This is a genomic window from Micrococcus sp. CS26, assembly GCF_055522295.1.
On the sequence record NZ_JBVFVY010000018.1, the window covers coordinates 1 to 49,922 of the forward strand.

Genomic DNA, 49,922 nt, shown 5'->3' on the forward strand with positions numbered 1-49,922 from the left:
CCGCCTACAAGGGCCGCAACGTCATCGAGCGCCAGTACGCGCACCTGAAGCAGTGGCGGGGCCTGGCGACCCGGTATGACAAGTACGCGATCATCTACAGGGCCGCTGTGGTCCTGAATGCTGTGATCGCATGGTCAAAACGATTGTCAGACATGCCCTAGGGTCAGGTCATGGGCGCATGGGGCAGAAACGTCTTCCAGAACGACACCGCGCTGGACATCGTGGACGAGGTCCTCGACGGCACCTTCGACCTCGACGAGTTCCGCAAGAACTTCCGTCGCGACGAGGACGAGGGCCACCTGACCGCGAGCCAGGGCGCCGCACTCCTCACCCTCGGGGCGCTCGTGCGGATCGCCCGGAACGAGGACCACGCGGACCTCGAGGCCCTGCTCGAGCACGCGGAGGCGGACGAGGTGGACCTCACCGCCTTCATCGGCCAGTTCTCGGACGAGGACATCGAGACCCTGCGCGAGCTGATCGGCGTGGTCATCCGCGAGCCCTCCTGCTCCGAGCTCTACCAGCTCTGGGAGGAGTCCGGGGAGCTCGAGCAGTGGCTCGAGTACTCCCGCGAATGCCTGCCCTGACCGGCCGGCCGGCCGGCCGGGGTGGACCCGGCTCGGCCGGCCCCGCCCCGGCTCACCGCGCGTAGCGGGTGAGCCGCAGCGAGTTCAGCACCACGAGCACGCTCGAGGCCGCCATCGCGCCGCCGGCGATCATCGGGTTGAGCAGGCCCAGGGCCGCGACCGGGATGCCGAGCACGTTGTAGGCGAACGCCCAGAACAGGTTCATCCGGATGATCCCCAGCGTGCGGCGGCTCAGGTCGAGCGCCTGGACCACCTGGTGCAGGTCGTCGCCCATCACGGTGATCTGCGCGGCCTCGCGGGCCACGTCCGTGCCGGAGCCCATCGCGATGCCCATGTCCGCGGCAGCCAGGGCCGGGGCGTCGTTGACGCCGTCGCCGACCATGGCCACCACGTGACCCTCGGACTGGAGCCGGCGGACCACGTCCACCTTGTCCTCGGGGCGCACGCCGGCCACCACGTCCTCGGCCGGGATCCCGACGGCGGCCGCCACCTGGGTGGCGACGGCGGCGTTGTCCCCGGTCACCAGCAGCGGGCGCAGGCCGAGCTCCTTGAGCCGGGCGATGGCGTCCGCCGAGGTCTCCTTCACGGTGTCCCGCACGGACAGGACGCCCGCCACGCGGCCGCCGACCGCGACCCACACGGCCGTGGCGCCGGCCTGCTCCGCCGCCTCGAACGCGGCACGGTGCTCGGCGGGGATGCCGCCGTCGAGGGCGGTCTCGAGGACGGAGCCGCGGCCGACGGCCACGCGGACCGGATCCGGGCCGGCGGCGCCGTGCGCGCCGGAGCCGAGGGCGCCGTCGTCGTGGGGGAGGGCGACCAGCCCGGACACGCCGCCGCCGGCCGTGGAGGCGAAGTCCGCCACGCCGGGCACGGTCAGGCCGCGCTCCTCGGCGCCGGCCACGATCGCGCGGGCGATCGGGTGCTCGGACCCGCGCTCGACGGCGGCCGCCAGGGTCAGCAGGACGTCGGCGGCCTGGTCCGGCGCCGTTTCGTCAACGAAAGCGCTCCGGGAGGCGCCCGTTTCGGCCACGAAAGCGGGGTCGAGGACGAGCACGTCCGCCAGCGCCATGCGGCCCTCGGTCACGGTGCCGGTCTTGTCCAGCACGATCGTGTCCACGGTGCGCGAGTCCTCGAGCACCTCGGGGCCGCGGATGAGGATGCCCAGCTGCGCGGCGCGGCCGGTGCCGGCCAGCAGGCCGACCGGGGTCGCCAGGCCGAGGGCGCACGGGCACGCGATCACGAGCACGGCCACGCCGGCGCGCAGCGCGGACGGCAGGTCGCCGGTCACGATCATCCACACCGCGAAGGTCAGCACGGCGATCCCGAGCACGATCGGCACGAACACGGCGGAGATGCGGTCGGCCAACCGGGCCACGCGCGCCTTGCCGGTCTGCGCCTCGGAGACGAGCCGCCCCATCTGGGCGAGCGTCGTGTCCGAGCCGACCCGCGTCGCGCGGGCCACGAGCCGGCCCGAGGTGTTCAGGGTGGCGCCGGTGAGGGCGTCCCCGGGGCCGACCTCCACGGGCACGGACTCGCCGGTGAGCAGGGAAGCGTCCACGGCCGAGGTGCCCTCGAGCACCTCGGCGTCCGTGGGCACCTTCTCGCCGGGGCGGATCAGCACGACGTCGCCCGGCGCGAGGGACTCGGCGGGCACCGTGCGCTCGGCGTGGGTCTCGGGGTCGTAGAGGGTGGCCTGGGCCGCGCCCAGGTCCAGGAGGGCGCGCAGCGCGGCGCCGGCCTCACGCTTGGCGCGGGCCTCGAGCCAGCGGCCCAGCAGCAGGAACGTGGTGATGACCGCGGCCGTCTCGAAGTACAGGCTGTGGTGGGCCATCTCCGCCATGGTCCCGCCCACGTGGGCGGTCATGTCCGGCGCCAGGATCAGCTCCACGGCCGAGTACACGAAGGAGACGAGCACGCCCACGGACACGAGGGTGTCCATCGTGGACGAGCCGTGCCGGGCCGCGCGGAACGCCGCCGAGTGGAACGGCCACGCCGCCCACAGCGCCACGGGCGCCGCCAGGGCGAACGCGACCCAGCCCCAGTGCGGGAACTGCAGCGCCGGGACCATGGAGATCAACACGAGCGGCACCGTCAGCACCGCCGCGCCGATCAGGCGCGGCGTGAGCACGTCCTCACTCGGACCGTGGGCCATGTGGTCGTGGTGGTCCACGCCGTCATGGTCCGCGGCGTGGCCCTCGCCGTGGTCGGAGGTGTGCGCGTGCCCGGCGTGTCCCGCGTGTCCCGCGTGCCCGGCCTGGCCGGCCGGCGGGGCGGGACGGCGCACCGTGGCGCCGTACCCGGCCTTCTCGACGGCGGCCACGAGCTCCTCGTCCGACACGCCGGCGGGCGCGGTGACGGTGGCCTGTTCGAGCGGCAGGTTCACGGACGCCGTGACGCCCTCGAGCTTGCCCAGCTTGCGCTCGACGCGACCCACGCACGAGGCGCAGGTCATGCCGGTGACGTCCAGGTCGACGCGGCGGGTGGTCTCGGTTTGCGGGCCGGCCGGGGTGGAGGAGGCGGGGTGGGTCATGGGTCAGGCCCCCACCAGCGTGTAGCCGGCCTCCTCGACGGCGGCGCGCGCGGCGGCGGGGTCGAGGGGGGCCTCGGAGGTGACGGTGGCGGTGGAGACGCCACCGGAGTTCAGGTCCACGTCCACGGCGGAGACGCCGGCGATCTCGCCGAGCTCCTCCTGGACGGAGGCGACGCAGTGGCCGCAAGTCATGCCGGTGATCTTCAGGTCGGTGGTGGTCATCTCGTGCTCCTCGTGCGGTGGTGGGTGGGCGACGGCGCCGGTCAGCGCAGCAGGCGGCCGAGGGCGGCCGTCGCCTCGGCGACCTTCTCGTCGATGAGCTCGGTGCGGCCTTCCGCCTCGGCCTGCACCGCGGCCTCCGCCACGCAGTGACGCAGGTGCTCCGAGGTGAGGTTCAGGCTGAGGGACTGCAGCGCCTTCGTGACGGCGGCGACCTGCGTGAGGACGTCGATGCAGTACACGTCCTCGTCCACCATGCGGTGGAGGCCGCGCACCTGCCCCTCGATGCGGCGCAGTCGAGCGAGGTGCTTCGCCTTGTCCCGGTGCACCTCGTGCGGGGGCCGGTGGCCGTCGCAGGCGTCCGCCGCGGCGGACGGAAGGGGCGAGGCGGCGGCGGGCGCCGTCGTCGTGCTGTCCGTGCTCATACCCCCTGTTCTATACCCCAGGGGGGTATAGGTCAAGGGGTCGGCCGACGCGGGTGCCCTCCTCCGGCAGCGGGGTGGCGGCTTCGCCCAGATCGGCGATCAGGCCGCGGACCTCCAGGTCCAGGGCGTCGCGCACGCCGCGCACCTGCTCGAGGCTCATGCCGCGGATCGACGGCACGGACCACTTCTGCACCTGCGCGCCCTCGGGGATCTCGAACGGATCCGCGCCGTCGAAGAGCACCACGATCTCGGCGGCCCGGAGCACGTCCGGGTCCAGGCCCTTGGTGTACGTGTGGTGCAGCGGGATGCCGATCTCGTTCATCGCCTCGAACGCGGTGGAGATGACCTCGCCGGCGGGCTCCGTGCCGGCCGAGCGGGCCCTGACCTCGCCGTGGGTGCGGTTCTCGAGCAGGGCCGCGGCCATCTGCGAGCGGCCGGCGTTGCCGTGGCAGACGAACAGCACACGCGGGTGGCGGGACTCGATGCTGCCCTGGTTGATCGCCCTGGCGCGCAGGCGCGAGGCGGCATGCTGCACCGAGATGGTCGGCAGCATCTCCGGGTGGCGGCTCGTCGCGGCGAGCTCGGCGTAGGAGTCGAACAGGACCTGACGCGCCGTCGCCTCGTCGGCCACGCCGGGGAAGCGCGCCATCAGCGGCCGGACCTCGCGCTCCAGCACGTGCGCGGCCATCCCGTGCGGCACGGGGTCCACCGGGGCGAGGGTGTCCGGCGCGGCCGTCGTGTCCAGCGGCATGTCGTCCACCGCCGGTGCGTGATCGGCGTGGGGGTCCGGGGGGATGGGGGCCATGATGCGAGTCCTCCGGGGAAGGCGGTCGGCTGAACGCGAGGTGAACGGGTGCCCCCACCCTGCGACGTCGGGTGTGCCGGCGCAAGCCTTGACGGGATCCCTCCGCGCCCGACGACGCTGCTCGCCGCCGTCGTCGGGGCGGTGGCCGACGCCCGGGCCCGGAGCGGGGGTCCGCCGAGGTGGGAGAGAATGGGGGCCATGTCTGTCCGCTCCCTGCTCCCGGACCTCGGCACCCCCGCGACCGGGACCCCCGAGGCCGCCGTCCCCCCGTTCGCCCGGGCGGTGCTGTGGGCGCACGGGGACGACGCGTGGCGGGGCGAGGGCGGCTGGACCGTGCTCCTGGACGGCACCGACCGGCTCCGCCGGCTCTCCGCGCTGTGGCAGGCCGCCGTCGCCGGGCGACCGGACCCGACGGCCCCGCTGCGGGGCTGGATCTCCTCGACCTTCGCCGACGACTCGCCCGAGCCCGCGGTCCTGCGCATCCCCGCGGATCTGCGCCGCGCCACGCCGTCCGGCGTGCGGGACGTGGCCCAGCACATGGACGCGGACGCGCTCGCAGCCGCCGTCGCCGCGGACCGTGGAGCCCGGCTGCTGGCCGACGGCGCGGTGCCCCTGCCCGCCGACGTCGCCGACCGTGCCTGGGACGACGCCGGCTACGCGGCCGGGGTGCGCGAGCTGCTGACGCGGATGGCCGACTCGGGCGGGGAGCTGGCGAAGGTCGTGATCAGCCGCACGATGACCGTCCCCGCGGACGACGCCGACCTGTGGCGGGCGATCGGGGCCCTGCGCCGCGAGTACCCGCAGACCTGGGTGTTCGCCGTCGGCGGGCTGCTGGGCGCCACGCCCGAGGTCCTCGCCACGCGGCACGCGGGGCTCGTGGGCTCGCGGGTGCTGGCGGGGTCCATGCCGCGCGGCGCGGACGAGGAGGAGGACGCCGCGCTGCGGGAGCGTCTGGCCTGTGATCCGCGGCTGGCGGAGGAGCATCGCTGGGCGGCGCGGTCGGTGCTGGACGCGCTGGCGCCCGTCGTCGACCTCGCCGATGACGACCCCGCGCCCACCGTCCTGACCCTGCCGAACGTGCACCACCTGGCCACGTCCGTGCGCGGCCGGCTGCGGGATGGGCGGGGGACCGTGCTGGACGTGGTGGCCGCGCTGCATCCGACGGCGGCCGTCGGCGGGACCCCCACGCCGGACGCGGTGAGGGTGATCGCGGAGGTCGAGCCCGTGGACCGCGGCCGCTATGCGGGCCCGGTCGGGTGGCTCGACCAGGACGGCGACGGCGAGATCGCCCTGGCGCTGCGCTGTGGCCAGCAGGTGCCCGGCGGGGTGCGGCTGCAGGCCGGGGGCGGGATGGTCCCGGGAGCGGTGCCCGAGGAGGAGGTCACGGAGATCCGGGCCAAGTTCCTGCCGATGCGCCGAGCGCTGGGCGTCGCCGAGGACTGAGGCCTCCCGTGCCGGGCCCCCCGTCCGCGTCACCCACGCTTTCGTGTAGGAAACGGCGGCGTGTCGCGGTGCTTTCGTGTGAGAAACGGCGCCGCACCTCGGAGTCGCGTGGGCGGCGGGGGAACGGCGCCCCGGAGCGTTCACACCGTTTCTCGAACGAAAGCGTCCTGGGGCCCGCCGTTTCCCGAACGAAAGCGTCCGGGGAGGCGAGAAGACCCGCCGGCCACGGCCCCTCGCGGGGCGGGCCGACGGGTCGTCGCGTCGGTATGGGGGATCAGGCGGCGACGGCCATGGCCTCGTGGGCCGGCGTCGCGGCCTGGAGGCGGCGGGTGGCCTCGCGCTCGGCGAGGGCCGGCAGGAAGGTGGTGATGCGGGCGCCGCGCTTGAGGTCGGCGACGACCTCGCGGACGACCGAGCGGACGGTCTCGGCGGTGACGGTGCCCTCGAAGCGGCGGAGGAGGGTCTCCTCGACGCGCTGGAGCACGTGGCGTTGCATGAGGGGGCTCGGGGCGGTGGGCAGGTGGTGGCTGGTCGTGTTGATGCTCACGGTGAGCACCTCCTTTGGTTGCCGGACCACGAGTCCGGCGGATCGTCGCGGCGGGGCCGCGGGTGATGAGTTCGGTGGAGTCCCGACCTCGCGTTCCGTAAACGCTAGGTGAACTGCTTGTGAACAAGTTTACAGATTTCCTCCCGGAGTGCAACTCCGTGTTCACCAACGTGACCTGTGACACCCTGTCGCGCATGCCTGCATGGCGCGAAATCAGCGCAATCATGCGGTTCTCGGATCGAGGTGCCACGAGCGGCAGGCGAACAGCAAGATGAACAGAAGGTGAACGGCACCGTTCATCTCGGCCCCCTGCCCCTCCGCCCGGCCCGGTGCGAGGCTGGGACCATGCGCCCCGACTGCCACTCCGCCCCGACCTCCGCGGCCGCCCTCGCCCGCGAGGCCGTGATCCTCGCCGGTGCCGGTGCGGCGATCCTGCTCCAGGTGGCGCACCGGCCAGTGGGGGCCGGCGTCGCCGTCCACTCCCGGTTCACCGAGGACCCGATGCGCCGGCTCCGCCACACGCTCGCCTACATCTACGCGGTCACCCTCCCCGAGGCCGCGCCGTTGCGCGACGCGGTCGTCGACCGGGTGCGGGCGGCGCACCGCCCGGTCCGCGGGCTCGACGCCGGAGGCCACCCCTACGACGCCGCCGACCCGGACGCCCAGCTCTGGGTGGCCGCCACCCTCTATGCGATGGGGGAGCAGGTGCGCCGCCGGATGTGGGGCGCCCTCGACGCCGAGGACGCCGACCGCCTCTACCGCGGGTACGCCCCGCTCGCCACGAGCCTCGAGGTCCCCGCCTCCGCCTGGCCGGTCGACCGCGCGGCGTTTGCGGACTACTGGGACGACCGGGTGGCCCGGCTCGAGGTCACGGACGACGCGCGGCGGGTCGCCGCCGACCTGTTCTCCGGCCAGGGCGTCCCCGCGCCGCTGCGGGCGGCTATGCCCCTGGCCCGGTTCGTCACCGCCGGTCTCCTCCCAGGCCGCGTGCGCGCCGGCCTCGGCTGGTCCTGGACTGGGCGGGACTCCGTCCGGGAGGCACGCCTCTGGGGGCTGGCGCGCACCCTGTACCGGCCGCTGCCGGCGACGGTGCGCGGCGTCGTCGTCCGCTGGGTCCTGCGGGGGCTGCCCCGGACGCGAAAGCCGCGCGGCGCCGTCGACGTGGAGGCGACCCGCCGCGAAGTCCGCCCCGTCTGGGAGAATGGTGCCGATGTCTGACTACCAGCCCCGCCGCCCCGGATCGAAGCCCACCCCGAACCGCCAGAGGGACCGCGCCGGCAAGCCGGCCCTCGGCCGCCCCGAGCGCGGCCTGATCGACGAGTCCGAGGCGCGCCAGCTCGCCGAGGACCGAGAGCGCATGCGCCGCGCCGGCGTCGGCCACCAGCTCTCCGCGCCCAAGCGCCGCGAGGCCGCCACCGCCGAGCGCCCCCAGGTGATGCCGAAGACCGAGGGCTGGACCCAGCCGATGGGCCCGGACGGCCGACCGCAGCTGCAGTTCAAGCAGCCGCGCGTCTCCCAGCCGCCCACCCACCTGGCCGACCTCACGCTGAAGGAACGGCAGGAGAAGGCCAAGGAGATCGGGCTGCCGGCGTTCCGCGCCAAGCAGCTCTCGGTGCACTACTTCGAGCACTACACCACCGATCCGGAGCAGATGACGGACCTGCCCAAGGACAAGCGGGAGGCGATCGCGGAGGCGTTCTTCCCGCCGCTGCTCACCGAGGTCCGGCGCATGGAGACCGACCGCGGGGACACCGTCAAGTTCCTGTGGCGGCTGTTCGACGGCGCTCTCGTGGAGTCCGTGCTGATGCGGTATCCCGGCCGCGTGACGCTGTGCGTGTCCAGCCAGGCCGGCTGCGGGATGAACTGCCCGTTCTGCGCCACGGGCCAGGCCGGGCTGACCCGCAACATGTCCACGGCGGAGATCGTGGAGCAGATCGTGCTGGCCAACCAGGTGATCGCCCAGGGCGGACTGGGCGGCAAGCGCAAGGATGGCGGGCACGACGCCGACCGCGTCACCAACGTCGTGTTCATGGGCATGGGTGAGCCCCTGGCCAACTACAAGCGCGTGATGGCCGCCGTGCACCGCATGGTGGACCCCTCGCCTGAGGGCCTGGGCATGTCCGCGCGGAACATCACGCTGTCCACCGTCGGCCTGGTGCCGGCCATCCGGAAGCTGGCCGAGGAGGGCGTGCCGCTGACGTTCGCGCTGTCCCTGCACGCGCCGGACGACGAGCTGCGCGACGAGCTGATCCCCGTGAACTCACGCTGGAAGGCGGACGAGGCGATCGACGCCGCGTACGACTACTTCGTGGCCACCGGGCGCAGGGTGTCCATCGAGTACGCGCTCATCAAGGACATGAATGACCACGCGTGGCGCGCCGACCTGCTGGCCAAGAAGCTCAACGCCCGGGGCAAGGGCTGGGTGCACGTGAACCCGATCCCGCTGAACCCGACGCCGGGCTCCATCTGGACCGCCTCGGAGAAGGACGTGACGCGCGAGTTCGTGGACCGGCTCAACGCCGCCGGCATCCCCACCACCCTGCGCGACACCCGCGGCAAGGAGATCGACGGCGCGTGCGGCCAGCTGGCGGCCGAGGACGTCGACTGACCTGCCGAGGCCCCGCGCGCGGCGCCCACCGGCCCGTCCTCGGGCAAGCCGCGGGGCCGGCGTCGGGGAGCGCCGTCAGAAGCGGACGGTCTCGCTGTCGCCCGGCTCGGCGGTCCCGCCGGTGACCTTGGCCTTGACCAGCTCGACGGCGGTGGCCACCGCGCCCGGGGACTCCCAGAACTGGGCGGTCTGCACGTCCACGCGCACGAGCACGATCTGCGGATCCTCGGGGCTCGAGCCCTCACCGAAGAAGGCCTCGGTGGCCGGGTTCCAGAACTCCTTCTTGCGCGCGTCGTCGCGGACGAGCTGACCGTGGCCCGCGAGGGAGGCCCAGAAGTCCTTGTCCTGCACGGCGACGTTGACCGGGCGCTGCGGAGCGTCCGCGGCGACGTCGGAGGTGGCGCGCGTGAGGAACCAGAGCGTGCCGCCGTCCTCGGCCTGTTGCAGGCCCATCGGGCGGGTGACGAGCGTGCCGTCCCGCTCAGCGGTGGTCAGCATGCAGACGTTCACCTTCGCGAGCTTCTCGAGCAGACGGGCGCGGGGATCCTGGGTGCCCATGGCGTGACTCCTTCGTCGTCGGGTGCCGGCGCCCTGATGTGGCCACCGGCTCGTACCACCGACCCTAGGCACGGCCAGGCGGGTCCTGACCAGCGCTCAGCGGCGCACAGCCGCGGCGAGCCAGTCGACGGCGAGGGCGTAGCCCTGGACGCCCGCCCCGGCGATCACGACGTCGGCGACGGCGGAGACGTGCGAGTGGTGCCGGAACGCCTCGCGCCGGTGGACGTTGGAGATGTGCACCTCGGCGATCGGCCGGTCGACGGCGGCGAGGGCGTCGCGGATCGCGATGGAGGTGTGCGAGTACGCGGCGGGGTTGATGAGGACGCCAGCGTGGGAGGTGCGGGCCTCCTGGATCCAGTCGATGAGCTCGCCCTCGTGGTTGGACTGTCGGAAGTCCACGGTCAGCCCGTGCTCGGCCGCGCGGGCCTCGGTGAGCGCACGGACGTCGTCGAGGGTGGCCGTGCCGTAGACCTCGGGCTCGCGGGTGCCGAGCAGGTTCAGGTTGGGGCCGTTGAGCACGAGCAGGGGCAGGGCGGTAGTGGCGGTCATGCGGTCAGTCTAGGAAGCGACGACGACGGCTCCCGTCTCGGCCACGACAGTGCGTGGAAGGCGCCCGTTTCCCGAACGAAAGTGCCGGGACACGCCGCCGTTTCCCGAACGAAAGTGGGGTGGGGCGGAATAGGTGCGGCGGGGTGTCCGTTGTGGTCGGCAGGACGATCGCCGGCGTGAGCGCGTCGGCCCCGCTGACGAAAGGACCCACCGTGGCCACCAAGGACCTGACCCTCGAGGAGTTCGGCTCCACCGTCGCCGAGAACGACACCGTGCTCGTGGACTTCTGGGCCGGCTGGTGCGGCCCGTGCCGCCAGTTCGCCCCCGTGTTCGAGGCCGCCTCGGAGAAGCACGACGACGTCGTGTTCGCCAAGGTCGACACGGAGGACCAGCAGCAGCTGGCGGCGATGGCCGGCATCACCTCCATCCCCACGCTCATGGCCTTCCGCGGCGGCGTGCTCGTGTTCTCCCAGGCCGGCGCCCTGCCGGGCACCGCGCTCGAGCAGCTGCTCGACCAGGTCAAGGGCCTCGACGTCGCGGAGGTCCGCCGCATGGCCGAGGAGCAGCAGGGCCAGCAGGGCGACGCCGAGCCGGCGCAGGACGAGGCCGTGCAGTCCACCGCCGCCCACCTCGACGACGTCAACGGCCGCTGACGGCCCGCGCGGCGTCGCCGCGCCGGCCGCTCACCGCGGGTCGAACGCCCCCTGCTGCCACTGCTCCACGAGCCACGGGCTGAACGCCCGGGGGACGGCGGCCAGGGCGGCGGCCAGATCGGCCGGCTCCACCCAGCACCACTCCGCGACCTCGTCCCGCTCCGGGGCGGGGTCGCCGTGCATCCGGGCACGGAACACCGGGCAGATCTCGTGCTCCTCCATGCCGGAGGCGTCCGCGGCCCGGTAGCGGAAGTCGGGGAGCACCTCGACGACGTCGGACACCTCCACGCCCAGCTCCTGCGGGGCGCGGCGCAGCACGGCCTCCGCGGGGGACTCGCCGGGGCCGGGGTGCCCGCAGAACCCGTTGGTCCACACCCCGGGGAACGCCGCCTTGCCCAGCGCCCGGCGGGTGAGCAGGAACCGGTCGGCCTCGTCGTACACGTGACAGGAGAAGGCCAGGTGCAGGGGCGTGCCGCCGTCCTCGGTGCGGCGGTGGACCGTGGCCTTGGCCTCCGTGCCCACGGCCTCGCCCTCCGGGGACAGCAGGACCACGCGCTCGACGTCGTCGGGGCCTGCGACCGGGACGTCCGAGGCCGCCAACCACGGTCGGGCGACGGGGGAGGGGCGGTCGGGCGGGGAGGGCGTGGCCGGGGTCTGCATGCCTCTCAGTGTGGCAGGCGAGCCGGGCCACCCATCAGATGTGGGCCACGTCACCTCAGTCCGATCCCGACGGCCGGGCGTGGCTAGAGTGCTGAGGTCGGCGCCACACCCCGGCGCGTCCCACGTCACTCGAGGAGAGCACCCCCATGGCCTTCGCCGCCCTGTCCCGTTCCGCCCGTCTTGCCGGCCTGTCCGCTGCCGCGCTGCTGGCCCTCACCGCGTGCGGCGGTCAGGACTCGTCCGACGCCGACGCGTCCGCCTCGACGACGGCGCCCGCCTCCGCGTCCGCGCAGGGTGTGGAGTCGTCGTCCGCCTCGGCGTCGTCGCTGTCCGCGGCCCCGGCCGACTACGAGGCCGGCACGTGCTTCACCGCCCCGCTCGGCGCCCGTGACCTGTCCTCCTTCGAGACCACCGACTGCGAGGGCGCCCACACCGCGGAGTACCTGTGGGCCGTGCCGGCCGTGGCCGAGGGCGAGGAGGCCGACCCGGCCGCCGCCCAGACCTGCACCGCCCAGGCCCAGCGCCTGAGCGAGGAGAAGGAGGACCAGCTGAACGGGGCCGTCCTGACCTCCTCCGAGCTGGGCAACTACGGCACCGACGAGAAGCACTGCGTCGTGTACGGGGTCTCCGGTGAGTGGGAGGGTCAGATCGTGGACCCGGAGATCACCCTGGAGACGGCGTCCGCCGACGCCTGATCCCGACGGCGGCCCCGTGCGTCGTGAGATCGCGCCGCCCGGGACCGCCGCGCATGGACGCGGGACCGGCGAGGCCCGTAGTGTCTTCTGCGTCCAGAAGTTAGACGGTCGAACAGATGCGGCGGTCGGTGCCGCGTCGTGTCCGCCACCGAGGAGGCGCCATGGGTGAAGCGAGGACGGGCGGCGAGGCCGCGCTCTCCGGGGTGACCGCCGAGCTGGACGCCGCGCTCCGACATGCCGCGGCCCAGGCACCCGGATCCGCCGCCTTCGCCGAGCTGCTCGACTCGCTCCACGTCCATGTGGGCGCCGGCAAGCTCATCCGCCCCCGTCTCGTCGAGCTCGGCTGGCGCCTGGCGACCGCCGACCCGGTCCCTCCGTCCGGCCGCGCTGCCGTCGACCGACTCGGGGCCGCCTTCGAACTGCTGCACACCGCGCTGCTCGTCCACGACGACGTCATCGATCGGGACGTGCTGCGGCGCGGCCAGCCCGCCGTGCACGCCTCCGCCCGGCACCGCCTCGAGGCCCGCGGGGTGCCCGCCGCGGACGCCGCCCACGCCGGGGTCGCCGTCGCCCTCATCGCGGGGGACGTCCTGCTCACCCAGGCGTTCCGGCTCGCCGCCACCTGTGCCGCCGACACCGCCCGGGCCGCCGAGGCCGCCGCCGTCGTCTTCGACGCCGCCGCCGTGACCGCGGCCGGCGAGCTCGAAGACGTGCTCCTGGGGCTGTCCCGCCACACCGGTGAGGAGCCCGATCCCGACCGCATCCTCGCCATGCAACGGCTCAAGACGGCGCACTACACGGTCGGCGCGCCCCTGCGCGCCGGCGCCCTCCTGGCCGGGGCGGATCCCGACCTCGCCCGGGCGATGGGCGAGGCCGGCGCCGACCTCGGCGCCGCCTACCAGGTGATCGACGACGTCCTCGGCGTGTTCGGCGATCCCGGGGAGACCGGCAAGTCCGCCGACGGCGACCTGCGCGAGGGCAAGGCCACCGTGCTCACCGCCCACGGCCGCCGCATCCCCGCCGTCCGCGCCCTGCTCGACGCGGGCCCGGCCACCCCCGCGGACATCGAGGCCGCCCGCCGCGCCCTCGAGGCGGCCGGTGCCCGGGAGCACGCCCTCGACGTCGCCGCCGAGCTCACCGTCCGCGCCCGCGAGCGCATCGCGGCCCTGCCCCTGGACGAGACGGTCCGGGCGGAGTTCGCCGACGCCTGCCACGCCGTGCTGACCCGGAGGTCCTGAGATGGCCGCGCCCACCCCGAGCCCTGCCGCGCTGTACACGCGGACGGCCCACGCCGCAGCGGCCCAGGTGATCCGCCGCTACTCCACGTCCTTCTCCTGGGCCTGCCGCACCCTGCCCCGGCAGGCACGCCAGGACGTGGCCACGATCTACGCCATGGTCCGCGTCGCCGACGAGGTGGTCGACGGCGTCGCGGTGGCCGCCGGGCTCGACGAGGCCGGGGTCCGCGCCGCCCTGGACGACTACGAGCGGGCGTGTGAAGCCGCGATGGCGTCGGGCTTCGCCACCGACCCGGTCCTGCACGCCTTCGCCGACGTGGCCCGTCGCCACGGCATCACCCCGGAGCTGACCCGTCCCTTCTTCGCCTCCATGCGCGCGGACCTGGGGATCCGCGAGCACGGCGCCGAGTCGCTGGACGCCTACATCCACGGCTCGGCCGAGGTGGTGGGGCTGATGTGCCTGCAGGTCTTCCTCTCCCTCCCCGGCACGCGGGCCCGGACCCCGGGCCAGCGGCAGGAGCTGCGCGCGCAGGCCTCCCGGCTGGGGGCGGCGTTCCAGAAGGTCAACTTCCTCAGGGACCTGGCCGCGGACCACCACGAGCTGGGCCGCACCTACCTGCCCGGTGCCGCACCGGGCGTGCTCACCGAGGCCCGCAAGGCCGAGCTCGTGGCCGAGGTCCGCGCCGACCTCGACGCCGCCCTGCCCGGCATCCGTGTCCTGGACCCCGGGGCCGGGCGCGCCGTGGCCCTGGCGCACGGACTGTTCGCGGCCCTGGTGGACCGGATCGAGGCGACCCCGGCGGCCGAGCTGGCCCACCGCCGTGTCCGGGTGCCGGACCATCAGAAGGCCCGGATCGCCGCCCGCGTCCTGGCACGGGGCCGCCGGGGAGGCCGCCGATGAGCGCCCGGGACACCGCTCTCGGCCCGCGCACCGTGGTGGTGGGCGGCGGGTTCGCCGGACTGGCCACGGCGGGCCTGTTGGCCCGCGACGGGCACCGGGTGACGCTGCTGGAGCGCGGCGCCGTCCTGGGCGGCCGTGCCGGACGCTGGTCTGAGGCGGGGTTCACCTTCGATACCGGGCCCTCCTGGTACCTGATGCCCGAGGTGATCGACCGCTGGTTCCGCCTCATGGGGACCTCCGCCGCCGAACGGCTGGACCTGCGCCGTCTGGACCCCGGCTACCGGGTGTACTTCGAGGGGCACCTCCACGAGCCCCCCGTGGACGTGCGCACCGGCCACGCGGAGACGCTGTTCGAGTCCCTCGAGCCCGGCGCCGGGCGCCGGCTGCGGGCCTACCTCGACTCCGCGTCCCGGATCTACGGGCTCGCCAAGGAGCACTTCCTCTACACGGACTTCCGCCGGCCGGCCGCCCTGGCCCACCCGGACGTCCTGCGCGCCCTGCCGGCCCTCGGGCCCCAGCTGCTGGGGGGCCTGCGCTCCCACGTCGCGGCCCGCTTCCAGGACCCCCGGCTGCGCCAGATCCTGGGCTACCCGGCGGTCTTCCTCGGCACGTCCCCCGACCGTGCCCCCGCCATGTACCACCTGATGTCCCATCTGGACCTCGCCGACGGCGTGCAGTACCCCCTCGGCGGTTTCGCGGCCCTGGTGGACGCCATGGCGGAGGTCGTGCGCGAGGCCGGCGTGGAGATCCGCACCGGGGTCGAGGCGACCGCCGTGGAGGTCGTGGACCGTCCCGCCCCCGCCGGCCGCCTCGGACGCCTGGCCGCCCGCCTGCCCAGGCCGGGAGCAGCCCGCGGGGACGAGGGCCGACGTCGCCGCCCGGGCCGGGTGACCGGCGTCGCCTGGCGGTCCGACGACGGCGCCGCGGGACGCCTCGACGCCGATGTGGTGGTGGCCGCCGCGGACCTGCACCACGTGCAGACCCGTCTGCTGCCTCCCGGCCGGCGCGTCGCGGAGTCCACGTGGGACCGGCGCGACCCCGGCCCCTCCGGCGTGCTCGTGTGCGTGGGGGTGCGCGGATCCCTGCCCCAGCTGGCCCATCACACCCTGCTGTTCACGGCGGACTGGGAGGACAACTTCGGGCGCATCGAACGGGGAGAGGACCTCGCCGCGGACACGTCGATCTACGTCTCGCGCACCTCCGCCACGGACCCGGGCGTGGCCCCGGAGGGCGACGAGAACCTCTTCATCCTCGTCCCGGCCCCCGCCGAGCCGGGGTGGGGGCGCGGCGGCATCCGGGTCCGTGACGGCCAGGGCTGGCGGGTGGACCGCGCCGGGGACGCCCAGGTGGAGGCCGTGGCGGACCGGGCCCTCGACCAGCTGGCCCGCTGGGCCGGGATCCCCGACCTGGCCGAGCGCATCGTGGTGCGGCGCACCTACGGGCCCGGTGACTTCGCCGCGGACGTGCACGCCTGGCGGGGTTCGCTGCTGGGCCCCGGGCACACGCTGGCGCAGTCGGCCATGTTCCGTCCCTCGGTGCGGGACGCGGACGTGGCCGGCCTGATGTACGCGGGCTCCTCGGTGCGCCCGGGAATCGGGGTGCCCATGTGCCTGATCTCCGCCGAAGTGGTCCGGGACGAACTGCGCCACGACGCGCGCAGGGTCCGGCCCGCGGGCCCCGGGGGGAGCGGCACATGATCCGCACCCTCTTCTGGGCGTCCCGGCCGGTCAGCTGGGTGAACACGGCCTACCCGTTCGCCGCCGCCGCGATCCTGACCGGGGGGCTGCCCGCGTGGCTGGTGGTCCTGGGCGTCGTGTTCTTCCTGGTGCCCTACAACCTGGCCATGTACGGCATCAATGACGTGTTCGACTTCGCCTCGGACCTGCGCAACCCCCGCAAGGGGGGTGTGGAGGGCTCCGTGCTGGGCGACCCCGCGGTGCGCCGCCGGGTGCTGGCGTGGTCGGTGCTGCTGCCCGTGCCGTTCGTGGCCGTGCTCGCGGGCTGGTCCGCCGTGCGGGGCGAGTGGGCCGCCGTGCTGGTGCTCGCGGTGAGCCTGTTCGCGGTGGTGGCGTACTCCTGGGCGGGGCTGCGGTTCAAGGAGCGGCCCTTCCTGGACGCCGCGACCTCCGCCACCCACTTCGTCTCCCCCGCGGTCTACGGCCTCGCGCTGGCCGGGGCGACCCCCACGCCCGCCCTGGCGGCGCTGCTGGGGGCGTTCTTCCTGTGGGGCATGGCCTCGCAGATGTTCGGGGCGGTGCAGGACGTGGTGCCGGACCGGGAGGGGGGCCTGGCCTCGGTGGCCACCGTGCTGGGCGCTCGGCGCACCGTCCTGCTCGCCGCCGGCCTGTACGCGGCGGCGGGCCTGCTGCTGCTGGCCACCGACCCGCCGGGCCCGCTCGCGGCGCTGCTGGCCGTGCCCTACGTGGTGAACACCCTGCGCTTCCGCCGCATCACGGACGCCACCTCGGGCGCGGCCCACCGCGGCTGGCAGCTGTTCCTTCCGCTGAACTACGTGACCGGCTTCCTCGTGACCCTGCTGCTGATCGGGTGGGCGCTGACCCGGGGGGCGGCGGCATGATCTACCTGCTGGCCCTGCTGGGTGTCATCGGCTGCATGCTGCTGGTGGACCGGCGCTTCGAGCTGTTCCTGTGGCATCGCCCGCTCCCGGCGCTGCTGGTGCTGGCCGCCGGGGTGGCCTACTTCTTCGCCTGGGACCTGTGGGGGATCGCCGAAGGCGTGTTCCTGCACCGGCAGTCGCCCTACATGACCGGGGTGATGCTCGCCCCCCAGCTGCCCCTGGAGGAGGGGTTCTTCCTGCTCTTCCTCAGCCAGATCACGATGGTGCTGTTCACCGGGGCGCTGCGCCTGCTGCGCGGCCGGCGAGGTGACGCCCGTGCCGCGACGCCGGCCGATCCGACCGACGGGGGCAGCCGGTGACCTTCCTCGACCTCGTCCTCGTCTTCGTGGGCTTCGCCCTGGCCGTGCTCGTGGGCGCCGCCCTCGTCGGCCGCGTGCGGGGCGAGCACCTGCGGGCCGTGGCGGCCACCCTGGTGGCCCTGTGGGCCCTCACGGCGGTCTTCGACAACGTGATGATCGCCGCGGGGCTCTTCGACTACGGCCATGAGCTGCTGGTGGGTGCCTACGTGGGCCAGGCGCCCGTGGAGGACTTCGCCTACCCGCTCGGCTCCGCCCTGCTGCTGCCGGCGCTCTGGCTGCTGCTGACGAGCCGTGGTCGTGCCGGTCGGCGCGGCCGGCGGCCGGGACGCCGCCCCCACCCGGGCGATCGCTGACATGCTGCCGCTGATCCCCGCAGACCTGTTGCGCGCGCTCGGCCTGATCCTCGTCCCGGTCGCGGCGGTGCACGCCGGATGGCCGTCCGCGGCGGCGATGCTGCTCGTGTTCGGCTCCCAGTGGCTCACCCGCTGGCTCGCCCCGGGCGGAGTCCTGGACTGGGCCGCGCAGGCGGTCCTGCTGCTGGCCGGGTGGCTGAGCGTCATCGGCCTCTACCCGCGGGTGCCGTCGCTGGACCTGCTCGTGCACGCCGCCGCCTCCGCCGTGGTCGCCTGTCTGACGGCACTGGTGGTGGGGGCATGGCTCCGGCGTCGGGGGACCGAGGCCGGGCAGGCCGTGGCGCTGCTCGGCCCGGGCCTGGCCGGGCTGGGGATCGCGGCCGCCGCCGTGGCCCTGGGCGTGGTGTGGGAGCTGGCCGAATGGTGGGGGCACACGGCGGTGACCCCCGAGATCGGTGTGGGCTACACGGACACCATCGGCGACCTCGCCGCCGATCTCGTCGGCGCCGGGATCGGCGCCGCCCTCGCCGTGCGCCGGGGGCGCACCCGGTGACCCCGGCCCGCCCCACGGTCTCCGTGGTCGTCCCGGTGCTCGACGACGCCGAGCACCTGCGCGTGTGCCTCGCCCTGCTGGCCGCCCAGAGCCGGCCGGCGCTGGAGGTGGTGGTGGTGGACAACGGCTGCGTGGACGACTCGGCGGTGCTCGCCCGCGCCGCCGGCGCGCGGGTGGTGCACGAGCCGCGCCGCGGGGTCCCGGCCGCGGCGGCCGCCGGCCTGGACGCCGCGGTCGGGGAGCTGCTGGTGCGCTGCGACGCCGACACGCGGATGCCCGCGGACTGGCTCGAACGGATCGTGGCCCGGTTCGACGCCGACTCCGGGCTCGACGCCCTCACCGGGCCGGGGACCTTCCACGACCAGCCCGGCCTCCGGGGGCGGGTGCGGGCGGCGCTCTACACCGGCGCGTACCGCTGGGGGGCGGGCGCCGCGGTGGCGGCCACCCCCGTCTGGGGCTCCAACTGCGCCCTGCGCGCCGAGGCGTGGCAGGCTGTGCGGACCCGCGTCCACCGCGAGCGCGGGGACGTGCACGATGACCTGGACCTGTCCTTCCAGCTGGCCTTGGCCGGCCGCCGGATCCGGTTCGATCCGGACCTGCGGGTGGAGGTCGCCGGGCGCATCTTCCACTCCCTGCGCCAGCGGGTGCGGCAGGGCCGGATGGCGGTCACCACCCTGCAGGTCAACTGGGCCCGGCTGTCCCCCGGGCGGCGGTGGCTGCGCCGGGCGGCCCGGTCACGCCCCCGGCCCCACTGGGGGCGTGGCCCCGACGGTCAGTCCCGCGACTGAGCGCCGCCGGCGCCGCGGGCTCGCCTGTCCAACGGGTTGCGACGCAGGGGCAGCCGGTCCACCAGCGGCCGCAGCAGGCCGCGGGTGCGGGGACGCTCGCCGCCGTCGTGCCGGCGCCTGGCCTCGGCCAGGATGTTCGCGGCCATCTCCGGGAACACCACGGCGTGGAAGGGCAGGATGGCGGTCCAGTAGGCGCGTCCGAGCAGGCCGTCCGGCATGAAGACCGCCCGCTGGCGGTAGACGGAGCCTCCGCCCTCCCGCGGCTCGGTGCTCAGCTGCAGCCAGGCCCGCCCGCCGGCCTTCATCTCCGCCCGCAGGGTCAGCCGCCGCCCCGGCTCCACGTCCTCCACCCGCCACCAGTCCACGGCGTCGCCGCGTCGCAGGTGGTTCGGGTCCCGCCGGCCGCGGGTCAGGCCGGGCCCGCCGGCCAACTTGTCCATCAGCCCGCGGATCTTCCACAGCAGCGGGGTGGAATACCAACCGTTGGCGCCGCCCACCGACTCGATCACCGGCCACACCTCCTGCGCGGGCAGGTCGGACTCGCGCTCGCGCTCGTCCGTGTAGACCGTGGTGCCGGCCCACTCGGGATCCGAGGGCAGGGAGGCGGCCGGGTCCGCGGAGCTCTGGAGGTCCGCGTCGAAGGTGACGTCCAGGGGACCCTCCTTCTCCCGCTTCAGCGCCAGCCGCACGGCGTCCATGTAGGAGGTCAGCCCGCCCGGCGGGTCCGGGATGAGGTCGCGGACCGAGCGGTCCTCCACGACCGCCTCCTCGGCGAGGGATGCGGCCAGGGGCAGGGCCACCGCGACCGGGATGGGGGTCACCATGCCGATCCAGAAGCCCGCCAGGGTCTTCAAGGGCAACGGGGTGGGGATCACGATGCGTCGGGACAGGCCGGCGGCCTTGGCGTAGTCCACCAGCACGCTCGCGAACGACTGGGGGTGTCCGTTGCCGATCTGGGCCCTCAGCTGCACGGGCTCCGGGAGGGCGCAGGCCTGCAGGAGGTAGTACAGGACGTCGCGGATGGCCAGCGGCTCCACCCGGTTCCTCAGCCAGGACGGGCCGGGCATCACGGGCAGCCGCTCGGCGAGATGGCGGATCATCTCGAACGAGGTGGAGCCCGAGCCGATGATCACCCCGGCCTCGAACGTCAGCGCCGGGGTCGCCGCCCGCTCGAGACGCTCGGCCACGAGGGCGCGGGAGCGCATGTGGTCGGACAGCTCCGCGACGGGGACCGTGTCCGGGTGCAGGCCGGAGAGATAGACGAGCTGGGCCACGCCGGCCGTGTCCGCGGCGGTGCCCACGATGTCCGCGATCCGCTGCTCCTGGGCCACGAAGTCGCCGCCCCCGCCCATGGAGTGCACGAGGTAGAGCACGGTGTGCACGTCCTGCATGGCGGCTTCGACGAGGTCCGCCTCGGTGAGGTCGAGCTCCACCGCCTCGATGCTGTCCGACCACGGTCGGTCCGCGAGGTCGGAGGGGTTCCGGGCGCCGGCCCGGACGTCGAAGCCGGCGGCGAGCAGCTCGGGGATGAGGCGCCCGCCCACGTACCCGGTGGCACCGGTGACGAGGACGCGACGGCCCCGGCCGTCCGGCAGGGACAGGCCGAGGGGGGAGGTGTGGGACGCCGGCGTGGCACCGGCGGGGACGGGGGAGGGCTGTGTGGACGCCATGGGCGCACTCTAGGGTCCGGGGCGGGTCGGGCTGAAGGTCTCAGGTGTGCGGGCCCGGGAACGGGGTGGTCGGCACGCCGCCGGGCCGGTGTCGGTCGGAGCGGGCCCGGCACGGTCCGTGAAAGACTGCTCGCTATGGCCACTGCAGATTCCGGAGACGTCCTGCCGCACCTGCGCACCGAGGCCATCCGCGCCGTCGTCGGGCCCACCAGTGCGGACCGCGGCTTCGCCGTGGCCGCGTCGGGTGCCGTGGGGCGCCTGCGCTATGACGCCGCCACCGGCCGTCTGAGCGCCTCCGTCCAGGGCACCGCGCCCAGCCCCTACCGGGTGCAGGTGCAGCTGCAGGAGGCCTACGACGACGCCGCCGAGGACGGCGCCGGCGCCCTCATGGAGCCGGTGGGCGGGCGCTGCACGTGCCCGGTCGGGACGGACTGCAAGCACGTGGCCGCCGCGCTCTACCAGGTGGTCCGCCTCGACGCCGACCAGGCCCTCGACGACGCCCGCCGCAAGCTCGCCGAGATGGTCACCACGGCGGACGCGCTGCCCGCGCCCGCCGGCCGGGGCCACGACGGCGGCGGCCCGGCCGGCCTCGACGCCCCGGCCGCGGACGGGGCGGCACCCCCACCCCCTGCCGGCCTGGACTGGCGACGGGTCATGGAGCCGCTGGCCGGACTCCACGGCCCGCGCCGGGTGGGCACGCCGCCCGCGCTGGCGATCGGCGTGGAGCTCGTGGCCGAGTCCTCCCGCAACGCGTTCCAGCAGTGGGGCCCGGCGACCGCCGGGGAGGAGCAGGTGCGCGAGGGCCGCCCGCTGTACGTGACCGTGCGCCCGCTCAAGCGCGGGGCCAAGGGGACGTGGATCAAGGGCGGGCTGACGTGGAAGGCGTTCCAGTTCCCGCGCGCCGAGTTCGCCCCCGCCCAGGAGCGGGCGATGCGCCTGATCTGGCGTCAGGTCCAGGCCGAGGACTCCTACCCGGGCGACGCCTGGTTCGGTCTGCACGTCTTCGACTCCCCGCGGATCTGGCAGCTGCTCGCGGAGGCCCGCGAGGTCGGGGTGGAGCTCGTGCCGCTGGGGCTGCTGACGGACGTGGTGCTGGAGGCGCCCGTCGCCGTCGGGCTGGACGTCACCGCCGCCCCCGACGGCGGTCTGGACGTGGCCCCGTCCCTGGACCCGGCCCCGCCCGGCCCCGGGCTGAGCGGTGTGCACGCCGTGGGCGGCATCGGCTTCTACCGCGTGGAGCTCACGGACGAGGAGGCCGTGCTCCACCTGATCCCCGCCGCACGCCCCGTCCCCGAGGCCGTGCAGCAGCTCGTGCTCGCCGGCGGGCCCGTGCGCGTGCCCGCCGCGGACCGCGAGGAGTTCCTCGGCCGGATCTACCCGCGGCTGCGTGGCGCCCTGCCCGTGACCAGCGGCGACGCCTCCGTGGAGCTGCCCGAGTTCGAGCCGCCCGTGCTGCGGCTGCGCGCCGACTTCCGACCCGGCCACGAGCTCGTGCTGCGCTGGTCCTGGCTCTACTTCGACCCGCCCCGCGAACTCGGTCTCGACGCCGGCGGCGACCCCCTGCGGGACACCCGGCACGAGGACGCGGTGCTGCGCGCCGTGGCCGAGCTCTGGCCGCGCGCCGGCCGTGCGGAGGAGCAGGTCCTCGAGGGCGTGGGCGCCGCCCGGTTCTCCGAGCAGGTGCTGCCGCTGCTGCAGCGCGCGGACCACGTGCGCGTGGACGTCACCGGCGACCGCCCCGACTACCGCGAGCTGAAGGCCGCCCCGCGCATCGAGGTCGGCACGAAGGCCACGCAGAACGACTGGTTCGACCTCGGCGTGCAGGTCTCCGTGGACGGGCACGTGCTGCCGTTCGTGGAGCTGTTCACCGCGCTCGTGCAGGGCAGGACCACGCTGATCCTCGCGGACGGCTCCTACCTGGGCCTCGACCACCCCGCCTTCGACCGGTTGCGCGCCCTGCTCTCCGAGGCCGCCACCCTGCAGGAGTGGACCCCGGAGCACACCCCCGTCTCACGGCACCAGGTCGGCTTCTGGGAGGACCTCAAGGAGCTCGCGGACGAGGTGGACGAGGACCCGGAGTGGACCGCCGCCGTCGGGCGTCTGGCCGCCGTCGAGCGCCTCCCCGAGGCCCCGCGCCCCGCCGGCCTGAAGGCCGACCTGCGCCCCTACCAGGAGGAGGGCCTGCGCTGGCTCGCGTTCCTGTGGGAGCAGGACCTCGGCGGGATCCTGGCCGACGACATGGGCCTGGGCAAGACCGTCCAGACCCTCGCGCTCTTCGCCCACGCGCGCCAGGCCCGGCCCGAGCCGCCGCCGTTCCTCGTGGTCGCGCCGAGCTCCGTGGTGTCCGTGTGGGCGGCCGAGGCCGAGAAGTTCACCCCGGACCTCGACGTGCGCGTCCTGGACACCACCACCCGCAAGCGCGGCACCGCCGTGGCGGACGAGGTGGCGGGGGCGGACGTGGTGGTCACCAGCTACACGCTCCTGAGGATCGACGCCGGCCAGTACGGCGGACTCGACTGGGGCGGGGTGGTCTTCGACGAGGCACAGTTCCTGAAGAACCGCGCCGCGAAGGTGCACACGGTGGCCCGCGACCTGCGCGCCCCCTTCCGGCTGGCCATCACCGGCACGCCGATGGAGAACTCCCTCAGCGACCTGTGGGCGCTGCTGGACGTCGTCGTGCCGGGCCTGTTCCCGAGCCACCGCCGGTTCCGCGAGACCTACGTGACCCCCATCGAGACCGGGGGGGACCCCGAGCGGATGGCGGCCCTGCGCCGCCGCGTGCGCCCGTTCATGCTGCGCCGCTCCAAGGAGCTCGTGGCGAAGGACCTGCCGTCCAAGCAGGAGCAGATCCTCCAGGTGGAGCTCGAGCCGGCCCACCGCAAGCTCTACGACCGCGTGCTCCAGCGCGAGCGCCGCAAGGTGTTGGGCCTGCTCGGGGACATGGACGGCAACCGGTTCACCATCTTCACGTCGCTCACGCTGCTGCGGATGCTCGCGCTGGCGCCGCAGATCGTCGACGACCAGTACGCCTCCGTGCCCAGCTCGAAGCTCGAGCGGTTCCTCGACGACCTCACCGAGGTGATCGGCGAGGGGCACCGCGTGATCGTGTTCAGCCAGTTCACGAGCTTCCTGCGGGTGATCGCCGAGGAGCTGGACCACCTGGAGATCGAGCACGCGTACCTCGACGGCTCCACGCGCGGGCGCGCCGACGTGATCCGCGGCTTCCGCGAGGGCGAGGCGCCGGTGTTCCTGATCTCCCTGAAGGCGGGCGGCTTCGGCCTGACCCTGACCGAGGCGGACTACGTGTTCCTCATGGATCCGTGGTGGAACCCCGCTGCGGAGGCGCAGGCCGTGGACCGGGCGCACCGGATCGGGCAGGAGCGGACCGTGATGGTCTACCGGCTCGTGTCCGAGGGGACGATCGAGGAGAAGGTGCTCGAGCTGCAGCGGCGCAAGGCCGAGCTGTTCGGCGCGCTCATGGACGAGTCCGACGACTCCGGAGCCGGCGCCTTCACCGACTCCCTCACCGCCGAGGACATCCGGGAGATGCTCGGCGCCGAGGAGTGAGGGCCGCGCGAGGCGGGCCGGACGTTTTCGTTCACGAAACGGCGGCGTGTCGCGACGTTTTCGTTGATGAAACGGCGTCCCGCCCGCCCGTTTCGTCAACGAAAGTCGTCCCCGGGGCGCCGTTTCCCGAACGAAAGCGGGGGGTAGCCTCGGGCCATGCGCCGCCCGTCCCGTTCCAGCACCACCACCCCCACCTTCGTGCCGTCCGCCCGGTCGCAGGTGCCGCCGTTCACGGTGATGAGCATCCTTGGCCGGGTCGCCGCACTGCGCGCCGCCGGCCACGACGTCGTCAGCCTGTGCGCGGGGGAGCCGGGCGGGGGCGCCCCGCCCGCCGTCGACGCCGCGGCCGCCGCCGTCCACGCCTCCGGCCGTGCCCTCACCTACACCCCGGCGCTGGGCCTGCCGGAGCTGCGGGCCGCCGTCGCCGGCCACTACCGCCGCTGGTACGGGCTCGACGTGCGCCCCGAGCAGGTCGCGATCACCACGGGCTCCTCGGGGGCGTTCATGCTCGGCTTCCTCGCGGCGTTCCCCCCGGGGGACCGCGTGCTCCTGCCGCGCCCCGGCTATCCGGCGTACCGCAACATCCTCACGGCGCTCGGGGTGGAGGTGGTGGACGTGGACGTCGACGCCGGCACCCGCTACCAGCCCACGGTCGCCCACCTGGAGGCGGCGCTCGCGGAGGGCCCGGTCGCGGGGCTCGTGCTCGCCTCCCCGGCCAATCCCACGGGCACGATGGTCAGCGCCGCCGAGCTCGCCGAACTCGCCCGCTGGTGCGAGGAACGCGGTGTGCGGCTCGTCTCGGACGAGATCTACCACGGCATCGTGCACACGGACGGGCAGGGGCCCGGCGCCTGCGCCTGGCGCACCTCCCGCACCGCGCTCGTGGTCAGCTCGTTCTCCAAGTACTGGGGCATGCCCGGCTGGCGGCTGGGCTGGATGCTCATGCCGGACGACCTCGCCGCCGCGGTCGACGGCCTCGCCGGCTCGGTCGCCCTCTGCCCGCCCGCCGCGGCCCAGGAGGCGGCCGTCCACGCGTTCAGCGAGGAGTCCTACGCGTTCTGTGCCGAGCAGGCCGGCGGCTTCACGGCGACGCGCGGCGTAGTGCTGGCCGCCCTGCCCCGGCTCGGCTGGGCCGACGCCGCCCCCGCCGACGGCGCCTTCTACCTCTGGGCCCGTCTCGCCCCGGGCATGCTGGCGGAGTTCGGCAGCGCCGTCGGCTACTGCGCCGCCCTGCTGGAGGAGGCCGGCGTCGCGCTGACCCCCGGCGACGACTTCGACGCCGTCCACGGGCCCGAGTTCGTCCGCCTCTCCTTCGCCGCCGGCCCGGACGCCGTCCACGAGGCGCTCGAGCGGATCGCCGCCTGGCACGCGGGGCGCGGCCTGGCCTGAGGGGCTCCGCCGCACGCCGCACCGGCTGGCGCCTCAGCCGCCCGACCGGCGTGTCCGTGACGGCCCGGTCGCCGAGCAGTCGGGCGCGGTAGATCAGCGGGTTGTGGCTGACCAGCACCCGCGCATTGCGCCCATGCCGGTCCAGCCCGCGTGTGCGCAGGGTCGCGGAGGCCCCGCCCACCTCGAACAGGCGGGTCGCCGCGCGCTCGAGGGCGTCACGTGCCGGTTCCCGCGACGGGGGCGCGCCGTCGGCGCCGCCGGGATGACGGGGTGAGGTCCACCGCAGTATTGCGAATCATCCGCAACAGTCTTTATTGTGAATCAGTCGCATCTTCTCGCTCTCGTGAAAGGCTCCCCGTGTCCCACTTCGCCCCGCAGCGCCGTTCCACGCGCACCGCCACCTTCTCCGCCACCCTCGCCGCCGCGGCCATCGCCCTGACGGCGTGCGGCGCGGACGCCGACCCGTCCGGCCCGACGTCGGCACCCGCCTCCGCCGCGGGCGGCTCCGAGTCGCCGGCGGGTGAGGCGACGGCGGCCTCCTCCGTCTCCGCGGAGGACCGCGTCGACCCGACCCAGACCACCGAGGTCTCCGCGGTGACGCCGCGCATCCTGCTCTCGCACGAGGACGGGCTCACGCTGCTCGACGCCGAGTCCGGTGAGGTGGTGAAGGAGCAGGACATCACGGGCTTCAAGCGGCTGAGCAACGCCGGCAACGGCAAGGACGTCCTGGTGACCACCGGGAACGGCTGGGAGGTGTTCTCCACCGGCATCCAGGCCAAGGCCCACGGCGATCACGTCCACCACTACGAGTCCGCGCCCGGCATGACCGGCGTGACGTTCCCGGGTGAGCATCCCGGCCACGTCGTCACCCACAACGGCAAGACCACCCTCTTCGCGGACGGCACGGGCGCGATCCGCACCTTCGACTCGACCCACCTGGACAAGGCGACCCCGGACCTCATGCCCGTCATGACGGAGGCCGAGACCGAGGACCCGCACCACGGCGTGGCGCTCGAGCTCTCCGACGGCACCCTCTTCACCACGCAGGGCACCGAGGACTCCCGCAACACGCTCCAGGTGATCGACCCGAAGACCAGCGAGGTCACGGCCGAGACCGACGACTGCCCCGGCAGCCACGGCGAGGCCGCGGCCCAGCCGACGGAGGCGGGCGACGTCGTCGTGATGGGATGCGAGAACGGGCCCGTCGTGTACCGGGACGGCGAGTTCCACAAGGTGGACGTCGAGACCGAGTATCAGCGCTCCGGGAACCTGTTCGGGCTGCATGACTCGCCCATCGTCCTGGGTGATCACAAGGTCGAGGAGGAGCCGGAGGAGGCCGTCGAGCGGCCCACGGTGATCGCCCTCATCGACACCCGCACCGATGAGCTCACCACCGTGGACCTCGGCTCCTCCTACTGGTTCCGCTCGCTCGGCCGCGCCGAGGACGGTTCCGCGGTCGTGCTGACCTACGACGGCGAGGTCACCGTGATCGACGAGGAGACCGGTGAGGTCGCCGCCGAGTACCCGGTGATCGAGCCGTGGAAGGAGAAGGACGAGTGGCAGGAGCCCGGCCCGATCCTCAAGGTGGCCGGGAACACCGCCTACGTCACCGACGCGGAGGCCCAGAAGCTCGTGGCCGTCGACCTGGAGACCGGTGAGACCGTCCTGGAGAAGGACCTGGAGTTCGCCCCGGTCGAGATGGCCGTGGTCACCGGCGAGCCCGAGTCCGTGAAGCCCGAGGAGGGCGCTGATGCCGAGTCCGGCCACGACGAGCACGCCGACCACGATCACGGCCACGAGTCCGACGAGCACACCGACCACGATCACTGATCAGGTCGGGCCAGGGGAGCGGGGGTCAGCGCCGCGCGGCCGTGGCCCCCGCCGGCACCGGGTCCGACGCATCGGCGGGGTGTCCGAGGCGCGGGGCGGACGGCTGGAGCGCGAACACGAGCAGCGTGAGCGGGCCGACGAACGGCACCAGCCCGAGGAACAGCCACGCGCGGCTGAAGCCGGCGTCGTGGAGGCGCCGGGCGAGCAGGGCGAGCGAGGGGAGTGCGTGCGTGATCCCCACGAGGAGGACGGCCGCGTCGCGGAGGGACAGGTCCGGGGAGCCGAGGAGGAACACGTCCAGGACGGTGGACACGAAGTGAACGACGGCCTGCAGGAGCCACACGTAGAGCGCCGCGAGCCAGAAGTCGGCGCGGGACGCGCGCCCGCTGAACTGCGCGTAGCCGGCGTAGTAGCGGCGGATGGCCTGAAGCATGGTCATGGTCCGGCCCTCAGTCCTGCCGAGGGGACGCCAGCAGACCCTGTGCCGCGACGATCACGAGCATCGCAGCTCCCGCTTCGGCCGCCCCCGCGGGCCCGGCCACGGGATCGCCGAGAACCGCGACTACGGCACCGGCGAGCCCCAGCACGGCCATCGCCCCGCCGATCCACCAGAACACCGGGGCCTGGAATGCCCGGGCGAACGGGAGGAAGTGGCCGCCCACCACGGCGGCCACCAGGGCGATCTGCGCCGTCGGTGCGTCGAGCGCGAGTGCCACCAGGCGTGTCACGGGGAGGAGCGCCAGCATCGTGACGACGGCGATCCCGTAGACGCGCCGCGGGCGGGCGCCTGCACGGCGGGCAGCACCCGCCGGCGCAGCAGCACGACCACCAACGTGAAGCCGATCAGCGCGATCGCGCTGCCGCGCAGCGTGCCCTGGTGCTCGGCCGGCAGCCCCGCGATCCCGCCGAACAGGAAGGCGCCGCCGCCGACCACCCCGATCAGCCCGCCCCACACCACCGGGTGCCGGAGGTGGCCGATCCCGCGGACGGGCGGGTCGTCGTCGAAGTGGGCCGGCCGCATGGGGCGGGCCGTGGTCGTGTCCGTCATGGTTCCCCCTCGCATCACGTGTGACATGCGTCATCCTGCCATGACGGGTGGACGGGTCAGGCCCCCTGTGGACAGGCCCCGATGATCATCAGCGGGTGCTCCGCCGCGTCGAATGGGCGGCCGTGCCAGCCGCTCCAGACGCGGTCCACCGCCAGGTCCACCGACGCCGGCTCGATCAGCTCCGCCGTGCCCCGCCGCCACTCGACGCGGTCCCCGCCGGGGCGATCCCCGCGACGACGCGGGCGTCATCGTAGGCGCGGCGGTTCGTCTCGGCCGGGTCCAGATGCATGGACGGCACCGTATCTTGAAGATGACCGCATGCACCGCCAGCTGGACCACGAGGAGTTCGACCAGCGGCTCGAGGGCTGAGCCGCCGCGGTCTGCCGCGCTCACCCCACGAAGACGCAGAAGCGCCTGGCCGGCTGGGCGCAGGGCGTGTCTCCTCAGTGGGCACGCACCCATGGCGGCAGTTCAGTGCGTCATGCCTCTTGGCCGTGGCTGCTGTAGACCACGATCGGCGCTCTACTGGGATCGCGCGTCCTCTTCCACACGGTCATGCCAATTCGTTCGGCCACGCGACGGGAAGCCATGTTGTCGGGGTTGATGATCGCGGTGACCATCGTTGCGTCGAGGGTCTCGAACCCGTGTCGCAGGCAGGCAGAGGCCCCCTCGGTTGCCAGTCCCTGTCCCTGGCGTTCAGGCAGGACGTGGTAGCCGACCTCGAGGACCTCCTGGCCGTCGACGTTCTGCCAGGTCAGGCCGCAGTCACCGATGAAGTCGCCGGTGGTCCGGTGTTCGATGACCCACAGGCCGAACCCATGCTTGGCGTAGTTGTCCTTCGACCAGTTGATCCACCGCTGCACCTCGTTGCGCGACTTGGCCCGCGGGTAGTAGCGCATGACCTCCGCGTCTCCGCGGAGCCTGCACATGTCGTCGAGGTCAGCGTCGGTCATGCACCGGAACGTGAGTCGATCGGTGGGTTGCGGGATCACCCGACGACCTTACCGACGGCACTGAACCGGCTTCTTTGTCTTCGACATGTGCGTGAAACCACCCCCGCGGTCTGCCGCGCTCACCCCACGAAGACGCAGAAGGGGTGGCCGGCCGGGTCCGCGAACACGTACAGGGGCTCGTCCTCGTCGTCGGAGCGGTCCTGGACGAGGCGCCCGCCCAGGCGCAGGGCGTGGTCGTGGGCCGCGTCGAGGGAATCGCGGTCCGGCACGGTGAAATCCAGGTGCAGCTGCATCGGCACCTCGGGTGACGGCCACGTGCTGGGCTTCAGTTCGTCGGTGCGCTGGAATGTCAGGACGCGGCGGCCGTCGTCGTCCAGCAGCACGAGCCAGTCCGCGCTGTCCGGCTCGCGACCGTCCGCGAGCTCGTCGCCCGCGCGGTAGTGGAGGCCGAGGAGCTCGCGGTAGAACTCCGCGACGGAACGGATGTCGACGGCGTCGATCACCGGCTGCTGGAGCACGGGGCGAGTGACCATGGCCACACACTAAGCGACCTCGGTGTCCGCGTCAGCGTCTCGGCCTCAGTCGACGTCGTCGCGCCCCGCATCCACCCACCGCGCGGCCGGCACGACGGCGGCCAGCGAGACCACCGCCAGGACCTGCCACCCCGCGAGCGCCCAGCCGACCCCGAGCGCACCGCCTCGATCAGTGGCTGATCCCTCGCCGCCCATCCGGTGGCGGGGGATCAGCCGTGCGGTGGGCACGAGGCCACGGATGGGACCGAGACTTGCGGCGCTCCCGCTTGCGGTGGCCGTACCGGTGGCTGAGAGGCGAATGCGAAAAGCGTGACCGGCCCGATCTTCGGATCAGACACAGGAAGATCCAGGCGCGGTTGAAGTCAGCGTCGTGGAGCCGGCGTCGTAGCGCCGGATTGCGTCGCTGAAATGCAGGGCCTTGCCCTCAGCCCTGCCGCGACGGGCGGATGCGGCAGGCGCCCCTGTGAATGACCACCGATGTCGGTCAGCCGCCGCAGGATCCCACCCGCGGCGGCTGACCGACTGGCGTTCGTCTGTCAGAGTGCGATGGTCACGGACTTCACCTGGGTGTACAGCTCCAAGCTCTCCGCGCCCAGCTCCCGGCCCCAGCCGGACTGCCGAAAGCCACCGAACGGCAGCTGCGAGTCCAGGGCATGGAAGGTATTGACCCACACCGTGCCGGCCTTGAGCCGTGCGGCCACGCGGTGGGCACGGGAGACGTCCCGGGTCCACAGGGCGGCGGCGAGGCCGTATACCGAATCGTTCGCGGCGCGGATCACTTCGTCCTCGTCGGTGAACTTCACGGAGACGGCCACCGGGCCGAAGATCTCCTCGCGGACAATGGACATCTCCGGGGTGGTCTCCGTGAAGAGGGTGGGCTCCACGTAGAAGCCGGCGTCGCCGTGCCGCTGCCCGCCCGTCAGAGCGACGGCACCGTCCCGCTTGCCCTCCTCAACGAAGCCCATCACCCGGTCCAGCTGCTCCTGGGAGACCAGCGGGGTGATGGCGGCGTCCTCGGTGCCCGGACCGATGCTCATCTGGCGCATCTTCGCGGCGAGGGCCTCGTTGAACCGGTCGTAGACGTCGGCGTGCACGAACACGCGCGTGCCGGACTCGCAGGCCTGACCCGAGTTCAGGGTGAATCCCATGAGCGCCCCGTCCACGGCGGCGTCGATGTTGGCATCCGCGAACACGATGTTGGGGGACTTGCCTCCCAGCTCGAGCGACACCTTCTTCAAGTTTTCGGCCGCCGCCCCCACGATCTTCTTGCCCACCTCGGTGGAGCCGGTGAACGCGACCTTGTCCACGTCAGGGTGGGCGGTGAGCGCAGCACCGGCGTCGCCGTGGCCGGTGACGATGTTGACGACGCCAGCCGGCACGCCTGCCTCCGTCAACAGTTCGCCCAGCATCAGTGCTGTCAGCGGCGTCTGCTCCGCGGGCTTGAGGACCACGGTGTTGCCCGTGGCCAGTGCGGGGGCGATCTTCCAGGCCGCCATCAACAGCGGGAAGTTCCATGGGATGATCTGACCGCACACGCCCACGGGCTCGCGCCGTGTGTAGGAGTGAAACTCGGCCTCGGGCGGGGCCAGCAGCATGGATGGAGCATTGACGGCCCCCTGCAGCTTCGAGGGCCAGCCCGCGTAGTAACGGAAGCAGTCCGCAGCGGCGCGGACGTCAAAGGCGCTGGCGATGCCCACGCCTTTGCCCTGGTCGAGGGACTCCAGGAGCGCGAAGTCCTCGAGGCGTTCGGTGATCAGGTTGGAGATCCGCCACAGCAGGTCCTCGCGTACATTCGGCCGCATCCGCACCCATGAGCCCTCGTCGAAGGCGGCACGGGCCGCGGCGACGGCGGCGTCGATGTCGGCCTGCTCGGCGTGCGCCACCGTGGCGAGCACCTCGCCGGTGGCAGGATCCCGGGTCTCGAAGGTCTTCCCGGACGCCGCGTCGACCCATTCACCGCCGATCAGGAGGCGGTGGGGGCGGTCCAGGAAGGCGCGTACTCGCGCGGTCATAGGGGAGTTCGATGTCTCAGTCATGGTGCGTCCTAGGAGTCGTGAGATGGGGAGTGGGGCATCAGAACGAGGTGATGACGGAACGGATCACCTCGCCGTTGAGGAGCCGCTCGTACCCGGTATTGATCTCATCGAGGGAGATCTCCTGGGAGACCATGTGGTCCAGATCCATACGTCCCTGGACGTACAGGTCGGCGTACAGCGGGATGTCGCGCTGGATGTTGGAGGAGCCCATGGCCACCGCCTGCAGGCGTCGCTGTGCGAACAGCGAATCGAGCGAGGCGCCGAACTGGGCCGTGGTCCCGGGCGGGGCAATGCCGATCAGGTACGCGGTTCCGCCAGGTCCGAGAACGTCCTGGGCGAGTTGCTGGGTCACTGGCAACCCGATGGCCTCGAACGCGTGGTCCACTCCGGTGCCCGTGATCCCGAGGACCGCCTCGACGGCGTCCCCGGAGCCCGAGTTGACCACGTCGGTGGCGCCGAACCGGCGGGCCGCCTCAAGCTTGGAGTCGTCCAGGTCGATCGCGATCACGCGCTTGGCGCCGCATAGACGGGCACCGCTCACGGCATTGAGGCCGATGCCACCGACGCCCACGACGGCCACCGTGTCACCGGGCCGTACGTGGGCCGTGTTGATGGCCGCGCCAGCACCGGTGACGACCGAGCAACCGATGAGCGCGGCCTGCGGGAAGGGGATGTCCTCGTTGACAACGGCTAGCTGGTTCTCATGGACGAGTACCTGCTCGGCGAATCCGCCCACGTTGACGGACTGGGCGACGGGCGTGCCGTCCTGAAGTGTGAGGCGTGGCTTCTCCTCCGGCCCCCGCACCACAGCCTCCTGATTCAGGCACAGGGTGGTCTGGCCCGCGAGACACCGCGCGCAGGCCCCGCAGTAGGCGATCAGACAGGCGACGACGCGGTCGCCCGGCTTCAGGCTTGTCACGCTGGGGCCGACCGCGGCGACGACACCGGAGATCTCATGCCCTCCGGCGGCGGGCAGGGGCAGGCCGAAGTCGTGGTCGATGAGGTGCAGGTCCGAGTGGCACAGGCCGGAGGCCTTCACGTCCACCAAGACCTCCCGCCCCACCGGGTCGTCGATCACCACATCATGGATCTCGAACTTGCCCCCGACCTTCATTGCGAGCGCTGCGCGCATAATCGTTCTCCATTCACTAGGGTCGATTCCTGTCGCCTGAATATGACCTAGATCACATGTGGCAGAGTCAGGCTATGACCGGTGCCGTAGGGGCGGGGTGTGCAGTTCTGCGACACCCGCGGCGGCGGTGGCCCATCCTGACGGCGGGGGTCCTGGTGATGTGCGGACGGGCGGCCTAGGCTTCTCGACCGTGATGTGCATCTCAGAGTGGCCGCACGGGCGGGCATAACCGTCATGGTGTCGAATCGCCTCGAGACGGAATCCGGCTGGCGGCGGTCCCGGTTGCACGGGGTGCGCGCAGACGACACGCTGACCACTGCCACTCTCGACGTGCGGGCACGCGCGGCGGCACTCGACCATGCGGTCGCCACCACCCTGGCCGACGTGGCGCGTGATTTCGCCGGCCTTGACCTCTTCCTCTTTGCCTCCGACCGCAGCGGACGACTGATCCGCCTCGTGGGGCCATGGAAATCGGCGTTGGGGGAGCAGATTCGGCGGCGGGGGCTGGATGTGGGGGTCTGCCTGGCCGAGGAGGCGGCGGGGTTCAACGGGATCGGCGCCGCCCTTGAGCTGGGCCGAGGCGTCGCCGTCGACGGGGAGGAGCACTATCTCGACGCGTTCCGGGCCTTCTCCTGCTTCGGGGTGCCCCTCGCGCATCCGGGCGTCGGGCGCGTCCATGGGGCGCTCAGCGTGGTGACGTTCGCCGGGGCGACGCCGACGCTCGTGGAGGGCCTGGCCCGGCACCTCGGACGACAGATTGAGCAGGCGCTAGGCGCGGCCACGTACGCAGACGAGTTGCGGCTTCTGACGGAGTTCCGCCGCCTCACCCGGGGCCGGGGTAGTGCCGTGGTGGGCGTGGGTGAGGAGTCGATCCTCCTGAATGCCGCGGCGGAGCGGTTGGTGCGGTGTCTCGACGGATCGGAGCTGCGGGCCCTGGCGGTGCGAGCGCGGCGGGGGGAGCTCGACGGTGGCGATGTGGGCGTGGCGGGGGGCTTCAGCGTCGCGGACGTGTCCGAGGCGTCTGGCATGACCCTGATGCGGTTGGAGAGGGCCGCGACGGAAACCACGCCGCGTCCCACGCCGGGGGCGGGGCGCGGGACCTGGGCTCCGGCCGTCGAAGCGGCCCGCGAGGCACGGGGCTCGGTGAGCGTGATCGGGGAGCCCGGCTCCGGCCGCACGGCGGCCGCCCGGAGGATCGCTGGCCCCGACGCCGTCATACTCGAGGTCGGCCGCGCCCAGACCCCCGAGGACACGACCTGGCTACGGGGGCTCGAGGCCCTCGTGCGGCGGCCCGGCCCGCCGGTGGTGGTTGACGACGTCGACGCGCTGGAACCTCGGCTCTTGCCAGGACTGAGACGAGCCCTCCGACAGGGGCGGTGCCGGATTGTCATGACCGCCCAGGTGCAGCCGACGACCGATGTCTCGGCCGTGCTCGCGTTGACGGAGCATCGCGTCCAGCTCTCGCCGCTGCGCCGTCGGCTCGCCGAGTTCCCGGCGTTGCTGGCGGCTATGGCGGCCCAGGTGCACGGCGCCTCGGCGCCGATGTTCTCCCCGGAGGCCGTGCGCGTCCTGGCGCAGCAGCACTGGCCGGGCAACCTGGTCGAGCTGGAGTACGTCGTGGGCCGTGTTGGGCGGAGGGCTGGGGGCGGCCGTGTGACGGTGGCTGAGCTGCCCGCATCACACCGTGGGGAAGGGACTGTCCCCCTCCTGGGCCTCGAACGGGCCGAGCGGGAGGCGATCATCGACGCATTGGAGTCGGCCGGCGGCAATAAGGTGCGGGCCGCCGCCGCGCTCGGGGTGAGCCGGGCGACGCTCTACCGCCGCCTGCGCACCCTGCGCATCACGCAGGAAGGCTGAGCGGGGCCAGCCGGGTGCCGGGCTGGACGCGCGGCGGGGTGGTCCCGCGCCGGGCCGACGTTCTCTACGCGGGTCGTCCTTATTCCGGACGGCCCGCGCAAGGAGCATCGGTCGCGCGGATTCAGCGCTCAGCCGTCCTCGGCCCGAGATGTCGCGCGGCCGGCACGACGGCGGCCAGCGAGACCACCGCCAGGACCTGCCACCCCGCGAGCGCCCAGCCGACCCCGAGCGTCGCCCCGAGCGCACCTCCCGCGAGGGTCGCCAGCGGCACGGAGCCCCGGGTGAGGGTGCGGCGCATCGCGGTGACCCGCCCGAGTGTGCCCTCGGGGCAGGCGCGGGCGGTCACGGCGGCCTGGGTGATGTTCCCGAGCAGGACCATGAACCCCCAGAGGGCGGCGCCGGCCAGCAGCCACGGCCCGGCATGAGCGCGGTCGGCGTAGGCCAGCAGGTGCAGCCCCACGGCCACGGCGCAGCCGACCGAGCCGAGGAGGATGCACCGGCGCTCGCCCAGGCGGTCGATGGCCCGGCCCGCCAGGGACGAGGCCGCCAGTGCCCCGACCGCACCGGCGGTGATCTGGACGCCCAGGAACTCCGGCCCGAGCCGCAGGTCGGTCAGGATCCAGACCGCCTCGACCGGGGCGAAGAGGGCCATGCCCACGTTGGCGGCCACCGACCCCATCGTCAGCAGCCACAGGACCGGGGTGCGCCGCAGCACCGTCCACCCCTCCGCGGCGTCCTTCCCGAACCGGGCCCAGCGGGACAGGACGTCCGCGACGCCGGGGTCCCCGTCGTCGTCCGGAATGTCCACCGCGGCGGAGGGCCGCAGCCGTACCCGGAGCGCGACGATCGCCGCCGCGAAGAGGAACGCCGTCGCGATGCCGAGCACGGGTCCCGCGCCCAGCGACCCGACGAGGACGCCCGCCGCGGCGGGCACGATCAACACGAGGGCGGCGTCGGCGGACTCGAGCCGCGCCGTCAGGCGGGCGACGGCGGTGGCCGGCACGACGCGCGGCACGAGCGCGGTCTGGGTGGTCTCGGCCAGCACCGTGAGCACGCCCAGCAGGGCCATGACGGCGGCGAGGTGACCGAACGTGAGCGCGTCGAACGCCCACGCCACGACGAGCGAGCCGAGCACCGCCGCCTTGGCGAGGCCGGTGGCCGCGAGCAGCCGCGGGCTGAGGTGCCGGTCCACCACGATGCCGATGGGCACGCCGAGCAGGAGGAATCCCAACCCGGAGAGCGTCATCAGCACGCCCATGCCGTCGGCGCCCACGCCGAGCAGGAGCACCGCCAGGACGTCCAGGGCGACGTCCGTGGCGGACCGGCCACCCGCGTCGAGGGCGTTGGAGGCGACCAGCCACCGCGCCCGTCCTTCCGGCGGCGGGGGCGTCTCAGCGTCAGGGGTGCGGGGGGCAGGCGTCTGACGACGCGGGTCCGTGCTCACCGCCACACGTGGAGCAGGTAGCCGTAGCTCAGCGACGTCGTTGCGGGGTGCTCGGCGAGCCACGCGTCGGCGACCCCTCGCTCGAACTCCAGCCGCAGGACGGCCTCGAGGTCGGCGCGGGAGTCGAAGGTCCACGAGCTCATGACCTCGCGGGTCTGGGCCCCGACGCCGGCCCACCACTCGCGGGCGTACGTGTCCTGGCCCTGCGCCGCGGCGTTCGTGCTCGCCCGCAGCAGCTCGGCGAACTGGCCGCGCTCGGTGTCGTTGTCGATCACCACGAGCGCGCCGCCGGGCCGCAGCACCCGGGCGACCTCGTCCAGGCCGGGTCGGACGTCCCAGCGCGGGTGCGGGAAGAAGTACGCGAACCGGGCATGCACGACGTCGACGCTCGCCTCCGGCAGCGGGATCTGCTCGGCCGAGCCGTACAGCACGCGCGCCCCGCCGGGGCGGGCGCGGGCGGCCCCCAGCAGGCGCACGTCCGGCTCGACGGCGATCGTCTCGGCCGCGTCGGCGTAGCGGGGCAGCCAGAAGCCGGTGCCCGCACCGAGGTCGAGCAGCGTCCGCCCGGCCCAAGGCGCCGCCTCCTGCAGCGCCGCCCAGAGGGCGCCCTCACGGTCCATGGCCGCGTTCTCTATCTCGTACAGCGCCGGGTCCACGCCCTGGTTGCCCGAGGGACGGAAGTCGGGCAGGCCCGTGGCCGGTCCGCCCGGTGTGCTCTGCGTCATGCCCGGGAGTCTGACACACCCCCCCTCCACGCCGGTCCGTCACACGGGTCTGCCACGGCCCGCCGCGCCCCGGAGAGGCTCCGGCCGGTCCTGGATGGCGCGGTGGCGGCTCATGTGACGCGCGAGCCGGCCGCCCGCTGGACTCGCGGCGGCCCACCGCGTGGGATGGGCTCACCACCCATCCAGAGCGGCCGAGAGATCTGGCTCGACGACGCCGCAGCAACCCGCCCGCCGGACCCGGACCCCCGGGAACGGCAGGCCCGGTGCTACCGCCAGGACCGATGGAGGAGAGCAGATGCCCCGTCACGCCACACAGCAAGTCCACGCCGGCTACGAGCCCGCCGCACCCCACCGGCCGGTCGTCCCGCCCATCCACCAGACCACGGCGTTCCGTTTCCCGGACCACGCCACGGCGGCATCGATGTTCCGGCTCGAGACCCCCGGCTTCACCTACAGCCGCACGGGCAACCCGACCGTCGCGGTGTTCGAGAACCGCCTCGCCGCACTGGAGGGCGGCATCGGCGCGATCGCCACGGCCACCGGCCAGGCCGCCGTCGCGCTGTCCCTGCTGGCGCTGCTGCAGGGCGACAAGCACCTGGTCGCCTCCAGCCAGCTCTACGGGGGCACCGTCGACCTGCTGACGGACACGTTCGCGGACTTCGGCATCGAGGTCACCTTCGCGGACCCGGCGGACCCGCCCGCGTGGGCCGCCGCGGTCCGGCCCGACACGCGCGCGTTCTTCCTCGAGGCCATCACCAACCCGCTCGCCACCCTCCCGGACCTGCCGGCGCTCGCGGACCTCGCCCACGCGGCCGGTGTGCCCGTGGTGGTGGACAGCACCCTCGCGACGCCGGCCCTCTACCGGCCGCTGGAGCACGGCGCCGACGTCGTCGTGCACTCGGCCACCAAGTTCCTCGGCGGGCACGGCGCGGTGCTCGGCGGCGCGATCGTGGACGGCGGCACGTTCGACTACGGCGCGGCGCCGGACCGGTGGCCGCAGCTGGCCCGGCCCAAGGCCCGCTACGGCGGGCAGACGCTGGTCGAGCGGCACGGCCGCGGCGCCTACCTGACGCTGGCCCGCAGCAAGTTCCTGCACGACCTCGGCCCCACCCTCGCCCCCGCGAGCGCGGCGCAGTTCATCCAGGGGCTCGAGACGCTCGACCTGCGCGTGGCCCGCCACACCGCCACCGCCCTCGCCGTGGCCGAACACCTGGCCGGGCACCCCGCCGTCGCGCGGGTGCACCACCCCGGCGTGGCCGGGCATCCCAGCGCGGTGCTGGCCGCCCGCGACTTCCCGGACGGCGTCGGCTCGGTGTTCTCCTTCGACCTGGCCTGCGGCCCCGAGGCCGTGGCCCCGTTCCTCGACGCGCTCGAGCTGTTCCAGCTGGTGGTCAACGTCGGCGACGCCCGGTCCCTCGTCTCCCACCCGGCGACCATGACGCACTGTCGCCTGACGCAGCAGCAGCGCGAGGACGCCGGGATCGCCGAGACCACCGTCCGGCTCTCCATCGGGCTGGAGTGTCCCGACGACCTGATCGCAGACCTGGACCGTGCCCTGGCCGTGGTGACCGCCGCCGGGCCGGCCGTCCCCGCCACCACGCCCGCCGTCCCCGAGACCGCCGCCGTCACCCAGGAGGTGCGCTGAGATGACCGCCGTCCACCACACCACCCGCTCCGTGTCCCGTCCCGCCGTCCGCGGCTTCACCACCACCGCCGTGCACGCCGGGCAGGAGCCCGACCCGCTGACCGGCGCCGTGGTGCCGCCGATCTACCAGACCAGCACCTTCGTGCAGGACGGCATCAACGTGCTGCGCGCCGGGCATGAGTACAGCCGCGGCTCCAACCCGACCCGGAACGGCTTCGAGACCCAGCTCGCCGCCCTCGAGCACGGCGACCGGGCGTTCGCGTTCGCCTCCGGGCTCGCCGCCGAGGACGCCCTCCTGCGGGCCGTGCTGCGCCCCGGTGACCACATCGTGCTGGGCGGCGACGGCTACGGCGGCACCCACCGCCTCATCACCACCGTCCTCGAGCCGTGGGGTGTGTCCAACACCCCCGTGGACATCACCGACCCGACGGCGGTCGCCGCGGCCGTCCGTCCCGGCCGCACCGCGCTGCTGTGGGTGGAGACGCCCTCCAACCCGCTGCTCGGCATCGCGGACCTGGCCGCCTGGGCGCAGATCGCCCACGACGCCGGCGCGCTGCTGGTCGTGGACAACACGTTCGCTTCGCCCTACCTCCAGCGGCCCCTCGACCTCGGCGCGGACGTGGTGGTGCACTCCACCACCAAGTACATCGGCGGGCACTCGGACGTGCTCGGCGGCGCCGTGGTGGTGGCCGACCGCGAGTTCCGCGGCCGGGCGCTGGCCGAGGCGGTGGCCTACCAGCAGTTCGCCGCCGGTGCGGTCGCCGGCCCGCAGGACTCCTACCTCGCCGCCCGCGGCCTCAAGACGCTCGGCCTGCGCATGGACCGGCACGGCGCCAACGCCGCCGCGCTCGCGGACTGGCTGCAGGGCCGCCCCGAGGTCGCCCAGGTCTTCTACCCCGGGCTGCCCGACCACCCGGGCCATGCACTCGCCGCGCGGCAGATGGACGGCTTCGGCGGGATCGTCTCCATCCGGTTGGCCGGGGGAGAGGCCGCGGCCCGCGCCTTCGCCGAGGCCACCGAGCTGTTCGCGCTCTCGGTCAGCCTCGGCGGGGTCGAATCGCTGCTCTGCTACTCCTCCGAGATGACCCACGCCTCCGTGCGGGGCACGCCCCTGGCCGTCCCCACGGACCTGGTCCGGCTCTCCGTCGGCATCGAGGACGTGGCCGACCTGCAGGCGGACCTCGAGGCGGGCCTCGAGTGCGCCGCACGCGTCGCCGCCGGCCGCGGGGCGCCGTCGTCGTCCACGGTGCCCCGTCCCGCCCACCACCGCACCACCCGCGCCCGCACTCCGGAGAGGACCCGATGAGCCACGCCACCCTTGTCCCGAGCACCGTGCCCACCCGCGTGGACGACCTGACGTTCAGCATCCACACCACGCCGTTCGACGAGGACTACACGCCCGCCGCCAGCACGCGCGCCACCACGAACTTCGCGAACCTCGCCCGCGGCGCGGACCGGCGGGAGAACCTGCGCGCCGCCCTGGCCATGATCGACGGGCGCCTCAACGACCTCGCCCCCTGGGACAACCCGGAGCGGGACCGCTACACGGCACGGATCGAGATCGTCTCGATCGACGTGCACTTCACCGCCGACGACGGCGCAGACGTCGACTTCCCGCTCATGGAGATGCTCGACGTGCGGGTGGTCGAGCGCGCGACGGGCGCCGTGCTCGGCCGCAGTGTGGGGAACAACTTCTCCTCCTACGTCCGCGACCACGACTTCTCCGTGGTGCTGCCCGCGCACGCGGCGACGTCGCCGGGGACCGAGGAGCCCGACGGCTTCGGCGACCTGCACGGGCGGCTGTTCCGGCACCTGCTCGACTCGCAGGCGTACCGGGATCGGTTCCCGCAGCCGCCCGTGATCTGCATCAGCGTGTCCACGAGCCGCACCTACCGGCGGCTGACGAACGAGCACCCGGTGCTCGGGGTCGAATACCGCCAGGACGAAGCCTCCCGCACGGACCGCTACTTCGGCCGGATGGGCCTGGGGATCCGGTGCTTCCTGCCGCGCGGGGCCGTGGCGCCGCTGGCGTTCTACTCGCGGGGCGACCTGCTCAACGACCACGCGAACCTCTCCCTGGCCGGGCTGATCGCCACCATGGAGACCTTCCAGCGGATCTACCGGCCGGAGATCTACAACGCGAACGCCGGGGCCGGCGAGGTGTACCGGCCGCGCCTGGACCACGGCGACTTCTCGCAGACCCGGATCGCCTACGACCGCGAGGAGCGGGCCCGCCTCGGCCGGGAGCAGGGGGAGTACACGCAGGAGCACTTCGTGGGCCCGCACCGCGACCTGCTGGAGCGCTGGGCCGCCGCCCACGCCGCACGAGACACCGAGGAGACCCGATGACCACCCTGATCCCCACCGCCCTCGTCGGCAGCCTGCCGAAGCCCGGCTGGCTCGCCGAGGAGGAGACGCTCTGGTCGCCCTGGAAGCTCGAGGGGGAGCAGCTGCGCGAGGGCCAGCTCGACGCGCTCGCCCTCGCCGTGGCCGACCAGGAGCGCGCGGGCGTCGACATCGTCTGCGACGGCGAGCAGACCCGCCAGCACTTCGTCACCACGTTCATCGAGCACCTCGGCGGCGTGGACTTCGACCGGCGTGAGACGGTGCGGATCCGCGACCGGTACGACGCGAGCGTGCCGACCGTCGTCGGGGAGGTGGGCCGACCGGCGCCGGTGTTCGTGGACGACGCGAAGGCCCTGCGCGCGCGGACGGACCGGCCCATCAAGTGGACCCTGCCCGGGCCGATGACCATGATCGACACCCTCGCCGACCGCCACTACGGCAGCCGCGAGAAGCTCGCGTGGGAGTTCGCGCGCATCCTCAACGAGGAGGCGCGGGAGCTGGCGGCGGTGGGCGTCGACGTCGTGCAGTTCGACGAGCCCGCGTTCAACGTGTTCTTCGACGACGTCCGCGACTGGGGCGTGGCGACGCTCGAGCGTGCGGCCGAGAGCCTGACGTGTGAGACGGCCGTGCACATCTGCTACGGCTACGGGATCAAGGCGAACAACGACTGGAAGGCCACGCTCGGGGAGGAGTGGCGCCAGTACGAGACGTCGTTCCCCCTGCTGCGCGAGTCCACGATCGACACGATCGCCCTGGAGCGGCACCACTCCCGGGTGCCGGCGGAGCTCATCGGCCTGCTGCGCGGCAAGAAGGTGATGGTCGGCGCGATCGACGTGGCGAGCGACGAGATCGAGACGCCCGAGGAGGTCGCGGCGACCCTCCGGGAGACCCTCGAGTTCGTGGACGCGGACAAGCTGATCGCGAGCACCAACTGCGGCATGGCGCCGCTGGCTCGCTCGGTGGCGCGGGACAAGACGGCGGCGCTCGTGGCCGGTGCCCGGCTCCTCCGGGAGGAGCTGGGCGGGGAGTGAGGGGGCCTGGTGGCCTTGCCTGGCCGGCGGGGCCCCGTCTGGATCGTCTGCATGGATCCTGATGCGAGCCCCCGTGTCCGGCTCACCGCTGACGATCCCCGGCCGGGCGGTCGTCCCGCGACGTCGACCGAGGGGCCCCACCGACAGCTTGATCAGCGATCATCGCCGGAGCTGTGGGGCCGTCTGGTCGCTGCGGTGTTCGCCCTCGACGGCGTCGAGGAGGGCCACAGCACCGTCTCGCCAGCAACGTCGCGCGCCGTCCACCTGACAGGCCGGCCGGAGGAGCGCACCCCGGAGGTCAACCTCTCACCAGGCCGGCGCTGGGAGCCGGTGCACCTGCATGGGGTGGACGACACGTCAGTGCACCTCGTCCTGGCGCCCGAGCGCGGCGTCCGTCTGGCCGAGCTCGGATGGCTCGAACCGCATGGCTACGCGGACTTCGGCACGGAGTGGATGCTCTACGGTCCGCGGGACGAGGCAGAGCTGGCAGTCGTCGTCGGGATCATCGAGGAGTCGCTCGCCTACGCGCGCGGTTGACGCAGCGCCCCGGAGCGGGGAAGCGGACGCGAGAGGAAACTGCGAATTTTTCGTTTTCGCGGGTAGTCTTGTTCCATGACTGCGACGGTGAATGACAAGCACACGGTGCTGCCGCCGACGGACCTCGAGGAGATGCTCGACGTCGGCAGGTTCCTCGACGGCCTGACGCAGCCGGCCGCCCTGGTCGGCCCTGATGGGCAGAAGGTCCCCCTGCCGCCAGAGGCTTTCAACGTCCTGCGGGACGTCGTCGAGGCGATGCGGGTGGGCAAGGCCATCACGGTGGCACCCGTCGACCAGCTGCTCACGACACAGGAGGCGGCGAACTTCCTCGGCATCAGTCGTCCCACGCTGGTGAGGCTGCTCGAGGAGGGCGCGTTGCCGTACGAGAGGACGACCGGTGGTCGGCACCGACGCATCCGGCTCCAAGACGTCGTGTCCTATCAGCAGCGGAAACGCGGGGAGCGGCGTGCCTCGCTGAGCGACCTCGTAGGGGAGGCCTCGCCTGCGGGGCTCTACGACCAGAAGGCGGAGTCCTACCGCGAAGCGTTGCGTCAGGCTCGCGCCGACCTCCGGGGTGAGCGCGGGTAGTGGCTCGTGCCGGAGGCGCGCTCCGGCGTCTGCCGGCTCAGTCCCACACGTCGGAACCGGCGATGAGCCGGACCGCGAGCACCGCCATGACCACCGCGATCACCACGTCCACCACGCGCCACGCCTTCGGGTCGGCGAGCACCCGGGCCAGCAGGCGCGCGCCGTAGCCGAGCGCGGTGAACCACAGGACCGAGGCGGCGACGGCGCCGGCGGCGAAGACCCACCGCGCGTCGGGGCCGTGCTGGTTGGCGAGGCTGCCCAGCAGCACCACGGTGTCCAGGTAGACGTGCGGGTTGAGCCAGGTCAGCGCGAGCGTGGTGGCGATGACCGAACCCGCGGTGCGCGGCGCCTGCTCGGCCATGAGCCCCTGCGGGCGCAGCGCGGCACGCAGGGAGGAGACCGCGAACCAGAGCAGGTACAGGGCACCGCCCCAGCGCAGCACCTCGAGCAGCCACGGCACGGCCTGCACGAGCGCGCCCACCCCGGCGGTGCCGGCCAGGATCAGCACGGCGTCCGAGGCCATGCACACCAGCACGACGGCGCCCACATGCTCTCGGCGCACGCCCTGGCGGAGCACGAAGGCGTTCTGGGCGCCGATGGCGACGATGAGGGCGAGTCCGGTGAGCAGGCCGGTGCCGGCGAGGGTCCACATGGGTGAGGACGCTAGAGCCCGGCCGGGCCTGAGCCAAACGAAGAGAACTGCAGGTGCCTAAGCTCTACTTCATGAACCTGGATCAGCTGCAGGCGCTACGTGCGATCGCCGACGAGGGCTCGTTCGAAGCGGCCGCGTACGAGCTCGGCGTCAGCGCCTCCGCGGTCAGCCAGCGCATCCGCGCCCTGGAGCGGGAGGTGGGCCAGGTGCTGCTCCGGCGCGGCACACCCTGCGAGCCGACCGAGGCCGGCATCGGCCTGGTGCGCGTGGCCCGGCACATGCGGGTGCTCGAACAGGAGGCGTGGGCCGGGCTGGGCCGCACGGCGGCCGGGCGCAGCGTCACCTCCCTGGCCGTGCCCGCCGACGTGCTGGGCACGTGGTTCGGGCCCGTCCTGGCCGAGGCCGCCGACTGGGACGACACGGTCCTGGACCTGCACGTCGAGGACCAGGACCACAGCGCCCGGCTGCTGCGCCGGGGCGAGGTGCTGGCCGCCGTCACCACGGAGCCGCAGCCGGTGCAGGGGTGTGCGGCGGAGCCGCTGGGGAGCATGCGCTACGTCCCGCTCGCCTCGCCCGCCCTGCTCGCCCGGCACGCGGCGGGCGACGTCGTCGACCTCGGCGCGATGCCCATGATGCGCTACAACGCGAAGGACGACCTGCAGCGCCTCGCGCTGAGCGGCGCCGGGCTGGACGTCGCCCCGCCCACGCACCTGGCGCCGTCGTTCGACGGGTTCCACCGGTCCGTCCGGGCCGGCCTGGGGTGGGGGATGCTCGTGGACGCCCAGGCCGTCGAGGACGTGCGCGCCGGCCGGCTGGTCCGCGTGCCCGGGCTCGACGACGTCCTCGTGCCCCTGTACTGGCAGGCGGCCACACTGCCCGTGACGCGCCTGGTGCGGCTCACGCGGGCGGTGCGGGAGGCGGCCCAGCGGACGCTCGAGCGGGGGTGAGGCGGCGCCGCGGGTCGCGGGCCGTCAGCGACGTCGCAGCGGTGCCGGCGCTTCCATGGACGCCTCGGCCAGCACGGGCCGGAAGCCCAGCGCCTCGTTGACGTCGAGCATGTGCCGGTTCTCCTCGGCGTTCCACGTGATGATCGCGCGGGCCCCGGGCAGCGCGTCGCGCACGGCGATGAGGTTCGCCGCCTTCACGCGCATGCCGAGGCGGTGGCCGCGGTGCTCGGGCAGCACGATGGTGTCCCACTGGTCGATGAGCCCGTCCGGGCGCGAGCGGGGCGCCACCAGCTCGCTCAGGGCAACGATCCGACCGGTGGCGCGGTGCCGCGCCACCGCGCGGAAGAGGCGCCCGGTCGTGAGGATCTGCTCGTCCATGCGACGCACGCGGGCCGCGTCCCACACCTGCTCCACCACGGTGCGTTCCCCGGAGGGCACGTCCGTGGCCATGCGGGCCTTGAGGACGGCAAGGTCGTCCTGCAGGGACGCGTCGGCCGCGCCCTCCCAGGCGTGGAGCTCGTAGTCCGACGAGACGCGTTCGGCCTCGGCCAGGGCGACGGCGGGGTCGATCCCCGGATCGGCGAAGTCATACCGGCTCACCCGCTCGATCTGGACGAGCGCGAAGCCGTAGGACTGGGCGAGACGCACACCCGGATGTTCGGCGGACACCGCGCCGGCGCCGTTGGGCGGGGTGAGCGTCCGTTGCCCGGCCACCGGCCGCGGCGTCAGCGGCCAGGTCTCGAAACGGGTGAGGCCGGCGGTGTCCAGGACGAGCCGCTCGGCCAGTGCCCGGCCGTGGCCGCGTCCGCGGTGCCGCGGGTGGACGTAGACGTTGAGGGCGGCCGCGTCAGGGTCGTCGACCTGGTTGATCAGGACGCGGGCGTAGCCGACCGCCTCGCCGTCGACGTACGCCAGGTAGCGGCGCAGCGTGTGGTCGGTCTCGGCGGCGGCCTGGATGAGCGCGTCCGTGGGGGTCTCGTCCCACTCGGTCGTGCCGATCAGTTCGTGGTTGTACTCGTCTCCGAGCTGGCAGTAGGCCCGCCAGTGGGGGTCGTCCGACGAGACGGGCAGGGGGAATTCGATGATGTCAGGCATGCGGTGACTGCTTTCTGAAGAAAGGGGTGGGCGCAGAGGCACCCGTCGAGCCGTGCTCGAGACGGGCGCGCGGGGAGGCCGGTGGTGGGTCGTCGGACCCACGGCGTCACTGCTGCTGCATCATGGGGTGAACTGTGTCACGATGCGGATCGGTGGGCAAGGGCCTTTGCTGTCGAGATGCAGGCAAGGTTCCACACGACGCGCGGTGGACTCTTCGCGTATCGGGCGGGATCCGGTCGGCGTGACACTGGGTGTCCAGGTGGGCGCCCCCGCGCACCCCAGGGCTCGCTCGAAACGTACGGACGGCTGCCGCTCTAGCGGGTTGGTTGTGGCGAGCCGTGCGGCGGGCGGGCAGGGCCGGAGGTGGCGCACACGGCGCATGGCGGGGCCCCTCGTCACTAACGACCGATTTAGCCGGATGAGCGTGCTCTGATCGACCGGACATCCTCAACCAGGCGGCTCGCCTGGTCGTGATCGTCCACTACGACGTTGAAGAGCGACCCGTCACGGGTCCGGATCGTGACGCGGGCCCGACCGCCGTTGTTGATGCGGACCCCGCCGGGGGCTGAAGCGCGGCCCGTGACGAACCAGTTGAGGAGTCCGTGGTTCATGCCGTCATCACTGGCTGAAGTGATGTCGGAGATCTCCGAGACGGGAATCGCTCGCCTGCAGAACGGCGCGTGAATCCGCACCTCTGGCGTCGGACCCTCAGGGACGTCGACAGTGATTCGAGCCCCTAGGCTCACCAAGCGGTTTCCACGGACTGTCACTCTCATGCGCCCACGATCCGGCATGATGCGGTTCCGACACCAGGGCGGAGGGCAACAACTCACCCGCCCCAACTTCTCCAGCTGAGGTTATGCCGGACAGCGATCTGTGCGAGATACCGGACATTCATCGGCGCAAGTCACACCGCCTAGCAGGCGACGTGGGGAGACTGCCGGAGACATCTGGGGCGCGTGCCACAAACGACCGATTGTGCCGCCTGGGCGAGCTTGCCGGACGGGCGGGGCGATCCGTCGGCGCCCCGATTCTCTGATGGTTTAGCTCTGGGCGGGTTCGATCGCCCCGTTGACGAGCCGCACGACCTCGTGGGGGTCCTCGACCGTGACCATCACGCGCTCGTACTCCTCCTCCGGGCTCAGGGTGAAGACGACGACCTTCTCGTAGCCTGAGATGTTCCAGAACTGCTTGTTCCCGCCAGCGTGGAAGGTGCCGGAGAGCTTGTTCGGCAGACCCAGTCCGGGGCCACGCCACCCCTTGGGCTCGTTGCGCAGGTCTGGATCGTAGGTCGCGCCCAGGACGTGCTCCAGGGGGAACTGCAGCTTGCCAGTGAAGGACCACAGCTTGTCTAGGCCGGTGGGCTCAATGGTCAGGGTGCCATCCTTGATGGTGACCGTGTTGTTGCTCATGAGGTGCTCCTTTTCTGCGGGGTCGAGATGCCGGCTCGGGTGAACAGGCGCTCGGCGAGGACGGCGGGGGTGATGTGGAAGCGGGCGAGGACGGCGGCGACCTTCTGCTGTATGCGCTCATCGGACGGAGCAAGATCGGTCAGCGCCACCAGGCAGAGGTCCAGTCGGGTGGCGGGGTCGACTTCTGGCTCGCATACGTGGTCGAGGGCGCGCAGGAACAGGCCTTGCTTGCTGCCGAAGACGCCGTAGAGGCTGCTGCGGTTCACGCCCGTGGCCCGCACGAGGTCCTCGACGGAGGTGGCGTGGAACCCGCGGTTGCAGAAGACGTCTACCGCCGCGGCAATGGCGGTCGCTTCGTTGAACTCTCTGGGCCTGGGCATGGTTACAGAATGATCGTTCCAGAACGATCAGTCAAGACCGGAATGGCCTAGGGGGAGTTGGGTGCCAGCTGCGGGTCGGTTTCCAGCGGAGCGGGCCCCGCGTGGGAGCTGTCTGGCGAGGGTTGTGGCGAGGATTCAGTCCGCCCCACACGACCGTTTGCGCCCTTAGTCCGAACACGGAGAGTGGCTGGGCAGATGCGTCACGGGAGTTTTCGCCGAGGGGCCTCTCGGCGTGCGTCTGATGCGACACTGGCCGCATGAATATCGCTTGGACCAGACGGCCTAGGTGTAGGAGGGCATGACGTTGTTGACACGCACCGGGGCCAACGAGGCCGGTGGAGCATCTCCGCAGGAGGTATGCGGCCGATGGTAGTTGTAGTGATTCACCCACACCTGAAGGGCCTCACGCCGGGCCGTCTCTGAGGTATACGGGCGGGCGTAGAGGACCTCATCGACCATCAGCCGGTTGTAGCGTTCGACCTTCCCGTTATGGCGGGGCGTGTAGGGCCGGATCCGGTGGTGCCGGCCCCCGAGCGAGACCACCTTGGCGGTGAAGTCCACGGCCCGGTAGTTGTTGCCGTTGTCCGTGATCACCCTGTCGATCCGGATGCCGTGGGCGGCGAAGAACGCCCGCGCCCGGCAGAAGAAGCTCACGGTCGGGTCAAGCCCCTCGTGATGGTGTAGCGGTCTGATCCTTCATGGGGGTCAGGCGCTGAGGCCGAGGGTGAGTTCGGTGTCGGGGTCCACCTCGTCTCCGGTGTTGGTCACGGTGGTGAGCCTGCAGCGGGCCAGGACTTCGAGACCGAGGTAGCGTCGACCCTCGGCCCATTCATCGGTCTGCTCGGCCAGCACCGCACCCACTAGCCTGACGATGGCCGCCCGGTTGGGGAAGATGCCCACCGCGTCGGTGCGACGGCGGATCTCCCGGTTGAGCCGCTCGGCCGGGTTGTTCGACCAGACCTGCGTCCAGACGTCCTTCGGGAACGTGGTGAAGGCCAGGATGTCCGCCCGGGCGGCGTCGAGGTGCTCAGCCACGGTGGGCAGCTTCCCGCTCACGTAGTCCAGGAGCCGGTCGAACTGCGCGTGCACGCTGGCCGCATCGGGCTGGTCATAGACCGAGTGCAGCATGGCTTTCACGGCCGGCCACATGTTCTTCGGGGTGATGCCCATCAGGTTCGCCGCGTAATGGGTGCGGCAGCGCTGCCACGTCGCTCCGGGCAGGTTCGCCGCGATGGCGTCCTTGAGTCCGGTGTGGGCGTCAGAAGTGACCAACCGGACCCCGGCCAGGCCGCGGGCGACCAGGTCGGCGAAGAACTCGTTCCACGCCGCCCCGGTCTCCGAGGTGGCGACCCGCAGGCCCAGGACCTCGCGGTGGCCGTCAGCGTTGACCCCGGTGGCCAGCAGCACCACGGCGTTGACCACGCGCCCGCCCTCGCGGACCTTCATGCTCAGCGCATCGGCGGCCACGAACGTGAACGGGCCGGCCACCCCGAGCGGGCGGTGGCGGAAGGCCTCGACCTGCTCGTCGAGCTCGGTGGCCATCCGGGAGACTTGGGACTTGGACAGGGCGTTGACGCCCAGAGTCTTGACCAGCTTGTCCATCCGTCGGGTCGAGACCCCGGCGAGGTAGCAGTCAGCGACCACGGTGATCAGCGCCGACTCCGCTCTCTTCCTGCGTTCAAGTAGCCAGTCCGGGAAGTACGTGCCCGATCTGAGCTTGGGGATGGCCACGTCCAGGGTGCCGACCCGGGTGTCCAGGTCCCGGTGGCGGTACCCGTTCCGCTGAGCAGTGCGCGAGGAGCTGGGCTTGCCCCATTCGGCACCGACCACCGCGTCGGCATCCGCGGACAGCAAGGTGTTGATCATGGTCTGCAGCAGATGGCGCATCATGTCCGGGGACGCTTCAGACAGGGCTTCTCCGAGCAGGCCGGCAGGGTCGAGAATATGAGGAGCGGTCATCGTGATGACTCCATTCGAGGATTCTGTGGAAGGTTGACTCGACGGATCACACGGTGGCCGCGACCACGTCTGAGACGACACGCCCGACCACCGGGCGCTACAC

At 73.0% G+C, this 49,922-nt stretch carries 49 protein-coding genes and 3 pseudogenes; 26 read left to right on the plus strand and 26 right to left on the minus strand.

Annotated features, from left to right (window positions below):
• Together ACZ1IK_RS08560 and ACZ1IK_RS08565 are read left to right on the plus strand one after the other, a co-directional pair.
• A pseudogene (locus tag ACZ1IK_RS08560) lies at window positions 1-161 on the plus strand (IS5/IS1182 family transposase); the annotation flags it as partial.
• A gap of 9 nt (window positions 162-170) precedes the next feature.
• Entirely contained in the window at window positions 171-584 is a 414-nt protein-coding gene (locus ACZ1IK_RS08565; RefSeq protein ID WP_230278162.1) for a DUF4259 domain-containing protein, read from the plus strand.
• Between the two features lie 52 nt (window positions 585-636).
• Here ACZ1IK_RS08565 and ACZ1IK_RS08570 read toward each other — a convergent pair whose 3' ends face one another.
• Genes ACZ1IK_RS08570 through ACZ1IK_RS08585 form a run of 4 tightly spaced genes read right to left on the minus strand, consistent with a single transcriptional unit; the run spans window position 637 to window position 4,563 of the window.
• A complete protein-coding gene (locus ACZ1IK_RS08570; RefSeq protein ID WP_206495874.1) occupies window positions 637-3,114 on the minus strand; it encodes a heavy metal translocating P-type ATPase in 2,478 nt (825 codons plus the stop codon).
• A 3-nt stretch (window positions 3,115-3,117) separates the two neighbouring features.
• Window positions 3,118-3,336, minus strand: a complete 219-nt coding sequence (locus ACZ1IK_RS08575; protein ID WP_098094125.1) for a heavy-metal-associated domain-containing protein — start codon at window positions 3,334-3,336, stop codon at window positions 3,118-3,120.
• A 41-nt stretch (window positions 3,337-3,377) separates the two neighbouring features.
• Window positions 3,378-3,758 carry a metal-sensitive transcriptional regulator gene (locus tag ACZ1IK_RS08580; RefSeq protein ID WP_002856860.1) on the minus strand — a complete coding sequence of 127 codons (381 nt, stop codon included), beginning with the start codon at window positions 3,756-3,758 and terminating at the stop codon, window positions 3,378-3,380.
• A 10-nt stretch (window positions 3,759-3,768) separates the two neighbouring features.
• Entirely contained in the window at window positions 3,769-4,563 is a 795-nt protein-coding gene (locus ACZ1IK_RS08585; protein ID WP_127435491.1) for an arsenate-mycothiol transferase ArsC, read from the minus strand.
• 198 nt (window positions 4,564-4,761) lie between these two features.
• On the opposite strand from ACZ1IK_RS08585, the gene ACZ1IK_RS08590 reads away from it, so the two are divergent.
• Window positions 4,762-6,006, plus strand: coding sequence for an isochorismate synthase (locus ACZ1IK_RS08590; RefSeq protein WP_095347741.1), 1,245 nt, complete (start codon window positions 4,762-4,764; stop codon window positions 6,004-6,006).
• 274 nt (window positions 6,007-6,280) lie between these two features.
• Here the strand turns inward: ACZ1IK_RS08590 and ACZ1IK_RS08595 are convergent, their stop codons facing one another.
• On the minus strand, window positions 6,281-6,553 hold the full coding sequence (locus ACZ1IK_RS08595) for a three-helix bundle dimerization domain-containing protein (RefSeq protein ID WP_227448856.1): 273 nt from the start codon (window positions 6,551-6,553) through the stop codon (window positions 6,281-6,283).
• A 345-nt stretch (window positions 6,554-6,898) separates the two neighbouring features.
• Here ACZ1IK_RS08595 and ACZ1IK_RS08600 point away from each other — a divergent pair, with 345 nt between their 5' ends.
• Both ACZ1IK_RS08600 and rlmN read left to right on the plus strand, forming a co-directional pair.
• Window positions 6,899-7,771: an oxygenase MpaB family protein gene (locus ACZ1IK_RS08600; protein ID WP_044659291.1), complete on the plus strand. Its 873-nt coding sequence runs from the start codon at window positions 6,899-6,901 to the stop codon at window positions 7,769-7,771.
• A gap of 217 nt (window positions 7,772-7,988) precedes the next feature.
• Window positions 7,989-9,161, plus strand: coding sequence for a dual-specificity RNA methyltransferase RlmN (gene rlmN, locus ACZ1IK_RS08605; protein ID WP_459536903.1), 1,173 nt, complete (start codon window positions 7,989-7,991; stop codon window positions 9,159-9,161).
• Between the two features lie 75 nt (window positions 9,162-9,236).
• On the opposite strand, the gene ACZ1IK_RS08610 is transcribed toward rlmN, so the two are convergent.
• Complete coding sequence (locus tag ACZ1IK_RS08610; protein WP_044659290.1) at window positions 9,237-9,719, minus strand: pyridoxamine 5'-phosphate oxidase family protein; 483 nt, start codon at window positions 9,717-9,719, stop codon at window positions 9,237-9,239.
• Window positions 9,720-9,815: 96 nt separating this feature from the next.
• The gene (gene aroQ, locus ACZ1IK_RS08615) at window positions 9,816-10,268 is read right to left on the minus strand and encodes a type II 3-dehydroquinate dehydratase (protein ID WP_044659289.1); all 453 of its coding nucleotides are present in this window, start codon (window positions 10,266-10,268) and stop codon (window positions 9,816-9,818) included.
• A gap of 212 nt (window positions 10,269-10,480) precedes the next feature.
• Here aroQ and trxA point away from each other — a divergent pair, with 212 nt between their 5' ends.
• Complete coding sequence (trxA, locus tag ACZ1IK_RS08620) at window positions 10,481-10,921, plus strand: thioredoxin (RefSeq protein WP_044659288.1); 441 nt, start codon at window positions 10,481-10,483, stop codon at window positions 10,919-10,921.
• A gap of 30 nt (window positions 10,922-10,951) precedes the next feature.
• On the opposite strand, the gene idi is transcribed toward trxA, so the two are convergent.
• Window positions 10,952-11,581, minus strand: a complete 630-nt coding sequence (gene idi, locus ACZ1IK_RS08625) for an isopentenyl-diphosphate Delta-isomerase (RefSeq protein WP_036384334.1) — start codon at window positions 11,579-11,581, stop codon at window positions 10,952-10,954.
• Window positions 11,582-11,727: 146 nt separating this feature from the next.
• Here idi and ACZ1IK_RS08630 point away from each other — a divergent pair, with 146 nt between their 5' ends.
• The 9 genes from ACZ1IK_RS08630 to crtX all read left to right on the plus strand — a co-directional run bounded on the left by ACZ1IK_RS08630 (window position 11,728) and on the right by crtX (window position 19,043).
• Complete coding sequence (locus tag ACZ1IK_RS08630) at window positions 11,728-12,276, plus strand: hypothetical protein (RefSeq protein WP_063189941.1); 549 nt, start codon at window positions 11,728-11,730, stop codon at window positions 12,274-12,276.
• Window positions 12,277-12,437: 161 nt separating this feature from the next.
• Entirely contained in the window at window positions 12,438-13,514 is a 1,077-nt protein-coding gene (locus ACZ1IK_RS08635; RefSeq protein WP_010079993.1) for a polyprenyl synthetase family protein, read from the plus strand.
• Window position 13,515: 1 nt separating this feature from the next.
• Entirely contained in the window at window positions 13,516-14,412 is an 897-nt protein-coding gene (locus tag ACZ1IK_RS08640; protein WP_063189943.1) for a phytoene/squalene synthase family protein, read from the plus strand.
• On the plus strand, window positions 14,409-16,109 hold the full coding sequence (crtI, locus tag ACZ1IK_RS08645) for a phytoene desaturase family protein (RefSeq protein ID WP_036314898.1): 1,701 nt from the start codon (window positions 14,409-14,411) through the stop codon (window positions 16,107-16,109). The genes ACZ1IK_RS08640 and crtI overlap by 4 nt, the downstream gene beginning before the upstream one ends.
• Window positions 16,106-16,990, plus strand: coding sequence for a prenyltransferase (locus ACZ1IK_RS08650; RefSeq protein ID WP_036314900.1), 885 nt, complete (start codon window positions 16,106-16,108; stop codon window positions 16,988-16,990). The genes crtI and ACZ1IK_RS08650 overlap by 4 nt, the downstream gene beginning before the upstream one ends.
• Window positions 16,960-17,349, plus strand: a complete 390-nt coding sequence (gene crtYg / locus ACZ1IK_RS08655; protein ID WP_036314902.1) for a C50 carotenoid gamma-cyclase subunit alpha CrtYg — start codon at window positions 16,960-16,962, stop codon at window positions 17,347-17,349. Before ACZ1IK_RS08650 ends, crtYg begins: the two co-directional genes overlap by 31 nt.
• Window positions 17,346-17,702: a C50 carotenoid gamma-cyclase subunit beta CrtYh gene (gene crtYh / locus ACZ1IK_RS08660; protein WP_036314905.1), complete on the plus strand. Its 357-nt coding sequence runs from the start codon at window positions 17,346-17,348 to the stop codon at window positions 17,700-17,702. The genes crtYg and crtYh overlap by 4 nt, the downstream gene beginning before the upstream one ends.
• On the plus strand, window positions 17,647-18,255 hold the full coding sequence (locus tag ACZ1IK_RS08665) for a DUF2238 domain-containing protein (RefSeq protein WP_036314907.1): 609 nt from the start codon (window positions 17,647-17,649) through the stop codon (window positions 18,253-18,255). Before crtYh ends, ACZ1IK_RS08665 begins: the two co-directional genes overlap by 56 nt.
• On the plus strand, window positions 18,252-19,043 hold the full coding sequence (gene crtX, locus ACZ1IK_RS08670; protein WP_036314910.1) for a C50 carotenoid glucosyltransferase CrtX: 792 nt from the start codon (window positions 18,252-18,254) through the stop codon (window positions 19,041-19,043). Before ACZ1IK_RS08665 ends, crtX begins: the two co-directional genes overlap by 4 nt.
• Here the strand turns inward: crtX and ACZ1IK_RS08675 are convergent.
• Window positions 19,028-20,713: an SDR family oxidoreductase gene (locus ACZ1IK_RS08675; RefSeq protein WP_036314913.1), complete on the minus strand. Its 1,686-nt coding sequence runs from the start codon at window positions 20,711-20,713 to the stop codon at window positions 19,028-19,030. The two genes, crtX and ACZ1IK_RS08675, sit on opposite strands and share 16 nt — an antisense overlap.
• Window positions 20,714-20,848: 135 nt before the next feature.
• Here ACZ1IK_RS08675 and ACZ1IK_RS08680 point away from each other — a divergent pair, with 135 nt between their 5' ends.
• Both ACZ1IK_RS08680 and ACZ1IK_RS08685 read left to right on the plus strand, forming a co-directional pair.
• Window positions 20,849-24,280: a DEAD/DEAH box helicase gene (locus tag ACZ1IK_RS08680; protein ID WP_036314915.1), complete on the plus strand. Its 3,432-nt coding sequence runs from the start codon at window positions 20,849-20,851 to the stop codon at window positions 24,278-24,280.
• 156 nt (window positions 24,281-24,436) lie between these two features.
• Window positions 24,437-25,669 carry an aminotransferase class I/II-fold pyridoxal phosphate-dependent enzyme gene (locus ACZ1IK_RS08685; protein WP_166437850.1) on the plus strand — a complete coding sequence of 411 codons (1,233 nt, stop codon included), beginning with the start codon at window positions 24,437-24,439 and terminating at the stop codon, window positions 25,667-25,669.
• A gap of 43 nt (window positions 25,670-25,712) precedes the next feature.
• Here ACZ1IK_RS08685 and ACZ1IK_RS08690 read toward each other — a convergent pair.
• A pseudogene (locus ACZ1IK_RS08690) lies at window positions 25,713-25,883 on the minus strand (acyl-CoA dehydrogenase family protein); the annotation flags it as partial.
• A gap of 143 nt (window positions 25,884-26,026) precedes the next feature.
• Between ACZ1IK_RS08690 and ACZ1IK_RS08695 the strand changes: the two are divergent.
• Window positions 26,027-27,499, plus strand: a complete 1,473-nt coding sequence (locus ACZ1IK_RS08695) for a hypothetical protein (RefSeq protein ID WP_465098463.1) — start codon at window positions 26,027-26,029, stop codon at window positions 27,497-27,499.
• Window positions 27,500-27,524: 25 nt separating this feature from the next.
• Here the strand turns inward: ACZ1IK_RS08695 and ACZ1IK_RS08700 are convergent, their stop codons facing one another.
• From ACZ1IK_RS08700 to ACZ1IK_RS08735, 8 genes are all read right to left on the minus strand, one after another.
• Complete coding sequence (locus ACZ1IK_RS08700) at window positions 27,525-27,938, minus strand: DUF805 domain-containing protein (protein WP_020626549.1); 414 nt, start codon at window positions 27,936-27,938, stop codon at window positions 27,525-27,527.
• Between the two features lie 10 nt (window positions 27,939-27,948).
• Window positions 27,949-28,215, minus strand: a complete 267-nt coding sequence (locus ACZ1IK_RS08705) for a DUF7010 family protein (RefSeq protein ID WP_230278152.1) — start codon at window positions 28,213-28,215, stop codon at window positions 27,949-27,951.
• Between the two features lie 8 nt (window positions 28,216-28,223).
• Window positions 28,224-28,547: a hypothetical protein gene (locus tag ACZ1IK_RS08710; RefSeq protein ID WP_020626551.1), complete on the minus strand. Its 324-nt coding sequence runs from the start codon at window positions 28,545-28,547 to the stop codon at window positions 28,224-28,226.
• 479 nt (window positions 28,548-29,026) lie between these two features.
• Window positions 29,027-29,539 carry a GNAT family N-acetyltransferase gene (locus ACZ1IK_RS08715; RefSeq protein WP_020626554.1) on the minus strand — a complete coding sequence of 171 codons (513 nt, stop codon included), beginning with the start codon at window positions 29,537-29,539 and terminating at the stop codon, window positions 29,027-29,029.
• An 80-nt stretch (window positions 29,540-29,619) separates the two neighbouring features.
• Complete coding sequence (locus ACZ1IK_RS08720; protein ID WP_036314920.1) at window positions 29,620-30,033, minus strand: VOC family protein; 414 nt, start codon at window positions 30,031-30,033, stop codon at window positions 29,620-29,622.
• 45 nt (window positions 30,034-30,078) lie between these two features.
• Window positions 30,079-30,261 (minus strand): hypothetical protein, encoded by a 183-nt coding sequence (locus tag ACZ1IK_RS08725; RefSeq protein WP_020626556.1) that lies wholly within the window; start codon window positions 30,259-30,261, stop codon window positions 30,079-30,081.
• A gap of 308 nt (window positions 30,262-30,569) precedes the next feature.
• On the minus strand, window positions 30,570-32,069 hold the full coding sequence (locus ACZ1IK_RS08730; RefSeq protein ID WP_036314923.1) for an aldehyde dehydrogenase family protein: 1,500 nt from the start codon (window positions 32,067-32,069) through the stop codon (window positions 30,570-30,572).
• Window positions 32,070-32,106: 37 nt separating this feature from the next.
• Entirely contained in the window at window positions 32,107-33,201 is a 1,095-nt protein-coding gene (locus ACZ1IK_RS08735) for a zinc-binding dehydrogenase (RefSeq protein ID WP_020626558.1), read from the minus strand.
• Between the two features lie 237 nt (window positions 33,202-33,438).
• Here ACZ1IK_RS08735 and ACZ1IK_RS08740 point away from each other — a divergent pair, with 237 nt between their 5' ends.
• On the plus strand, window positions 33,439-35,058 hold the full coding sequence (locus tag ACZ1IK_RS08740) for a helix-turn-helix domain-containing protein (RefSeq protein WP_159227960.1): 1,620 nt from the start codon (window positions 33,439-33,441) through the stop codon (window positions 35,056-35,058).
• A 121-nt stretch (window positions 35,059-35,179) separates the two neighbouring features.
• Here ACZ1IK_RS08740 and ACZ1IK_RS08745 read toward each other — a convergent pair whose 3' ends face one another.
• Both ACZ1IK_RS08745 and ACZ1IK_RS08750 read right to left on the minus strand, forming a co-directional pair.
• The gene (locus tag ACZ1IK_RS08745) at window positions 35,180-36,502 is read right to left on the minus strand and encodes an MFS transporter (protein WP_256748831.1); all 1,323 of its coding nucleotides are present in this window, start codon (window positions 36,500-36,502) and stop codon (window positions 35,180-35,182) included.
• Window positions 36,499-37,227 (minus strand): class I SAM-dependent methyltransferase, encoded by a 729-nt coding sequence (locus ACZ1IK_RS08750; protein WP_036339527.1) that lies wholly within the window; start codon window positions 37,225-37,227, stop codon window positions 36,499-36,501. Before ACZ1IK_RS08750 ends, ACZ1IK_RS08745 begins: the two co-directional genes overlap by 4 nt.
• Window positions 37,228-37,522: 295 nt before the next feature.
• Between ACZ1IK_RS08750 and ACZ1IK_RS08755 the strand changes: the two genes are divergently transcribed.
• From ACZ1IK_RS08755 to ACZ1IK_RS08780, 6 genes are all read left to right on the plus strand, one after another.
• Window positions 37,523-38,872 (plus strand): O-acetylhomoserine aminocarboxypropyltransferase/cysteine synthase family protein, encoded by a 1,350-nt coding sequence (locus ACZ1IK_RS08755; protein ID WP_036339520.1) that lies wholly within the window; start codon window positions 37,523-37,525, stop codon window positions 38,870-38,872.
• A 1-nt stretch (window position 38,873) separates the two neighbouring features.
• Entirely contained in the window at window positions 38,874-40,178 is a 1,305-nt protein-coding gene (locus ACZ1IK_RS08760; RefSeq protein ID WP_036339517.1) for a cystathionine gamma-synthase, read from the plus strand.
• Window positions 40,175-41,221, plus strand: a complete 1,047-nt coding sequence (locus ACZ1IK_RS08765) for a DUF1852 domain-containing protein (RefSeq protein WP_012751106.1) — start codon at window positions 40,175-40,177, stop codon at window positions 41,219-41,221. Before ACZ1IK_RS08760 ends, ACZ1IK_RS08765 begins: the two co-directional genes overlap by 4 nt.
• Window positions 41,218-42,249 carry a methionine synthase gene (locus ACZ1IK_RS08770; RefSeq protein WP_036339515.1) on the plus strand — a complete coding sequence of 344 codons (1,032 nt, stop codon included), beginning with the start codon at window positions 41,218-41,220 and terminating at the stop codon, window positions 42,247-42,249. The genes ACZ1IK_RS08765 and ACZ1IK_RS08770 overlap by 4 nt, the downstream gene beginning before the upstream one ends.
• A gap of 195 nt (window positions 42,250-42,444) precedes the next feature.
• Window positions 42,445-42,786, plus strand: coding sequence for a luciferase domain-containing protein (locus tag ACZ1IK_RS08775; protein ID WP_010080039.1), 342 nt, complete (start codon window positions 42,445-42,447; stop codon window positions 42,784-42,786).
• Between the two features lie 75 nt (window positions 42,787-42,861).
• Window positions 42,862-43,374: a helix-turn-helix domain-containing protein gene (locus ACZ1IK_RS08780; protein WP_012751105.1), complete on the plus strand. Its 513-nt coding sequence runs from the start codon at window positions 42,862-42,864 to the stop codon at window positions 43,372-43,374.
• A gap of 37 nt (window positions 43,375-43,411) precedes the next feature.
• Here the strand turns inward: ACZ1IK_RS08780 and lysE are convergent, their stop codons facing one another.
• Window positions 43,412-44,026 carry an L-lysine exporter gene (lysE, locus tag ACZ1IK_RS08785; protein ID WP_036339513.1) on the minus strand — a complete coding sequence of 205 codons (615 nt, stop codon included), beginning with the start codon at window positions 44,024-44,026 and terminating at the stop codon, window positions 43,412-43,414.
• A gap of 71 nt (window positions 44,027-44,097) precedes the next feature.
• Here lysE and ACZ1IK_RS08790 point away from each other — a divergent pair, with 71 nt between their 5' ends.
• Window positions 44,098-44,973 (plus strand): ArgP/LysG family DNA-binding transcriptional regulator, encoded by an 876-nt coding sequence (locus tag ACZ1IK_RS08790; RefSeq protein WP_012751104.1) that lies wholly within the window; start codon window positions 44,098-44,100, stop codon window positions 44,971-44,973.
• Between the two features lie 24 nt (window positions 44,974-44,997).
• On the opposite strand, the gene ACZ1IK_RS08795 is transcribed toward ACZ1IK_RS08790, so the two are convergent.
• The 5 genes and pseudogenes from ACZ1IK_RS08795 to ACZ1IK_RS08815 all read right to left on the minus strand — a co-directional run bounded on the left by ACZ1IK_RS08795 (window position 44,998) and on the right by ACZ1IK_RS08815 (window position 49,819).
• Window positions 44,998-46,068: a GNAT family N-acetyltransferase gene (locus tag ACZ1IK_RS08795; protein ID WP_010080043.1), complete on the minus strand. Its 1,071-nt coding sequence runs from the start codon at window positions 46,066-46,068 to the stop codon at window positions 44,998-45,000.
• Window positions 46,069-47,111: 1,043 nt separating this feature from the next.
• The gene (locus tag ACZ1IK_RS08800; protein ID WP_044659264.1) at window positions 47,112-47,480 is read right to left on the minus strand and encodes a hypothetical protein; all 369 of its coding nucleotides are present in this window, start codon (window positions 47,478-47,480) and stop codon (window positions 47,112-47,114) included.
• Window positions 47,477-47,860 (minus strand): TetR/AcrR family transcriptional regulator, encoded by a 384-nt coding sequence (locus ACZ1IK_RS08805; RefSeq protein ID WP_044659263.1) that lies wholly within the window; start codon window positions 47,858-47,860, stop codon window positions 47,477-47,479. Before ACZ1IK_RS08805 ends, ACZ1IK_RS08800 begins: the two co-directional genes overlap by 4 nt.
• A gap of 282 nt (window positions 47,861-48,142) precedes the next feature.
• Window positions 48,143-48,517 (minus strand): annotated as a pseudogene (locus ACZ1IK_RS08810) (integrase core domain-containing protein); the annotation flags it as partial.
• A gap of 48 nt (window positions 48,518-48,565) precedes the next feature.
• Window positions 48,566-49,819, minus strand: coding sequence for an IS256 family transposase (locus ACZ1IK_RS08815; protein ID WP_078025632.1), 1,254 nt, complete (start codon window positions 49,817-49,819; stop codon window positions 48,566-48,568).
• Window positions 49,820-49,922: the final 103 nt, after the last annotated feature.

Excerpts from the sequence above, each read along its gene's own strand:
- ACZ1IK_RS08565 (WP_230278162.1), top strand. The coding sequence starts at position 171 with ATGGGCGCATGGGGCAGAAACGTCTTCCAGAACGACACCGCGCTGGAC.
- ACZ1IK_RS08570 (WP_206495874.1), bottom strand. The coding sequence starts at position 3,114 with ATGACCCACCCCGCCTCCTCCACCCCGGCCGGCCCGCAAACCGAGACC.
- ACZ1IK_RS08575 (WP_098094125.1), bottom strand. The coding sequence starts at position 3,336 with ATGACCACCACCGACCTGAAGATCACCGGCATGACTTGCGGCCACTGC.
- ACZ1IK_RS08580 (WP_002856860.1), bottom strand. The coding sequence starts at position 3,758 with ATGAGCACGGACAGCACGACGACGGCGCCCGCCGCCGCCTCGCCCCTT.
- ACZ1IK_RS08585 (WP_127435491.1), bottom strand. The coding sequence starts at position 4,563 with ATGGCCCCCATCCCCCCGGACCCCCACGCCGATCACGCACCGGCGGTG.
- ACZ1IK_RS08590 (WP_095347741.1), top strand. The coding sequence starts at position 4,762 with ATGTCTGTCCGCTCCCTGCTCCCGGACCTCGGCACCCCCGCGACCGGG.
- ACZ1IK_RS08600 (WP_044659291.1), top strand. The coding sequence starts at position 6,899 with ATGCGCCCCGACTGCCACTCCGCCCCGACCTCCGCGGCCGCCCTCGCC.
- rlmN (WP_459536903.1), top strand. The coding sequence starts at position 7,989 with ATGCCGAAGACCGAGGGCTGGACCCAGCCGATGGGCCCGGACGGCCGA.
- ACZ1IK_RS08610 (WP_044659290.1), bottom strand. The coding sequence starts at position 9,719 with ATGGGCACCCAGGATCCCCGCGCCCGTCTGCTCGAGAAGCTCGCGAAG.
- aroQ (WP_044659289.1), bottom strand. The coding sequence starts at position 10,268 with ATGACCGCCACTACCGCCCTGCCCCTGCTCGTGCTCAACGGCCCCAAC.
- idi (WP_036384334.1), bottom strand. The coding sequence starts at position 11,581 with ATGCAGACCCCGGCCACGCCCTCCCCGCCCGACCGCCCCTCCCCCGTC.
- ACZ1IK_RS08630 (WP_063189941.1), top strand. The coding sequence starts at position 11,728 with ATGGCCTTCGCCGCCCTGTCCCGTTCCGCCCGTCTTGCCGGCCTGTCC.
- ACZ1IK_RS08635 (WP_010079993.1), top strand. The coding sequence starts at position 12,438 with ATGGGTGAAGCGAGGACGGGCGGCGAGGCCGCGCTCTCCGGGGTGACC.
- ACZ1IK_RS08640 (WP_063189943.1), top strand. The coding sequence starts at position 13,516 with ATGGCCGCGCCCACCCCGAGCCCTGCCGCGCTGTACACGCGGACGGCC.
- crtI (WP_036314898.1), top strand. The coding sequence starts at position 14,409 with ATGAGCGCCCGGGACACCGCTCTCGGCCCGCGCACCGTGGTGGTGGGC.
- ACZ1IK_RS08650 (WP_036314900.1), top strand. The coding sequence starts at position 16,106 with ATGATCCGCACCCTCTTCTGGGCGTCCCGGCCGGTCAGCTGGGTGAAC.
- ACZ1IK_RS08675 (WP_036314913.1), bottom strand. The coding sequence starts at position 20,713 with ATGGCGTCCACACAGCCCTCCCCCGTCCCCGCCGGTGCCACGCCGGCG.
- ACZ1IK_RS08680 (WP_036314915.1), top strand. The coding sequence starts at position 20,849 with ATGGCCACTGCAGATTCCGGAGACGTCCTGCCGCACCTGCGCACCGAG.
- ACZ1IK_RS08685 (WP_166437850.1), top strand. The coding sequence starts at position 24,437 with ATGCGCCGCCCGTCCCGTTCCAGCACCACCACCCCCACCTTCGTGCCG.
- ACZ1IK_RS08700 (WP_020626549.1), bottom strand. The coding sequence starts at position 27,938 with ATGACCATGCTTCAGGCCATCCGCCGCTACTACGCCGGCTACGCGCAG.
- ACZ1IK_RS08710 (WP_020626551.1), bottom strand. The coding sequence starts at position 28,547 with ATGACGGACACGACCACGGCCCGCCCCATGCGGCCGGCCCACTTCGAC.
- ACZ1IK_RS08720 (WP_036314920.1), bottom strand. The coding sequence starts at position 30,033 with ATGGTCACTCGCCCCGTGCTCCAGCAGCCGGTGATCGACGCCGTCGAC.
- ACZ1IK_RS08730 (WP_036314923.1), bottom strand. The coding sequence starts at position 32,069 with ATGACTGAGACATCGAACTCCCCTATGACCGCGCGAGTACGCGCCTTC.
- ACZ1IK_RS08735 (WP_020626558.1), bottom strand. The coding sequence starts at position 33,201 with ATGCGCGCAGCGCTCGCAATGAAGGTCGGGGGCAAGTTCGAGATCCAT.
- ACZ1IK_RS08750 (WP_036339527.1), bottom strand. The coding sequence starts at position 37,227 with ATGACGCAGAGCACACCGGGCGGACCGGCCACGGGCCTGCCCGACTTC.
- ACZ1IK_RS08755 (WP_036339520.1), top strand. The coding sequence starts at position 37,523 with ATGCCCCGTCACGCCACACAGCAAGTCCACGCCGGCTACGAGCCCGCC.
- ACZ1IK_RS08760 (WP_036339517.1), top strand. The coding sequence starts at position 38,874 with ATGACCGCCGTCCACCACACCACCCGCTCCGTGTCCCGTCCCGCCGTC.
- ACZ1IK_RS08765 (WP_012751106.1), top strand. The coding sequence starts at position 40,175 with ATGAGCCACGCCACCCTTGTCCCGAGCACCGTGCCCACCCGCGTGGAC.
- ACZ1IK_RS08770 (WP_036339515.1), top strand. The coding sequence starts at position 41,218 with ATGACCACCCTGATCCCCACCGCCCTCGTCGGCAGCCTGCCGAAGCCC.
- ACZ1IK_RS08780 (WP_012751105.1), top strand. The coding sequence starts at position 42,862 with ATGACTGCGACGGTGAATGACAAGCACACGGTGCTGCCGCCGACGGAC.
- lysE (WP_036339513.1), bottom strand. The coding sequence starts at position 44,026 with ATGTGGACCCTCGCCGGCACCGGCCTGCTCACCGGACTCGCCCTCATC.
- ACZ1IK_RS08790 (WP_012751104.1), top strand. The coding sequence starts at position 44,098 with ATGAACCTGGATCAGCTGCAGGCGCTACGTGCGATCGCCGACGAGGGC.
- ACZ1IK_RS08795 (WP_010080043.1), bottom strand. The coding sequence starts at position 46,068 with ATGCCTGACATCATCGAATTCCCCCTGCCCGTCTCGTCGGACGACCCC.
- ACZ1IK_RS08800 (WP_044659264.1), bottom strand. The coding sequence starts at position 47,480 with ATGAGCAACAACACGGTCACCATCAAGGATGGCACCCTGACCATTGAG.
- ACZ1IK_RS08805 (WP_044659263.1), bottom strand. The coding sequence starts at position 47,860 with ATGCCCAGGCCCAGAGAGTTCAACGAAGCGACCGCCATTGCCGCGGCG.
- ACZ1IK_RS08815 (WP_078025632.1), bottom strand. The coding sequence starts at position 49,819 with ATGACCGCTCCTCATATTCTCGACCCTGCCGGCCTGCTCGGAGAAGCC.